The 57,671-nt window shown below is 61.4% G+C and carries 48 protein-coding genes and 4 tRNA genes (1 of these 52 running past the window's edge); 20 read left to right on the forward strand and 32 right to left on the reverse strand.

The window, feature by feature from the left end; translation table 11 throughout:
• On the reverse strand, window positions 1-206 hold a 206-nt coding region (locus tag CSZ94_RS07550), incomplete at its 3' end, for a transposase family protein (RefSeq protein WP_258000825.1).
• Window positions 207-391: 185 nt separating this feature from the next.
• On the opposite strand from CSZ94_RS07550, the gene CSZ94_RS07555 reads away from it, so the two are divergent.
• Both CSZ94_RS07555 and CSZ94_RS07560 read left to right on the forward strand, forming a co-directional pair.
• Window positions 392-877, forward strand: coding sequence for an asparaginase domain-containing protein (locus CSZ94_RS07555; protein ID WP_034781194.1), 486 nt, complete (start codon window positions 392-394; stop codon window positions 875-877).
• 520 nt (window positions 878-1,397) lie between these two features.
• Window positions 1,398-4,127 (forward strand): TonB-dependent receptor, encoded by a 2,730-nt coding sequence (locus CSZ94_RS07560; RefSeq protein WP_102120955.1) that lies wholly within the window; start codon window positions 1,398-1,400, stop codon window positions 4,125-4,127.
• A gap of 135 nt (window positions 4,128-4,262) precedes the next feature.
• On the opposite strand, the gene CSZ94_RS07565 is transcribed toward CSZ94_RS07560, so the two are convergent.
• Both CSZ94_RS07565 and dinB read right to left on the reverse strand, forming a co-directional pair.
• Window positions 4,263-5,159, reverse strand: a complete 897-nt coding sequence (locus tag CSZ94_RS07565; RefSeq protein WP_102120956.1) for a recombination-associated protein RdgC — start codon at window positions 5,157-5,159, stop codon at window positions 4,263-4,265.
• A gap of 118 nt (window positions 5,160-5,277) precedes the next feature.
• The gene (dinB, locus tag CSZ94_RS07570) at window positions 5,278-6,459 is read right to left on the reverse strand and encodes a DNA polymerase IV (RefSeq protein ID WP_258000827.1); all 1,182 of its coding nucleotides are present in this window, start codon (window positions 6,457-6,459) and stop codon (window positions 5,278-5,280) included.
• A 142-nt stretch (window positions 6,460-6,601) separates the two neighbouring features.
• Between dinB and CSZ94_RS07575 the strand changes: the two genes are divergently transcribed.
• The 8 genes from CSZ94_RS07575 to CSZ94_RS07610 all read left to right on the forward strand — a co-directional run bounded on the left by CSZ94_RS07575 (window position 6,602) and on the right by CSZ94_RS07610 (window position 11,851).
• Window positions 6,602-8,767: a S9 family peptidase gene (locus tag CSZ94_RS07575; RefSeq protein ID WP_102120957.1), complete on the forward strand. Its 2,166-nt coding sequence runs from the start codon at window positions 6,602-6,604 to the stop codon at window positions 8,765-8,767.
• A 98-nt stretch (window positions 8,768-8,865) separates the two neighbouring features.
• Window positions 8,866-8,941, forward strand: a tRNA-Val gene (locus CSZ94_RS07580).
• A gap of 54 nt (window positions 8,942-8,995) precedes the next feature.
• Window positions 8,996-9,072, forward strand: a tRNA-Asp gene (locus tag CSZ94_RS07585).
• 217 nt (window positions 9,073-9,289) lie between these two features.
• Window positions 9,290-9,365: transfer RNA gene (locus tag CSZ94_RS07590), tRNA-Val, on the forward strand.
• A 57-nt stretch (window positions 9,366-9,422) separates the two neighbouring features.
• Window positions 9,423-9,499 (forward strand) — tRNA-Asp (locus CSZ94_RS07595).
• 158 nt (window positions 9,500-9,657) lie between these two features.
• On the forward strand, window positions 9,658-10,761 hold the full coding sequence (locus tag CSZ94_RS07600) for a hypothetical protein (protein ID WP_258000829.1): 1,104 nt from the start codon (window positions 9,658-9,660) through the stop codon (window positions 10,759-10,761).
• Window positions 10,752-11,378, forward strand: coding sequence for an ATP-binding cassette domain-containing protein (locus tag CSZ94_RS07605; protein ID WP_102120958.1), 627 nt, complete (start codon window positions 10,752-10,754; stop codon window positions 11,376-11,378). Before CSZ94_RS07600 ends, CSZ94_RS07605 begins: the two co-directional genes overlap by 10 nt.
• A gap of 131 nt (window positions 11,379-11,509) precedes the next feature.
• The gene (locus CSZ94_RS07610) at window positions 11,510-11,851 is read left to right on the forward strand and encodes a CzcE family metal-binding protein (protein ID WP_180977392.1); all 342 of its coding nucleotides are present in this window, start codon (window positions 11,510-11,512) and stop codon (window positions 11,849-11,851) included.
• Window positions 11,852-11,916: 65 nt separating this feature from the next.
• Here CSZ94_RS07610 and ahpF read toward each other — a convergent pair whose 3' ends face one another.
• The 20 genes from ahpF to CSZ94_RS07710 form a co-directional block, all read right to left on the reverse strand.
• Window positions 11,917-13,512 (reverse strand): alkyl hydroperoxide reductase subunit F, encoded by a 1,596-nt coding sequence (gene ahpF / locus CSZ94_RS07615; protein WP_102120960.1) that lies wholly within the window; start codon window positions 13,510-13,512, stop codon window positions 11,917-11,919.
• A gap of 104 nt (window positions 13,513-13,616) precedes the next feature.
• The gene (ahpC, locus tag CSZ94_RS07620) at window positions 13,617-14,180 is read right to left on the reverse strand and encodes an alkyl hydroperoxide reductase subunit C (protein WP_102120961.1); all 564 of its coding nucleotides are present in this window, start codon (window positions 14,178-14,180) and stop codon (window positions 13,617-13,619) included.
• Between the two features lie 188 nt (window positions 14,181-14,368).
• A complete protein-coding gene (locus CSZ94_RS07625) occupies window positions 14,369-14,767 on the reverse strand; it encodes a DUF3597 domain-containing protein (RefSeq protein ID WP_102120962.1) in 399 nt (132 codons plus the stop codon).
• 51 nt (window positions 14,768-14,818) lie between these two features.
• Window positions 14,819-15,088 carry an ABC transporter substrate-binding protein gene (locus CSZ94_RS27565; RefSeq protein WP_146009765.1) on the reverse strand — a complete coding sequence of 90 codons (270 nt, stop codon included), beginning with the start codon at window positions 15,086-15,088 and terminating at the stop codon, window positions 14,819-14,821.
• Window positions 15,089-15,233: 145 nt separating this feature from the next.
• On the reverse strand, window positions 15,234-15,626 hold the full coding sequence (rbsD, locus tag CSZ94_RS07635; RefSeq protein WP_102120964.1) for a D-ribose pyranase: 393 nt from the start codon (window positions 15,624-15,626) through the stop codon (window positions 15,234-15,236).
• Window positions 15,627-15,630: 4 nt separating this feature from the next.
• Window positions 15,631-16,542 (reverse strand): ribokinase, encoded by a 912-nt coding sequence (gene rbsK, locus CSZ94_RS07640; protein WP_102120965.1) that lies wholly within the window; start codon window positions 16,540-16,542, stop codon window positions 15,631-15,633.
• Entirely contained in the window at window positions 16,539-17,597 is a 1,059-nt protein-coding gene (locus CSZ94_RS07645) for a LacI family DNA-binding transcriptional regulator (RefSeq protein WP_102120966.1), read from the reverse strand. Before CSZ94_RS07645 ends, rbsK begins: the two co-directional genes overlap by 4 nt.
• Before the next feature lie 9 nt (window positions 17,598-17,606).
• The gene (locus tag CSZ94_RS07650) at window positions 17,607-18,578 is read right to left on the reverse strand and encodes an ABC transporter permease (protein WP_102120967.1); all 972 of its coding nucleotides are present in this window, start codon (window positions 18,576-18,578) and stop codon (window positions 17,607-17,609) included.
• Between the two features lie 18 nt (window positions 18,579-18,596).
• On the reverse strand, window positions 18,597-20,156 hold the full coding sequence (locus CSZ94_RS07655) for a sugar ABC transporter ATP-binding protein (protein WP_102120968.1): 1,560 nt from the start codon (window positions 20,154-20,156) through the stop codon (window positions 18,597-18,599).
• A gap of 90 nt (window positions 20,157-20,246) precedes the next feature.
• Window positions 20,247-21,206, reverse strand: a complete 960-nt coding sequence (locus CSZ94_RS07660; protein WP_102120969.1) for a sugar ABC transporter substrate-binding protein — start codon at window positions 21,204-21,206, stop codon at window positions 20,247-20,249.
• Window positions 21,207-21,414: 208 nt separating this feature from the next.
• Complete coding sequence (locus CSZ94_RS07665; RefSeq protein WP_102120970.1) at window positions 21,415-22,296, reverse strand: EamA family transporter; 882 nt, start codon at window positions 22,294-22,296, stop codon at window positions 21,415-21,417.
• Window positions 22,297-22,460: 164 nt separating this feature from the next.
• Window positions 22,461-23,411 (reverse strand): hypothetical protein, encoded by a 951-nt coding sequence (locus CSZ94_RS07670; protein ID WP_146009761.1) that lies wholly within the window; start codon window positions 23,409-23,411, stop codon window positions 22,461-22,463.
• Window positions 23,412-23,542: 131 nt separating this feature from the next.
• Entirely contained in the window at window positions 23,543-24,646 is a 1,104-nt protein-coding gene (locus CSZ94_RS07675) for a zinc ribbon domain-containing protein (protein ID WP_102120972.1), read from the reverse strand.
• 65 nt (window positions 24,647-24,711) lie between these two features.
• The gene (locus CSZ94_RS07680; protein WP_102120973.1) at window positions 24,712-25,434 is read right to left on the reverse strand and encodes a hypothetical protein; all 723 of its coding nucleotides are present in this window, start codon (window positions 25,432-25,434) and stop codon (window positions 24,712-24,714) included.
• Between the two features lie 47 nt (window positions 25,435-25,481).
• Complete coding sequence (locus CSZ94_RS07685; RefSeq protein ID WP_180977393.1) at window positions 25,482-26,426, reverse strand: zinc ribbon domain-containing protein; 945 nt, start codon at window positions 26,424-26,426, stop codon at window positions 25,482-25,484.
• 279 nt (window positions 26,427-26,705) lie between these two features.
• Entirely contained in the window at window positions 26,706-28,967 is a 2,262-nt protein-coding gene (locus CSZ94_RS07690) for a YgiQ family radical SAM protein (protein ID WP_219725986.1), read from the reverse strand.
• A gap of 226 nt (window positions 28,968-29,193) precedes the next feature.
• Window positions 29,194-29,472: a DUF4404 family protein gene (locus tag CSZ94_RS07695; protein ID WP_102120976.1), complete on the reverse strand. Its 279-nt coding sequence runs from the start codon at window positions 29,470-29,472 to the stop codon at window positions 29,194-29,196.
• An 11-nt stretch (window positions 29,473-29,483) separates the two neighbouring features.
• Complete coding sequence (locus tag CSZ94_RS07700) at window positions 29,484-29,696, reverse strand: VF530 family DNA-binding protein (protein ID WP_070219603.1); 213 nt, start codon at window positions 29,694-29,696, stop codon at window positions 29,484-29,486.
• Between the two features lie 132 nt (window positions 29,697-29,828).
• A complete protein-coding gene (locus CSZ94_RS07705; protein WP_102120977.1) occupies window positions 29,829-31,973 on the reverse strand; it encodes a M3 family metallopeptidase in 2,145 nt (714 codons plus the stop codon).
• 227 nt (window positions 31,974-32,200) lie between these two features.
• Window positions 32,201-34,372 (reverse strand): M3 family metallopeptidase, encoded by a 2,172-nt coding sequence (locus tag CSZ94_RS07710; RefSeq protein ID WP_258000830.1) that lies wholly within the window; start codon window positions 34,370-34,372, stop codon window positions 32,201-32,203.
• A gap of 254 nt (window positions 34,373-34,626) precedes the next feature.
• On the opposite strand from CSZ94_RS07710, the gene CSZ94_RS07715 reads away from it, so the two are divergent.
• Window positions 34,627-35,019 carry a DUF6404 family protein gene (locus CSZ94_RS07715; protein WP_102120979.1) on the forward strand — a complete coding sequence of 131 codons (393 nt, stop codon included), beginning with the start codon at window positions 34,627-34,629 and terminating at the stop codon, window positions 35,017-35,019.
• Here CSZ94_RS07715 and CSZ94_RS07720 read toward each other — a convergent pair.
• On the reverse strand, window positions 35,016-35,234 hold the full coding sequence (locus CSZ94_RS07720) for a SlyX family protein (RefSeq protein ID WP_102120980.1): 219 nt from the start codon (window positions 35,232-35,234) through the stop codon (window positions 35,016-35,018). The genes CSZ94_RS07715 and CSZ94_RS07720 overlap by 4 nt on opposite strands.
• Before the next feature lie 161 nt (window positions 35,235-35,395).
• Between CSZ94_RS07720 and CSZ94_RS07725 the strand changes: the two genes are divergently transcribed.
• The gene (locus tag CSZ94_RS07725; protein WP_258000831.1) at window positions 35,396-35,782 is read left to right on the forward strand and encodes a type II toxin-antitoxin system RelE/ParE family toxin; all 387 of its coding nucleotides are present in this window, start codon (window positions 35,396-35,398) and stop codon (window positions 35,780-35,782) included.
• Window positions 35,779-36,135 carry an addiction module antidote protein gene (locus tag CSZ94_RS07730; RefSeq protein WP_102120981.1) on the forward strand — a complete coding sequence of 119 codons (357 nt, stop codon included), beginning with the start codon at window positions 35,779-35,781 and terminating at the stop codon, window positions 36,133-36,135. Before CSZ94_RS07725 ends, CSZ94_RS07730 begins: the two co-directional genes overlap by 4 nt.
• Window positions 36,136-36,142: 7 nt before the next feature.
• On the opposite strand, the gene CSZ94_RS07735 is transcribed toward CSZ94_RS07730, so the two are convergent.
• Window positions 36,143-38,203, reverse strand: a complete 2,061-nt coding sequence (locus tag CSZ94_RS07735) for a UvrD-helicase domain-containing protein (RefSeq protein ID WP_102120982.1) — start codon at window positions 38,201-38,203, stop codon at window positions 36,143-36,145.
• A 166-nt stretch (window positions 38,204-38,369) separates the two neighbouring features.
• On the opposite strand from CSZ94_RS07735, the gene CSZ94_RS07740 reads away from it, so the two are divergent.
• Entirely contained in the window at window positions 38,370-38,855 is a 486-nt protein-coding gene (locus CSZ94_RS07740; RefSeq protein WP_102120983.1) for an SRPBCC family protein, read from the forward strand.
• Window position 38,856: 1 nt separating this feature from the next.
• Here CSZ94_RS07740 and CSZ94_RS07745 read toward each other — a convergent pair whose 3' ends face one another.
• Complete coding sequence (locus CSZ94_RS07745) at window positions 38,857-39,978, reverse strand: HD-GYP domain-containing protein (RefSeq protein ID WP_258000832.1); 1,122 nt, start codon at window positions 39,976-39,978, stop codon at window positions 38,857-38,859.
• 163 nt (window positions 39,979-40,141) lie between these two features.
• Complete coding sequence (locus CSZ94_RS07750; RefSeq protein ID WP_102120984.1) at window positions 40,142-41,590, reverse strand: dihydrolipoyl dehydrogenase; 1,449 nt, start codon at window positions 41,588-41,590, stop codon at window positions 40,142-40,144.
• Window positions 41,591-41,721: 131 nt separating this feature from the next.
• Between CSZ94_RS07750 and CSZ94_RS07755 the strand changes: the two genes are divergently transcribed.
• The gene (locus tag CSZ94_RS07755) at window positions 41,722-42,612 is read left to right on the forward strand and encodes an ArgP/LysG family DNA-binding transcriptional regulator (RefSeq protein WP_102120985.1); all 891 of its coding nucleotides are present in this window, start codon (window positions 41,722-41,724) and stop codon (window positions 42,610-42,612) included.
• Here CSZ94_RS07755 and CSZ94_RS07760 read toward each other — a convergent pair whose 3' ends face one another.
• Both CSZ94_RS07760 and hemE read right to left on the reverse strand, forming a co-directional pair.
• Window positions 42,613-44,649, reverse strand: coding sequence for a primosomal protein N' (locus CSZ94_RS07760; protein WP_102120986.1), 2,037 nt, complete (start codon window positions 44,647-44,649; stop codon window positions 42,613-42,615). It lies immediately after the preceding gene.
• Window positions 44,650-45,492: 843 nt separating this feature from the next.
• Window positions 45,493-46,578, reverse strand: coding sequence for a uroporphyrinogen decarboxylase (gene hemE, locus CSZ94_RS07765; RefSeq protein ID WP_102121026.1), 1,086 nt, complete (start codon window positions 46,576-46,578; stop codon window positions 45,493-45,495).
• 199 nt (window positions 46,579-46,777) lie between these two features.
• Between hemE and CSZ94_RS07770 the strand changes: the two genes are divergently transcribed.
• From CSZ94_RS07770 to CSZ94_RS07790, 5 genes are all read left to right on the forward strand, one after another.
• A complete protein-coding gene (locus CSZ94_RS07770) occupies window positions 46,778-48,721 on the forward strand; it encodes a dipeptidyl-peptidase 5 (RefSeq protein WP_102120987.1) in 1,944 nt (647 codons plus the stop codon).
• A complete protein-coding gene (locus CSZ94_RS07775) occupies window positions 48,718-52,911 on the forward strand; it encodes a DEAD/DEAH box helicase (protein ID WP_102120988.1) in 4,194 nt (1,397 codons plus the stop codon). The genes CSZ94_RS07770 and CSZ94_RS07775 overlap by 4 nt, the downstream gene beginning before the upstream one ends.
• Before the next feature lie 54 nt (window positions 52,912-52,965).
• Window positions 52,966-53,454, forward strand: coding sequence for a hypothetical protein (locus tag CSZ94_RS07780; RefSeq protein WP_102120989.1), 489 nt, complete (start codon window positions 52,966-52,968; stop codon window positions 53,452-53,454).
• Window positions 53,455-53,621: 167 nt separating this feature from the next.
• The gene (locus CSZ94_RS07785; protein ID WP_102121027.1) at window positions 53,622-55,472 is read left to right on the forward strand and encodes a DUF885 domain-containing protein; all 1,851 of its coding nucleotides are present in this window, start codon (window positions 53,622-53,624) and stop codon (window positions 55,470-55,472) included.
• 172 nt (window positions 55,473-55,644) lie between these two features.
• Window positions 55,645-56,145 (forward strand): hypothetical protein, encoded by a 501-nt coding sequence (locus tag CSZ94_RS07790; protein ID WP_102120990.1) that lies wholly within the window; start codon window positions 55,645-55,647, stop codon window positions 56,143-56,145.
• Window positions 56,146-56,230: 85 nt separating this feature from the next.
• Here the strand turns inward: CSZ94_RS07790 and tatC are convergent, their stop codons facing one another.
• The 3 genes in view from tatC to tatA are tightly spaced (at most 48 nt apart) and all read right to left on the reverse strand, a layout consistent with a single transcriptional unit that may run on beyond the window.
• Window positions 56,231-56,986 carry a twin-arginine translocase subunit TatC gene (gene tatC, locus CSZ94_RS07795; protein WP_102120991.1) on the reverse strand — a complete coding sequence of 252 codons (756 nt, stop codon included), beginning with the start codon at window positions 56,984-56,986 and terminating at the stop codon, window positions 56,231-56,233.
• Window positions 56,983-57,516: a Sec-independent protein translocase protein TatB gene (gene tatB / locus CSZ94_RS07800; protein ID WP_102120992.1), complete on the reverse strand. Its 534-nt coding sequence runs from the start codon at window positions 57,514-57,516 to the stop codon at window positions 56,983-56,985. Before tatB ends, tatC begins: the two co-directional genes overlap by 4 nt.
• A 48-nt stretch (window positions 57,517-57,564) precedes the next feature.
• Window positions 57,565-57,671: the final stretch of a Sec-independent protein translocase subunit TatA gene (tatA, locus tag CSZ94_RS07805; protein WP_102120993.1), read on the reverse strand. It continues 130 nt past the right edge of the window; the window shows 107 of its 237 coding nt (coding positions 131-237); its start codon lies beyond the right edge, outside the window; its stop codon occupies window positions 57,565-57,567.

The raw sequence follows: 57,671 nt of genomic DNA on the forward strand, positions 1-57,671 counted from the left end.
ATGCCGTTGGCAAACGGCAGATGTTGGCGCAGCCAGTCGAGCTTCGTTTCGCTCCACTCGACAACCGTCGTCCAACTCTCAGCGCCACTGATGACGGCGCAGATCGCCGCCAGCAGCAACTCGTCGAGTCGATAGGGGCATTGCCGCGCACGTGGGTCGTTCAAGTCATCGAATGCTGCCACTAGAGAGATCGGTTCGTTTGCCATTTACGCGTCCAAATACCGAGAGTAAACGCCTTTCTCAACGTGTTTACAAGCAATATTTCACCCTATCGTCACTCCGAGCACCTACCCTTCATGCAATCGCCCTGGGCAGCGGGTCCGTCATTCACGCAAGGCACACAATCCACGCTATCATGCGCGTCATTCTCCACTGACATCGTGACCACATCATGACTTTGCGCATACTCGCCACTGGCGGCACTTTCGACAAACACTACAACGAATTGAACGGTACTTTGGGCTTTTCCGACAGTCATTTGCCGGCAGCGATAGCCCGCGCACGCATGACGGCACCCGTCGCATTGGAGCAACTGCCCCTGCTGGATTCGCTCGACATGCAGGATGCGGACCGCCAGCGCGTGCTGGCCTCGTGCCGCGCGGCACAGGAAAAAGCCATCGTCATTATCCACGGCACCGACACCATGCGTGAAACGGCACAAGTGCTGGGCGCGGCGAACCTGCAGCAAACGGTGATTCTGACGGGCGCCATGATTCCCTACGAAATCGACAACTCCGATGCCCTGTTCAACCTGGGCTTTGCCTGTGGCGTGGCGCAAACCTTGCCAGCCGGCGTGTACGTGGCCATGAATGGCCAGATCTTCGCCTGGGACAATGTGCAAAAGAACCGCGCCGCCGGGGTGTTCCAGCCCTTGTAAGCCGTTGGCAGGCAGGATGCAAAAAACAGACTGGAAAACGCTCTGACTGACATCCTGTCACAATTCAACAAGCTCGTTTTCAACGGGCTTTTTTAACGTTTTTCACCTTTCATAAATTCAGCAATACAACAGATTTCGTCGAATTATTATAGGCAAAACATCAAATTGCCAATACATTAATTTTATGTTGTAAAAAAACACCATCTATCATTTTTAAAAACATCGATATCATTAAATATAAAACTGCAATTTCACAATTTAGTTAAATATTCTTCTGTATCTATAATTTATTGCCAAATCCGACACGGTTGATATGCATTTTTTCTTGCTGAGACGACATAATGTTTGCCTCGACAAGTCATAAGTGCATTTATAACAATATTGCGCTAAGTAGTCGTCCACTTCCCACCGATGTGGTTCCGCCTACCGCATATGAGCAGCCTGGTCATCTATCCGATGGCTGGATACGTGCTCGTGTGCCGCTTGTCGTTATTAAAACTACTACGGAGTAATTGTTACAATGGCATTTAAAGAAAAAATTGGCGTGCGCAGCGTACGCCTGGCCCTGACCGTTCTGGCAGGTAGCGTCTTGTTCTCCGGCCAATCCATGGCGGACGAAGCAATTCAAAAAGTTGAAATTACCGGTTCGAGTATCAAGCGTATCGCCGTCGAAGGCGCACTGCCTGTGCAGCGCCTGACGCAAGAAGCGATCGCCAAATCGGGCGCCACTTCGGTAGCCGACCTGATCCAGGCTCTGCCAGCCATGCAAGGCTTCACCATCGGCGCAGTTGCTGCCGGCTCCGATTCGGGCGGTAATACCAGTGCATCGCTGCACGGTATCGGCGAGTCCTACACCCTGGTACTGCTGAACGGCCGCCGCATCGCGCCACAAGGCTCCGGCACCACGGTCAACCTGAACGCCATTCCGATGAGCGCCGTTGAGCGCGTCGAAATCCTGACCGACGGCGCTTCGGCCCTGTACGGCTCGGACGCCATCGCTGGCGTACTGAACTTCATCCTGAAGAAAAACCAGCAAGGCGCCACCCTGGAAGCCACCTATGGCGGTCCGGAAGACAAGGGCGGCAACGCCTGGAATACCAGCGTCACCTACGGTTTCGGCGATCTGGACGAAGACCGCTTCAACGTGCTGTTGTCGTACCGCCACGACGAGCAATCGAAACTGCGCGCCAATGACCGCAAGTTCGCCGCTAGCTCGTATGTGCCATTCAGCCGCAACGGCAATAACTACATCTGGGACCGCACCAGCACCTCGGGTTCGCCAGCAGGCGCCACCGTTGCCTACAAGAGCGGTGCGCCATCGACCGCGTTTTCGCCGTACCTGGCTAAAAATGGCAATTGCCCTGAAGGTTTCGACATCACCACCGCCAATGCACGCGCTTGTGGCTTCGACACTGGCTCCACCGTGGAAATTGTGCCGCAATCGAAACGCGACAGCCTGTTCTCCAAAGCAACGTACAAGCTGAACGACAACCTGAACGCATTCGCCGAACTGGCCTACTCGCGCTACGACCTGACGGCGCGTATCGCCGCCAATCCGATCCCGATTGCGATCTCGACGAAAAGCGCTCTGTACGCAGACTATGTGGCGCAATACTTGACGCCAGCGCAACGTAACGACATCAAATCGGTGACGGCCAACTACCGCAGCACCGACTTCGGCCTGCGCGCCAGCAACACCATCACCGAAACCAAACACATGGTCGTTGGTGTGGAAGGCGAACTGGGCGCGTGGAACTTCGAAAGCGGCCTGACCTGGTCGCAAAACTCGATCGACGAGCGCTACACCGGCGGTTACCAGAAGAGCAAGGAGTTCAAGGACATCCTCGCCAATCCGGACTTCAACCCGTTTGCAGCGACGCAAAAGCCATCCGTGCAAGCACAGGTCGCTGGCGCGCAATTCGTCGGTTCGGTGCGTACCGCATCGACCACCATGCGCGGCGTCGACACGCACGGTTCGCGTGAATTGTTCTCCTTGCCAGGCGGCAAGGCCAGCCTCGGTATCGGTGGCGACTACCGCACTTATACCTATGAGCAATCGCCAGGCAGCAATGCCACCGGCGACGACATCTACAACTTCAACACGAAGGCCGCCTACGACATGAGCCGCGACACCTACGGCGCGTTCGTCGAGTTGCTGGCACCGTTGACCAAGTCGTTCGAAATGACCGTTGGTGGCCGTCACGATGCTGTCAAGGCGATCGATGACAAACTGAACAACAAAACTGTCGGCAAAAAAGACAGCGCCAATACCTACAAGGTATCGGCACGCTGGCAGCCAGTACAGACCGTGCTGATCCGCGGTTCGTACGGCACGGGTTTCAAGGCACCAAGCATGCTGGAAATTGCTCAGCCACTGGTCAATGCCGGCTTTACCGCCAAGAAATTTGATTGCCCATACCCAGGTTCGCCACTTTGCCGCGCAGAAGCAACGCAATACAACGCAGTATCGCAAGGCAATCCAGATCTGCAATCGGAAAAATCGAAACAGTTCACCTTGGGTTTCCGTGTAGAGCCTAGCTCGGCCTTCTCGTTCGGCGCCGACCTGTGGGATGTGAAACTGCGCAATGCCGTATCGGAAGTCTCCGAAGAGCAGGCATTTGCCGATCCGGTCAAGTATGCGTCGAGCTTCGGCGAATACATCGAGCCATCGACCGGTATCGCTTACTACGCGTTCAAGAAACTGTCGGTCAACATCGGCAAGAAGGAATACCGTGGTATCGACTGGGATCTGTCGGCCAACCACAAGTTTAACTTCGGTAAGCTGACTGCCCAATTGAGCGGTACGCACATGTTGCACGCCAACTACACCAAAGCCGGCAGCGACGAGATCTACACCAGCAACATGAACTTCTTCGGCGACACCAACGAAGTCACGTTCCGCAACCTGATGAAGCTGACGACGACCCTCGATACGGGCCGCCTGAGCAACACAGTGACCGTCAACTACCGTAACGGCTACACCGATGCAGCAGCAACTGTGTACAACCTGGCGACCAAAAAAGAAGAGAAAAACTTCCGCCTGCAAGTACCGTCGTACACCACGTTCGACTGGCAAGCACGTTTCGCCTTTGACAAGCAAACCACGATCCGCGCAGGTATCAAAAACCTGTTCGACCGTGCACCGCCGCTGTCGCTGCGCGCTTCGTCGGGCCACCAGGTTGGCTTCGACCCACGCTACGCCGATCCAATGATGCGTTCGTTCTACATCACCGGCAACTACAAGTTCTAATTTGACGTTGTGAATTAGCTTGTCTGAAAAGCGCCTTGCACTTCACCGTGCAAGGCGCTTTTTTTTATGCGCCCGCACATTGCACAGGCGAAAAAAAGGAGCCGAAGCTCCTTTTCCGTACCTGTACAACCGCTTTTATGCAGTCGCTTCGCCGCCCAAAGCTTCCACCACGTCGGCCATCAGCTTGGCGAGCTCGCCCGTCATCAGCATCACGTCGCCGTCGAAACGCTCGTCGTCGTTCTTCGTGCTCGATTCCGTTTCCTTGATCACGTCCAGCGGCTTGACACTCTTGATGGCCAAGGACTCCGTCAGCACGAACGATATCTTGTCGTTCCAGGTCATGGCCAGGCGCGTGCACTGCTTGCCGGCCGCGATGTGGCGGCGCACGTCGTCCGCTTCCAGGGTGTGGCGTACATAGCGCACGGTGGCCTTGCTTTCGCCCGTGGCGCGCAATTCCGTGTCCATGTCGACCGTGAAGCCGGCAGGCGCATCGTCGGCCTGCAGCCATTCCGTCATCACCGCCACGGGCGAGCGCTGCACGCGCAGGCTTTCCAGCGGCAGTTTGTCGACGGCTTTCAACAGCAGCTTGATGACTTCATCGGCTTTCGCCGGGCTGGCCGCATCGACCACCAGCCAGCCATTGACGGGGTCGATCCAGGTCCAGACGTTGCTGCGGATGCTGAAGGCGCGCGGCAACAGCTCGTCGGCCACGCGTTCCTTCAATTCTTTCATGGCTTTCTTGCCAGGCGCAAAACCTTGTGCTTCTTCCATCTCGGCAGCGCGGGCCTTGGCTACCTGGTTGATGACGGTCGCTGGCAGCAGTTTCTTTTCCGTGCCCAGCAAGATCAACATCTGCTTGTTGACCACGTGCACCAGGCCACCGTTCGGGCGTGGCGTATCCCAGCCCTGGCGCATCAGATCCATGCTGGTCGCCGGCGTAAATTTGTTCGAGGACAAGGCCTCTTCCAGTTGTTCTGGCGTATAAGCCCATGGTGCGGGCAGGCGGTAAATCTGAAGATTCTTGAACCACATAGTTTTTGTCTTCCGTTTGTTTCAGTAGTGCCAGGGGAACGCCATTCTACACTTTCGACACGGGAATGCCGTCAAAAACGCGGACTGGCGCGATGCTTGTAATCAATAGAGAATGCCGCTACAGGGCAGGAAACAGCTCCGCCTGGGCTGGCGCCTGCCGCGTCACCACGGCCGGATCGGACAAGGTCGAGATGCGCACGCCCAGCAGGCGGATTTTCTTTTCAAATGGCACGCGCCGCAAGCAATCGCGACTGGCGCGCAGGATGGCGGCGGCGTCCGCCGTGGCGCTGGGCAAGGTGATGTCGCGCGTGACGGTGCTGAAATCCTCGAAGCGCAGCTTGATGCCCACGGTGCGCCCCGCCAGCGATTGCTTGTCGAGGTCGCCGGCCACGCGCGTACACAGGCTTTCCAGCTTTTCCGACAGGGTGGCGCGATCGCGCACCACCTGCAAGTCGCGCTCGAACGTCGTTTCGCGGCTGACGGACTTGGTTTCCCGGCTCGTTTGCACGGGGCGCTCGTCGATGCCCAGCGCCGCCTGGTGCAGCCAGCCCGTGTACAGGTCGCCGAACTGCGTGCGCAGCATGGCCAGGTCGGCTTGCGCCAGTTCACCGATAGTAACGATGCCCAGGGCTTCGAGCTTGGCCGTGGCCTTCGGGCCGATGCCGTTGATCTTTTTTGCCGGCAAGGGCCACACGCGCGTTGCCATATCCTCGGGCGACAAAATGGTCAAGCCGTCGGGCTTTTCCAGGTCGGAACAGATTTTTGCCAGCAATTTGTTGGGCGCCAGGCCGACCGAGCACGACAGGCCCGTCGCCTCGAACACGGCCACCTTCAGGCGCGCCGCCATGGCCGGCGCCTGCTCGCCATATTCCGTCAGGTCGACATAGATTTCATCGATGCCCACGTTCTGGATGATGGGGCACAGATGGGCCACGGCTTGCTTGAAGCGGGCCGAATACTCGCGGTAAGCCTCGAAATCGGCGGGCAGCAGGATGCTGTCGGGCGCCAGTTTGGCGGCCTTCATGATGCCCATGGCGGAAAACACGCCAAACTTGCGCGCCGCATAGGTGGAAGTGGTGACGACGCCGCGCCCCACGTAGTCGCGCATGCGCGCAAACTGCCGCGTGCCATCTTCCAGCAACATGGGTTGCTGCAGGCGCCCGCCGCCGATGACGACGGCTTCGCCGCGCAATGCGGGATATTTCAGCAGTTCCACGGAGGCAAAGAAGGCATCCATGTCCAGGTGGGCAATCCAGCGGCGGGCGGGTGGCTCGGGAAGTGGGGAGGCAGATGTGGTCAAGGACACCTCGCGGTAGGATACTGTAGTTATATACAGTATCGCTGGAAATGCCCGTGGATGCAAGTTGAAACGCACGCGCACCGCAGTTGCTTTTCTCAATGGCAAGATTACAATCCTGACACAACTATTCAAAGGAGTCGCCTTGTCCATTACCCATCATGCTGCGCGCCACCGGTCCGCCTGGCTATCCATCCTGCCGGCCCTGCTGTTGTCCACCCTGGCGCCATCCGCGCTGGCCGACACCACCGCCGTTGCCACGTCCACCGCGCCGGTCGCCGCCAAGACAGCCTGGCAGGAAACGCGCCACGGCACGGTCGTCACGGACGACTACCGCTGGCTGCAAAAGAAAACCGATCCTGCCGTGATCGCTTACCTGAATGCGGAAAACGCCTACACGGCCGCCGTCACGGACCCGATCCAGCCGCTGGCCGACAAGGTGACTGCGGAAGTCAAGGGCCGCATGCAGGAAGTGGACCTGTCCGTGCCTGCGCGCCAAGGTAACTTTTACTATTACACGCGCACGGAAGCGGGCAAGCAATACCCGCTGCATTGCCGCCGCCCTGTCGGCGCCAGCGGTGCCTACGATGCGCAGGCGGTCGAAGAAATCCTGTTGGACCAGAATCAATTGGCCGAAGGCCACAAATTCTTTGCTGTGCGCGCGTTTGCCATCAGCCCGAATGAACAATTGCTGGCCTACACCACCGACACGACGGGTTTCCGCCAGTATGAGCTGCATGTCAAGGATTTGAAAACGGGCAAGTTGCTGGGCGACAGCATGCCGCGCGTGACATCGCTGGCCTGGGCGGCGGACAATGCCACCCTGATGCTGGCCCAGGAAGACGCCACCACCAAGCGCTCGGACCGATTGTTCCGTCTGGCCCTGGGCGGCGCGCCGCAGCAGGTCTACCACGAGCCGGTGGAACAGTTCGCCATCAATGTGGGCCGCACGCAAGACAAGCGCTTCTTCGTGCTGACCTCGGGCAGCACGGATACCAGCGAAGTGCTGCTGCTGCCAACCAGCAAGCCGGAAGGCAGTTTCCAGAGCGTGCTGAAACGCGAAAAAGGCCATCGCTACGTCGTCGAGCACCGCGACGGCCAGCTGTATATTCTCACCAACAAGGAGGCGAAGAATTTCCGCGTCGTCAGCGCGCCGCTGTCCGCGCCGCAGCCGAAACACTGGAAACGCGTCGTGCCGCACAACAAGGATGCCGTGATCCAGTCCATCGACGTCTTCCAGGGCTACCTGGTGGTGATGGAAAAGGCGCGTGCCCTGAACCGCGCGCGCATCTATGATTTCGCGCAAAAGAATTGGAAGACGGTGCAGTTCGACGACCCTGTCTACCTGGCGACGGCGGCCGGCACGCCAGAATTTAGCGCCACGCAATTTCGCATGTCTTACCAGTCGCCCGTCACGCCGCCCACCGTCATCGACGTCAACATGCAAGACGGCAAGCGCACGGTGCTGAAACAGCAGGAAATCGTCGGCGGCTTTGATGGCAGCCGCTACACCACGCAGCGCCTGTGGGTGAAGGCGCGTGATGGCGTGCAAGTGCCGCTGTGGGTCGTCTACAAGAAAGGCGTCAAGCTCGACGGTTCCGCACCGCTGCTGCTGTACTCGTACGGCTCGTATGGCATTTCCACGGAAGCCAGTTTTTCCATCAGCCGCATCAGCCTGCTGGAACGGGGCGTGATCTATGCGCAAGCGCATATCCGCGGCGGCACGGACATGGGCGAAGCCTGGCATGAAGACGGCATGCTGATGAAGAAGAAAAACACTTTCAATGACTTCATCGACAGCGCCGACTACCTGGTGCGCGAAAAATGGACCAGCCCGAACCGCCTGATCATCCAGGGCGGCAGCGCCGGCGGCTTGCTGATGGGCGCCGTTGTCAACATGCGTCCCGAACTGTTCCACGCCGTGCATGCGGCCGTACCGTTTGTCGACGTGATGAATACCATGATGGACGCCAGCCTGCCCCTGACGACGGGCGAATACCTGGAATGGGGCGACCCGAACCAGAAAGCGGCCTACGACTACATGCTCAGCTACTCGCCCTACGACAACATTGCCCGCAAGAATTACCCGGCCATGCTGGTGACGACGGGCCTCAACGACAGCCAAGTCATGTACTGGGAACCGGCCAAGTATGTGGCCAAGCTGCGCGCCTATAAAACGGACAGCAATCCCTTGCTGCTGAAAACGAATATGGGCGCCGGCCATGGCGGCGCATCGGGCCGCTACAACGCCATCGCCGAGAATGCGTTTAATATGGCTTGGATGCTCTCCCAATGGAATATCACTGAATAATGTGAAAAAGCGCTTGCACAAGGATTTCTGTCATCCTATAATAGCGCCTCTTCCAGACGTGGTGACAAACGTCGGGATGGTTTTCTGAGACAAGCAACGGGTGCTTAGCTCAGTTGGTAGAGCGGCGCCCTTACAAGGCGTAGGTCGGGAGTTCGAGCCTCTCAGCACCCACCAAATCAGAAAACTGTCCAGTGCTTCATGGATCAGCAATACAGATCATACGAGCTTGGAGTGGTAGTTCAGTTGGTTAGAATACCGGCCTGTCACGTCGGGGGTCGCGGGTTCGAGTCCCGTCCGCTCCGCCAATAAAAGAAAAGCCCTTTGGTTCCCAGAACCGAAGGGCTTTTCCCATTTCAGAAGCAAAAAACACCTCAGTCCTCCTTCCCTTGAAAATTTTTGTGCTTTTCAGCAAAAAAACTGCTTTTAGCCCTCAAGAATAGTTGCACAAGCGGGAAAGCGCCCCCTATAATAGTGCCTCTTCCAGACGTGGTGACAAACGTCGGGATAGTTTTCTGGGTATGCGGGTGCTTAGCTCAGTTGGTAGAGCGGCGCCCTTACAAGGCGTAGGTCGGGAGTTCGAGCCTCTCAGCACCCACCACCAATACAGAAAATTATCCAGTGCTTCATGGATCAGCAATACAGATCATACGAGCTTGGAGTGGTAGTTCAGTTGGTTAGAATACCGGCCTGTCACGTCGGGGGTCGCGGGTTCGAGTCCCGTCCGCTCCGCCAATAAAAGAAAAGCCCTTTGGTTCCCAGAACCGAAGGGCTTTTCCCATTGTGGGGTCTGACCCTCAACACCGCAAACGTCAACCTCAAAGCTAACTTATCCGGGGGTCTGACCCCGGCTGTTAGAATCAGCGCTACCCTGACTCTGCCGCTCCTGCCTGATGCGCCTGCCCCACAGTCTTGCCCCCTACCTCGCCCTGCGCCTGCGCCTGGCCCATCACGCTTTGCTGCAATTTGCCGCCAGCCTGACCAGTTCCATGGAAATTCTCGTGTTCCTGGCCGGTCCCGTCTTGCTGGGCCTGCTCAGCGTCATCGCCCTGCCCGGCTTCCTCGCCGTCACTTTACCCTGGCCCGCCGCCCTGGGCCTGCTCGGCGCGCAAGCCTTGCTCACTTGCCTGCCGGCCTGGCTGCTGCGCAAGCGATTGTTGCCGGCGAATACCGCCGCCTGGCTGCGCCAGCTGCCCTTGCCGCCGCGTTTGCGCTGGCAAGCGGACGTGGCCGTGGCCGGCCTGCTGATGCTGCCGCTGGGCCTCACCTATGCCGTCTCGGTCAGCATCTGGCTGCTGCAGTCGCCACCCTGGCTGCGCCCGATTGTCGCGCCCGGCATCGCCGCCACCATCGCCGCCTGGCTGCTGGCCTGGCTGCTGACGACACTCATCGTGGCGCAGCGCCTGCGCGCGCCACGCCCCGCACACAGGGTGCGCCCGCCGACGATGACGGCCTATGTGCCGCAACGGCCCCGCTGGCGCAGCGTGTTCCTGTGGCGCCAGCTGTTCTGGCTGCCGTTCTGGCGCAACGACAATGTGATTGGTATCGAGCAAAGCGTGCTGCTGGCCACGGCTGGCGCCAGCATGCTGGCCTGGCTGCTGCGCGCGCCCCTGGTGCCGTCGCCGCTGCTGGGTTTGCTGGCCAGCGCCAGCCTGATCATTGTGACGGACCGGGGCGACAAGGCCGTGCGCGAGCAGATCGCCGTGCTGCATCCATCGCTGAACGCCTGGCCCCTTGCCAGCGCCACCTTGCTGCGCCTGGCCTGCGCGGCGAGCCTGCTGCCACCGTTTGCCGTGCTGCTGGGCGCTGGTGCCTTGCTGTACTGCATCGAGCCCGCCACATTGCAGCAGCGCGTCACCAAGGTGTACGCCCTCACGGCCAGCGCGGCCTTGCTGGCCATTGTCGGCCTGCCCCGCCTCACGGCGCGCGGACGCGTCGTTCTCGTCGTCCTGTCCATCCTTGCCTTGAGCGCCATCGGAAGCGAATTATGGAATTGAATGCCTCTTCTCCCACCCTGCACATCGAGCACCTCGATTTTCACTTCCCCACGCACAGCGTCTTCCAGGGCTGCAATCTGCAATTCGGCCCCGGCATCACCTGGCTGCGCGGTGCGAACGGGGCCGGCAAGACGACCTTGCTGAAACTGGCGGGCGGCGCCCTGCTGCCCGCGCGCGGCGCCATCCGCCTCGATGGCGTCGACAGCGGCTGCATGCCGCTGGCCTACCGCGCACTGGCCTTCTATTGCGGCGGCGACGCGCCCGCCCTGCCCTGGCTGCAGGTGCATGAATTTCTCGACCTGCACCTGGCCCTGTATCCGGGCAGCGACGAATCCCTGCTGAACGACCAGCTGAAGGCGTTTTCCATGACCTCCACCTTGCAGCAAAGCATCACCGCCCTCTCGCTGGGCCAGCACAAAAAACTGCAACTGGCCCTGGCGCTGGCCTTGCCCGTGCGCCTGCTGCTGATCGATGAACCGTTCAATGGCCTCGACGCATCCGCCATGGCGCAGCTGCGCGCGCGCCTGGCCGACCCGCTTCGCCTGGCGCGCCAGTGCATCGTGCTGACCAGCCACCTGGCGCCGGACGTGCCGCTGGCGGCGACGGTGGAAATCTAACCAGAAAATACAGCTTTGCAGATCGACCAAGAAACGCTTACGATGCCATGGTGCAAAAACCGGCGATCCCGGTGCAAGCACCGCAACAACACGGCGCGCTTATTCAGCGCGCCTGGCTTATTCTTGGAGAAATGATGTTGAACACCCACCGCAACGCCCTGGCCATCCTGTGCGCCGCCTTCGCCACCTCGGCCCTCGCCGCCGGCCCCACGGGCACGCCCGCCGACTATGGCAGCAGCGCCCCCCACGCCGCCGCCCAGCGCAGCATCGACTTGCAGCCCGAGACGCGGCACATCAACGTCACGCGCGGCGAAACCGTCACCATCGCGCGCGCCGGCCAGCGTTTTACGTGGCATGTGCAAACTTTCAGCAACAAGACCGTCTTCGCCCTGAGCGAGATCGCGCCCAAGGACATGGCTGTCGATGGCGTCCAGGTGTATGTGGCCGCCAATCCTCAGTACGCGGGCAGCTGAGTTTCCTCTACACATAAAAAAACCGGAACAGCCTCACGGCGTTCCGGTTTTTTTAGCGTGAAGATTTACGCCGTCAATGCTTCTTTCGCTGCCGACTCTTCGACCACTTCCTCGTCATCCGAACGGATCAGGTGGTCAAAGGCGGACAGCGCTGCCTTGGCACCTTCGCCGGTGGCGATGATGATCTGCTTGTACGGCACCGTGGTGACGTCGCCGGCGGCAAACACGCCGGGGATCGAGGTCTGGCCGCAGGCGTCGACTTCGATCTCGCCGTGGCGCGACAACGCTACCGTGCCTTTCAGCCATTCCGTGTTCGGCACCAGGCCGATTTGCACGAAGACGCCTTCCAGCTCGACCTTGTTCGATGCGCCGCTGACCCGGTCCGTGTAGCTCAGGCCATTGACGATCTTGCCGTCGCCGTGGATCTCGGTGGTTTGCGCCGAGGTGATCACGTTCACGTTAGGCAAGCTGTGCAGCTTGCGTTGCAGCACCGCATCGGCGCGCAATTCCGCGCCGAACTCGATCAGGGTCACGTGTTTCACGAGGCCGGCCAGGTCGATCGCCGCTTCCACACCCGAGTTGCCGCCACCGATCACGGCCACGCGCTTGCCCTTGAACAAAGGACCATCGCAGTGCGGGCAGTAGGCAACGCCGTGGTTGCGGTATTGCTTCTCGCCCGGCACATTGATTTCGCGCCAGCGGGCACCGGTGGCCAGGATGACTGTTTTGGCTTTCAGGATGGCGCCATTCGCCGTTTCAATCTCGATCAGCTTGCCTGGCGTCAGCTTGCTGGCGCGCTGGGTGTTCATGATGTCGACGTCATAGGTCTTGACGTGCTGCTCCAGCGCCATGGCAAACTTCGGACCATCGGTTTCCTTGACGGAAATAAAATTCTCGATGGCCATGGTGTCGAGGGTCTGGCCGCCGAAACGCTCGGCCAGCACGCCCGTCTTGATGCCTTTGCGGGCCGCGTAGATGGCCGCTGCCGCGCCGGCAGGACCGCCGCCGACGATCAGCACGTCGAACACGTCTTTTTTCGACAACGCTGCCGCCTGGCGGGCACCGGCATTGGTATCGAGCTTGGCGAGGATTTCCTCGACATTCGTGCGTCCCTGGCCAAAGTGTTCGCCATTCAGGAACATCATCGGCACGGCCATGATCTGGCGTTCTTCCACTTCTTTCGGGAACACGCCGCCATCGATGGTGGTGACCTTGATGCGTGGGTTGATCACCGCCATGGCATTCAATGCCTGCACCACTTCCGGACAGTTATGGCAGGAGAGTGAAATAAACGTTTCAAATTCGTAATCGCCGTCGAGGTTGCGGATCTGCTCGATCACGGCTTCGTCAAACTTGATGGTGTGGCCGCCCACTTGCAGCAGCGCCAGCACCAGCGAGGTAAATTCGTGGCCCAGCGGGATGCCGGCGAAACGCACGCCGATATCGGTGCCTGGGCGGTTGATACTGAACGATGGCTTGCGCTCGCTGCCATCGCTGCGTTTGACCAGGGTGATCTGGTCGCTCAACAGGACGATTTCCTGGAGCAATTCTTCCATTTCACGGGCCTTGGCGCTGTCATCGAGACTGGCGACGATCTCAATGGGCTGCACTACTTTTTCCAAATAGGTTTTCAACTGCGCTTTGAGATTTGCGTCCAACATGATTTTTTCCTTTGACAAATATTTAGGCGAATGCCGGGCCGGACACCCGGTCCGGCATCGCGGTAACTACTTGTTTGCTGCTAGATGTTGCAAGGTTTCAAGACTTAGATCTTGCCAACCAGGTCCAGCGATGGGGTCAAGGTTGCTGCGCCTTCCGTCCATTTTGCCGGGCAAACTTCACCTGGGTGAGCGGCTACGTATTGAGCTGCCTTGACTTTGCGCAGCAGTTCCGCTGCGTCACGGCCGATACCGTTGTCATGCACTTCCAGCACTTTGATGAAGCCGTCTGGATTGATGACGAAGGTACCGCGCAGTGCCATGCCTTCTTCTTCGATCATGACTTCGAAATTGCGTGACAGGGTGCCGGTCGGGTCGCCGATCAGTGCGTATTGCACTTTCTTGATCGCGTCCGAGGTGTCGTGCCATGCTTTGTGCGCAAAGTGCGAATCGGTCGAGATGCCGTAGACATCGACGCCCAGCTTCTGGAACTCGGCGTGGTGATCGGCCAGGTCTTCCAGTTCGGTTGGGCAAACGAAGGTGAAGTCGGCTGGGTAGAACACGAATACCGACCACTTGCCTTTCAGCGACGCTTCCGTCAGGTCGACGAATTTGCCATTGTGGAATGCGGTTGCCTTGAATGGTTTAACTTGGGTATTGATGAGCGACATAGTCATTTCCTCTCGTGTGGTGAATCAGTAAGACCCTAGTGTAAGGGGTTTTATTCCATATGCAAAATTGATTGTAGCAATAGTTTCAATTAGTTTTAGCTATCGCTGCGCTATGGGAACACCATCATAGGCAGTTCCCACAGGATTGAATAGCGGCAGCGCTGGATATTGCGGCTGCCGCCAGGTCCTTAACTTTTCAAATCTTCCGGTACCTTGCCGCCGTTTTCCGCCAGCTTGATCATCACCTGGCGGTGCAGCCAGATATTCATGCTGGCCGAATCGTTGGTATCGCCCGTGAAATGCAGCTCTTGCGCCAGTTCCTTGCGCGCGGCCAGGCTGCTGTCAAGCTGCAGCAATTTCATCAGGTCAACGATGGACGTGCGCCAATTGAGTGTTTCCGCGTGCTTGCTGGCCAGGTCGACCAGCACCACTTCCACGTCCACCACCGGCACGGCAACCGCTGGAGCTGCTGCCGGTGCGGCTGCGGCTGCCGCTGGCGCGTCGGTAGCGGCGGCTGGCGTGGCTGCCGCAGCGGCGTCGGATGCATGGTGGAAGATTTTGTTATAGATATTGCTGAAAATGCCCATAAGGTCACCTCGAGTTGAGTAAATGGAAGAAGGTTTGCCTGCGCGCCCGGTTCATGACGCGAACCGGTGACAGCTGGAGCCGGGCGCAGGCGCCAGCCCGTCGAGTATAAGCCTGTTCAGGCCGGGAGCCCTGTCCCGCAGGGCCGCCTCTGCAAGCGGCACGCTGCTGCCTTCGACCAGCGTCACTTCCAGCCCCGCCTCGCGGCAATAGCCTGGCTCGATGGCCACGTAATAGCCGGCAAACTTGAACTGCTGCGTGAAATTGAGTGGCAGGGAGACCGCTTTCAGTAACCGGGTGGGCGTGGCGCAGCTATATAGCAGGGCCGCGCCAGTCCAGCCAGCTGAACCCCGCCGAGCTGGCTGGAATCATGCCATGGTAGCCCGCCTTTTTTTTGCCGATGGATATTTATCTCAGTGAAAACAATAGCGTTGATGCTGTTGACACACACGCTGACGAGTGTATGCGTTAGAACACGACGCCTGCCACCAGAATGATGTTGGCATACGGACTGCACTCACCTGTGCGCACGATGGCGCGCGCACCCTTCGACAGTTGCTTGAACTCGTCGTGCGTCACCTGGCGCGCATCGGGCAAGGCCAGGGCCGCCACCTGCGCCGCCATGGCCGGATTGTGCTGTGGCAACTCGCTGGCGAGCAAATGGTATTCCACCTGCATTTCGCTCAGCACGGTGTTCACGGTATCGATGAAGCCGGGAATGCCGCACGTCAAGGCCAGGTCGATCAGGGGCACGCCCGGCTGCGAGGGCAAGCCCGCGTCGCCGATGACGAGCATGTCGCCATGGCCCAGCGAAGCAATCAGTTGCGACAGCGCAATATTAAGCAGCGGTGTTTTTTTCATGGTCTCAGAACAGCTCGTGCAAGTGGGGAATCGAGGTTTGCGCGCCGGGCTTGGTGACGCTCCAGGCGGCCGCGCGCTGGCCTTGTTGAATAGCTTCCGCCTCGTCCATGCCGGACGCCAGGCCCGCCACGAAGCCGCCGATAAAGGTGTCGCCGGCCGCCGTCGTATCGACAGCTTTCACCACTTCGGCCGGGAAGGTGGTGTCGCCGCCATACAGGGCCGCGTGCACGCCCTTGTAACCGAGGGTGATGATGACGTTGTCGCTGCCCAGCTTTTGCAGCGCGGCCGCCAGCGCCTTGACGTCTGCGCCTTCCGGGCTGACGCCGGCCAGCATGGCCGCTTCGATTTCATTCGGGATCAGGTAGTCGACCAGTTCCAGCACGCCGTCCGGCAAGCTGGCCGCCGGGGCCGGATTCAGCACCACGGTCTTGCCCAGCGAACGGGCCAGTTTGATCGCGTGCACGACGGTGGCCATCGGCGTTTCCAGCTGCAGCACGACAATATCGGCCTGTTCGATCAAACCTTGCGCCGCGTCAATGTGCGCGGGGCTGAGCAAATCGTTGGCGCCGCCGGCAATCACGATGCTGTTCTGGCCGTTGTCATCCACCAGGATGGAGGCGATGCCGGATGCAACACCGGGCAAGGTGGTGATGTGGCTGTCGATGATGCCGTCGCCCACCAGCGCCGCGCGCAAGGTCGCGCCGAAGGCGTCGTCGCCCACGCAAGCGACCATGGCCACTTGCTGGCCGCCGGCGGCCACTTTGCCGCTGAGGCGCGCGCAAGCGACGGCCTGGTTGGCGCCCTTGCCGCCAGGAATGGTGCGAAAAGCGCCGCCCGTCAGGGTTTCGCCGGGAAGGGGCATGCGCGGCACGCGCAAGACCAGGTCCATATTGATGCTGCCGATAACCACGATCATGATGTCATTCCCATCAGTTCAGTTGCAGGTGAAGAAGTAGGTGCGGAAAAAGTGACAGTGGCAGCCACGCTGGAGCCGCGCACGTGCAGCTCGGGTGCGATGCTGCGCTGCTGGCGCGGCAAGGCGGGGTCGGCGATGCGCGCCAGCAGGCAGGCGGCCGTGATGTGGCCCAACTCGCGCGTGTTTTGCGCCACGCTGCTCAAGGCCGGATGCACGAAGCTGGCCAGGTCGATATCGTCGAAGCCGACCACGGCCAGCTCGCCCGGCACGGCAATGCCTCGCTCCGCGGCGGCGCGCAGGGCGCCAAAGGCCATCAAGTCATTGCAGCAGAACAAGGCGTCGGGGCGCTGGCCTTGCGGCAGCGCCAGCAAGTCCAGCGCGGCCGCATAGCCGCCCGCGCTCGTGAAATCGCCATGGCGACACAGCGCGTCGGCCAGCACCACGCCTGCGTCCGCCATGGCGCTGCGCGCGCCCTCGATGCGCTCGTTGGAAATACTCACTTCGCGGGGACCGGCGATGCAGCCGAGGCGCCGGCGTCCCAGTCCCAATAAATGGCGCGCGGCCAAAGATCCCCCGGCGCGGTTGTCGACGGCCACGGCGTCGATGGACAGGTCGCTGGGCGCGCGGTCGAGCAGCACGGCCGGCACCTTCATCTTGCGCAGCAATTCGCCATCGCTGTCGGCCAGCGCAGATAAAATCAAGCCGTCGCAGCGCTTGGTCAAGAGCACGTTCAGGTAGTCGCGCTGCTTGACGGGGTCGTCATCGGAATTGCACAAGATCACGCTGTAGCCGGCCGCGTAGCAACTATCCTCGATGCCGCGCGCCACTTCCGAGAAATACGGATTCGTATTATTCGGAATGATCAGGCCGATCGTGCCCGTGCTGCGGCTACGCAAGGAACGCGCCAGCGCGCTGGGCACGTAATGCAATTGCTCCGCCGCCGCCAGCACGGCGCGGCGCGCCGCATCGCTGACGGGGCGGGTATTGTTGAGGACGTGCGACACGGTGGTAAACGACACCCCCGCCGCCTGCGCCACTTGTTTGATGGTTGCCATGGGCCAGTATTATGAACGCTCGCCGCGGCGGCGGTAGGTGTCGAGCACGACGGCGGCGACGATCACCAGGCCCGTGACGATGCGTTTCACGGGCTCGGATACGCCCACTTGCGCCAGGCCCGCTTCCAGCACGGAAATGATCAACACGCCGATAAACGTGCTGATGACGGAACCGCGCCCGCCCATCAGGCTGGTGCCGCCGATCACGACGGCGGCGATCACTTGCAATTCCATGCCCACGCCACCATTCGGGTCGGCCGCTTCCAGGCGCGACACCTGGAACAGGGCGCCCACGCCAGCAAGCAAACCCATCAAGGCAAACACCAGCACCTTCGACGGCTTCGTATTGATGCCGGACAAACGCACGGCTTCTTCATTCGTGCCAATGCCGATCCAGTGACGTCCCAGCACCGTGCGCGTGAGCACCAGGTGACCGATGACGACGATGACGATAGCGGCGATGAAGGCGGGCGACAGGCCGAAGACGATTGGCGAGCTGATGCCCTCAACGGCGCTGCCGATGTATTCCGTGCGCGAATTGGTCACTTGATACGCCAGGCCCCGTGCCATTTCCAGCACGCCCAGCGAAACGATGAACGAGGGAATGCGCCAGCCGACGGAAATCAGGCCCGTGGTGGCGCCGCACAGGGCGGCGACGAACATGCCCAGCAGGGCCGCGCTCCACACGGGCCAGCCCCAGTGCACGACGGCCAGCGACAACACGGAAGCGGCCAGCGCCATCACGGAGCCGACGGACAGGTCGATGCCGCCGATGATCAGCACGAAGGTCATGCCGACAGCCATCACAACCAAAGTCGGGATATTGTTCGACAGGGTGCTCAAGGTCGCCAGGGTAAAGAAGTTTTCGCTGGCAAACGAGAACAGCACGCACATGGCCAGCAGCGCGCCGATCAGGCCCGCATAGTTTTTCAGGTCGGCCAGGCTGCGCTGCAGATACGAAGGAGAGGAGTGGGTGGTCATGGGAATCTTTCCGGCGGATCAGGCCGCAGCTGGAGTGGAAGTAGGGGTCAAATAGCCGGAGAAGGCGGCCGACAGCAGCGCGTCCTGGCTCCAGGCACCGCGCTCGAAGGTCTCGACGATGCTGCCCGCGCTCATGACGGCGATGCGGTCGCAGATCAGCATCAGTTCGCGCAAGTCGCTCGACACGATGAGCAAGCCCTTGCCCTGGCGCGCCTGTTCGGCCAGCACCTGATAAATATCAAACTTGGCGCCGATATCGATGCCGCGCGTGGGCTCGTCGAACAGCATCACGGGGCAGTCGCGGTACAGCCAGCGGGCGATCACCACCTTTTGCTGGTTGCCACCGGACAATTCCGCCACCGTTTGCGCGCTGTTGCGCGAGCGGATGCCCAGGCGCTGAATATAGTCGTCGGCCACCGACGCTTCGGCCGCGTCGTTGAGCCAGCCCAGACCAGCGTGGCTCACGGTATCGAGCGAGGCCAGGGTGGTGTTGACGGCGATGGACTGGCGCAGCAACAAGCCTTGTCCCTTGCGATCTTCCGTGATCATGGCGATGCCCGCTTTCACTGCCGCCTGCGGCGAGTGCAAGGCGGCGGGAATCTCGCTGTCGCCCAGAAACACGTCGCCGGCATCGGCACGGTCGGCGCCGAAAATCAGGCGCAGCAATTCCGTGCGGCCCGAGCCGATCAGGCCGGCAATGCCGAGGATTTCGCCGGCGCGCAAGTCGAACGAGGTGGGGTTGACCACCTTGCCGCGCGCCAGGCCGCGCACGCGCAGCAGCGGCGCGCCGATGGTGCGCCCGCTCAAGTCCACCGCCTCATCGGCCGAGCGGCCCACCATCAGGCTGACCAGGTCGGCGGCCGAGTGGCCGGCGATGTCGTCGTCGCACACGAGTTGCCCATCGCGCAGCACGGCGATACGGTCGGCCACGCGCTTGAGTTCTTCCAGGCGGTGGGAAATATAGATGATGCACACGCCTTCGGCTTTCAGACGCTCGATTTGCAGGAACAACAATTCCACTTCGCGGTGCGTCAGCATGGCCGTCGGTTCATCAAGTACCAGCAAACGGCAGGCACCGATCAGATTGCGCGCGATCTCGATCATTTGCTGGTGGCCAATACCCAGCTCGCCCACGAGGGTCCACGGGTCGAGCCCGCCCAAGCCCACTTTCTCCATCTGTTCGCGCGCGTCACGTTCGAGACGCGTACGGTCGATGAAGCCGAAGCGCTGCGGCAGGTTTTTCAGGTACAGGTTTTCCGCGATCGACAGCGTGGGAATCAAATTGAGTTCCTGCATCACCATGCGGATGCCCAGCGCCTCGGCGGCGGCGCGCGAGGCGGGCTGGTAAGGCTTGTCGTCGAGCAGCATGGTGCCCGTCGTGGCTTGCTCCAGGCCGCAGATGATCTTCGACAGGGTACTCTTGCCCGCGCCGTTCTCGCCCGTCAGCGCCAGCACCTGGCCAGGGGCGAAGCGCAAGCCCACGCCGCCCAGCACGGGGCCGACATAAGACTTGCCGATGTTGTCCAGGGTCAATAGAGGGGTGGCGGCCGGTGGCGCCGGGGGGATGTCGGTAGGCATGATAAAACTCCGCGATAGTGGCGGCGGGGCCGGCGCCGCGTACTCATGAGTACGCAGCGCCGGCCCCGGCGGGATCAAACGATCAGGCGATCAGGACTTGGCGCCCTTGGCGACCAGTTCGACCTTGGTTTCGATGGCGCCACCGAGCTCGGCCTGTTTCTTCTTCTGCGCCAGGGCTTTCAGCACGGTCTCGATGCCGAACACGGCTTGCTGCGAACCGAACTGGTCGGCGGTGGCCAGCACGCGGCCATCGGCCAGCATCGGCTTGATGGCGTTGATGTTGTCGTAGCCGACGACCAGCACTTTGCCCGTCTTGCCGGCCGCCTTGATGGCGGAAATGGCGCCGATGGCCATATTGTCGTTACCGCACAGCAAAGCCTTGATATTCGGATTGGCGTTCAGCATGGCGGCCGCTACCGTGTTGGCAGGCGCGATTTCCCACTGGCCCGACTGCACGCTGACGACTTTCGCACCGGCCGCGTTCATGGCGTCCTGGAAACCCAGGGTGCGCTGCTGCGCGTTGTAGGTGGTGGACACGCCTTCGATGATGCCGACCTGATCGCCCTTCTTGATCTGCTTGGCCAGGTAATCGCCGACGACCTTGGCGCCTTTGCGGTTATCCGGGCCGACGAAGGGCACGCTGATGCCCTTCTCTTTCAGGGCACCTTCGTCGAGCTTGTTGTCGATATTGACGACGATGATGCCCGCGTCGATGGCTTTCTTCAGCACAGGCACCAGCGCCTTCGAATCGGCCGGGGCAATCACCAGCGCGTTGACGCGCGAGACGATCATTTGCTCGACCAGCTTGATCTGGCTCGACGTATCCGTTTCATCCTTGATGCCGTTCGACAGCAAGTCGTACTTGGCGGCATTCGCCTTCTGATGCGCCTTGGCGCCGTTTTCCATGGTCAGGAAAAATTCATTGGCAAGCGACTTCATCACCAGCGCCACCTTCGGTTTGGCAGGTGTCTGCGCCATCGCCGGCATGGCGGGCAAGGCACATACCAGGACAGCGGCGGCAATCATTTTCAGGCGAATACGGGATGTCATGAGCGTCTCCAGAGTTGTTGGTCAAGCACATATAGATCATGCTTTTATGGAATTTCATTGCGCGCAAACGTTTGCGCGCAGCGAATAGTGCCTCAATGCCACACATCAGTGCAAGCAAAACTGTATGTGCGGTGCAGCAAAAAAGGGATATCCAGAGGGAAATAGGCAGGCCGATGCGATCAGCCTGCCTGGGAGAAATGCGCGGAAGTCAGGACTTTGTTGCAGGACGGGCACTGGCCCACTGCACGGCCAGCACGCTGGCCAGCACCAGCAGCAAGCCCAGCATCGACCAGTCCGTCATGGCCTGGCCCAGCAAGGCCCAGCCCAGCACGACAGCCATCAGGGGACTGAGCAGGCCCAGCGAGGAGACGGCCACGGGCGACAGGCGGGCGATGCCGCGGAACCACAAGGCATATGCCAGCAGGGCGCCGGCCAGGCACAGGTAGGCGTAGGCCAGGACTTGCTGCTGGGATAAGGCCGGCAAGGGCGCATCGGCCAGCCAGGCGACGGGCGCCAGCATCAAGCCGCCGAGCAGCAATTGCCAGCCCGTCAGCGCCAGCACGGGCAAGTCCGGCTTCCAGCGCCGCGTCAGATAGGTGCCGGCCGCCATGCAGGCCGTGCCGCCCAGCGCGGCGGCGATGCCGATGGGTTCCCACACCGTGCGCGGCGACAACAGCAAAACGCCCATGCCGGCCACGCCCAGCACGCTGGCCAGCAGCGCCAGGCGGGCCGGACGGCGCCCTTCCACGCTCCAGCCCAGGCCCATCACCAAGAGCGGCTGTATGGCCCCCACCACGGCCGCCAAGCCGCCCGGCAAGCGGTAGGCGGCGACGAACAGCAGCGCCTGGAACACGCCGATATTCAGCGCGGAAAGAATCAGCACGCGGCCCCAGTCGCGCCGCGCGGGCAGGCGCCGCATCAGGAGCAGCAACAGCAAGCCGGCCGGCAGCACGCGGATCAGGGCGGCCGTGAAGGGTCGGTTCGGCGGCAGCAGTTCGGACGTGAGGATATACGTGGAACCCCAGATCAGGGGCGCCAGCGCCGTGAGCAGAATGTCGCCCCAGGCGGGGCGGGCGGAGGAAGTGGTCATGCAACTATCTCGATATTAAGATAAAAATCGAGTGTGGGCGCGAACTATCTTGATGTCAAGATAAACCAGTCGCTGCGCCTTCGACTGACTAGCGTAAAAAAGCCCGGCATGGCCGGGCTTCGGGGACTGCGCCAGGCGGCACTCTGTACCGCCGGGTCTGATGCTTAATCGCGCACGCGCCGCAGGCTCGTCACCCGCATGCCGCCCATGCTGATCTGCGCCGTGCTGCCATCGTCGCTGACGATAATATCCATGGCCGCATCGCCCGCGCCTTCCGGCATGATCGTCACGGTATTGCCCTTGGTGGTAAAGGTGGCCTTGGTCGACGTCCCGTTATTGATCACGCTGTCACTTGTAAATTCCAGGACATTGCCCATTGCCGCCTGCCATTTCCCCACCGCCGGGTGGCCGCCAAAGCGCAACGCGCTCTTTAGCTTGTCCAGCATGCCCGCGCCTTGCACAGCCGGCACTTTGCCTATCACACCGGTCATGGCCGCCCGGCTCATCTGCGCTTCGTCGATGACTTGCCATTGCTTGTCAACCAGCGCCAGCGGCAGTCGCACTTCCAGGTCGCCATCCGGCAAGCGTTGCAGGATCAGCGCGCGGTCAGCCGACTTGGCGAACCACGCCGCCTCATCGGTCAGCGTCAACGTGGCCTTGGCCATCGCCACTTGCTGTTCGCCCAGGTCGCGCACCTGATCGTAACCGCTGACCTTGGCCACTTTCACGCCCTTGGCCACGCACAGCTTGTCGCCGCGCAAGGCGGCCTTGCCCGGTGCGGCCAGCGCGTAGACAAATTGCGATTGCGCAACCCAGCCACCGCTGCTTTTCTCGACGGGAGCGCTGTACAACCCGCCACGCACAAGGATATCGAGCCATTGCCGGGTCGAGGTATCGTACGAGGCCACGCGGATTTCTTCCTTCTGGTACGGCAAGTTGGTAAGGCACAACAACTTGTCGCGCGCCGTCTCGTCGGCCGCCAGATGGGCGTCGATGGCGCGGCTGAAACTGCTGGCCGAGGCTGCTTCGGGCGCCAGCAACCACGCCAGGGCGCCACCGGCCACGATGAGCAATGCCAGCACGCCGCCGGCGATGATGAGGTGGCGCCGTTGCACGCCAGCGCCAGCCGGCCTGACCGGCGCCGGTGCTGCCGCGGCAGGCAAGGCATTGCCGCATTCATCGCAAAAGCGCGCCCCCGGGGCATAAGCCGTACCGCATTGGATGCAAAAGTGAGCCATGGTCTGCCTTACTTGAGTTTATGCGCGCATTCGCCGCAGAACGCATCGTCGGATGCGACCGGCGCCTTGCAGTTCGGGCAAGCCGGTGCAGCGGCTGGCGCCGCCGGAGCGGCTGGTGCGGTCGCCTGCTCGGCCAAGGCACGCGCGCGTTCACGCGCTTCCTCGGCTTTTTTCTTGACCGTGGCCAGGCCGTCGTTCAGGCTCGCTTCCGAAGCGCTGAAATCGACATTGCGCGTAGCGTTCAGGTAAATGATGCACACGCCCTTGGTAAAGATCAGGCCAGGCACGACGGCCGCAGCCGCCATCAGCAAGCCGCCGCCCAGACCCGCTGCGATGATGTAGCCGGAGCCGCCGCTCAGACCCGAAGCAAGGGAATACATGTTCATCTGGCCGCCCAGGCCCAGGATGCCAGCCGACATGCCGCTGGTCAGCGACACGCCCGTCCCCAATACGCCAAAGATCAGCAGCGCCACAAACGAGGTGATCAGGAACAGCAGCACTTCCAGCAAGATCACCGACACCAGCTTGGTGCGCACGATCAGGTTCAGGCGGGCAATGATCTGGAACACGCTGGCGCCCGACCAGGCGGCAGGACCGGCCAACGGCAGCATCACGTAAAACAGCGCAAACACCAGCACGCCCAGCACGATGGCCGACAAGGGGAAGACGACCGTGTACAGCACGGGGCCGAGCACGGGGATCTTGCAGACGAACAAGATGATGGCGATGGCAATCATGGCCGCCAACACGATCAAAAATTCCAGGAAGACGACCGCGATCAGGCGATGGCTGGTGACCAGCGAGACGAGCACGGCATCAACCAGGCTCAAGCCCGGTTGGCCCTGCGCATCGCGCATCAGCAGGATGCCGACGGCGTTGGAACCGTAAAACATCACCAGGAAAGCCATCAGGCCGCCCAGGAAGGTCAGCAGCATACTGCCGATGCTGCCGGCAATCATCGTCAGCACGCCACCGACGAGCACTGCGCCGATGAAGGTCAGGGCCAGCAAGGCAATTGCGCGGAAGTTCTTGATGGCATCGGTCGCTTCGATCAGCGAACCCACGGCGGAGGAAAAGGGAAAAGGTTGATGTGCTTCTGTGGAAATGGTCATGTCTGGCCTGAAAGGGGGAAATCGGGATGGGACGGCCTGCCTGGCCGCCCCGTGGTATTGCTGTGTTAGTAAGCCAGCGCCAGATGCAGGTCGGACGCGGGCGCCTGGCGCTGGACGATCTGCAGCTTGACGTCCTGGCCACCGACGCGCTTGCTATTCAGGTACAGGGCGGTGCGCACGGGGTAAATGCCTTGCGGCACGCCTTCAGGCATGGGGATAGAGAAGCCGCCCTTGTAGGCGCCGCTGCCATTGTTGCTGCTGACCACTTTACGCACGGTCTTGATCAGCTCGCCATTTGGCTTGTACAGGCTCAATTCTTCTTCCACCAGCGGATTCGGATCGCGCGTGCCGGCCGCCACTTCAATATACGAATTGGTTTGCGCCTTCTGGCCCGGACGCACGGAGGACGGCGTAAAGCCCGTCTCATACTTCACCAGGGTCGACTGCTCGGGCAGCTTGCCCTTGTTGGCCACCTTGTAGTCGGCCTGCACTTGCTGCGCCGTCTTGACTTGCTGGCTTTGATAATTCAAGGCCACGCAGGCGAGTGCGCCCAGGCTGGCGCCCAGGGCCGCGCCGCGCACGGTATTGGTGCCACCGCCCAGCAAGCCGCCCACGACGGCGCCGATGCCGGCCAGCATGGCCGTATTGCATTCACCGCTGGCCGCTTCCGTGCCTGCGGTGGTGGTGCCGGTGGCGCCTGGGCCACCCGGCGCGGCGCAACCGGCCAGCATCGAGGACACGACCAGCAACGCCACCATGGGCTTGGCAATTTGTTTCAAGTTTTTCACGTTATTCTCCGGGAGGAACAAAATAGGGGGAAGGCAAGCAGCGCGGCTTACTCGATCTGGATTTGCGACAGTGCCTTGTCTTGCGCTTCTTTTGCCTTGCGCTTGATGTCGAGCGCGTAGCGGTTGCCCTTGTCCATGCGCAACACGGCATTCGCGTTGGCAATGGCACAGTCGTATTTGCGCTGGCTCATGCAGTGGCTCGCGTCCGACAGGCTCTCCGTGATCACGCTTTCCAGGCCGGCAGCCTTGCTGGCGGGGGCGGCTGGCGTTACTGCCTTGACGGGCTTGGCCGGCTTTTCCACGACAGGTGCCGGTGCTGGCTCGGGTGCCGGAGCAGGAGCGGCCTCCGGCACTGGCGCGGGTTCGTCTGCAGCCGCAGCAGGTGTCGCGGCGAAATCGGCCGTCGTGGCGCCATCGAGCGCAGGGTCGCTGATGGCCAGCGGCTGCTCGGCGGCAGGCGCAGGTTCCGGCTGTACAGTTGGCATGGGTTCCGGCGGCGGCGCTGGCGGTTTGCTTGACAGGAAATAATACCCGCCTGCACCGCCCAGCAGCACTACCGCTGCGACGGCTGCGGCAATCAGCTTGACGCGGCTGCCACTGGCCGGCTTGTCGCTTGGCGCTTCGGGCACGCTAACGGGTGCAGGAGCGGGCACGGCTTCAGGCTGGCGCTTTTCCAGCACGGGAGGCGGCGGCGGTGCCGCGACAGGTTCCGCCACTGGCGCCGCGGCAGGTTCAGGCACGGGTTCGATGGCGGGCGCAATGACGGGCTCCGGCAGAGGCGGCGGCACCGCTGCGGCGACGGGCGCCACGGCAAAGCTGAACGCGCACTTGGGGCAGAATTTGGCATCGGCCTTGCAATCATGGCCGCACTGGCCACAGGATTTGCCTGGCACCGGGGCGGCAACAGTCGTGGCAACGGCAAACGTCGTGCCGCAGGAAGAACAGAATTTTGCGCCCGGTTTATTCTCGGCCTGGCAGGAAAGGCATTTCACTGGCATCTCTTTTCATATCAACGCTGACGCCGTACGCCTGTATCGCTTGCCAGAATGGCAGCATTGTTGCCGTACGGCTAAATATTCAACAAGTATATTTTCAAACAGCAAGTTGCCACAAGAGAAAATTGCCTTTTGCTCTATTCAATTCTTAAATATTGCTAAAAATCCTGCCATCAGGGGGGGCCGTGCCCCATCTTGGTGCGCAGAGAGCAAAAAACCCGGCAACGCAGTACGCGTTGCCGGGTTTTCAGACGATGGCCGAGGGTCGAAGGCAGCTTACTTGCGTCCGCCCCGTGCCGGCGCGGCATGGCCGCCCTTGGCCGGTGGCTTGCTGCCACGACCCATCGGCACGGCGGCCGGCTTGGCACGGGTCTTGATGGTCGACAAGATCGATGGGCGCACTTTCGACTCGGCAGCCGACGCTTTCGGCGCTGCGGCCGTGCCGCCCAGGGCGATGCGGTTCTTGCCCGGCGTGACCTTGAACTTGTCCGGCGTGCCGGCGCCATGCGTCTGGCGGCTGCGTTCGCCTGCGGCCAGGCCGCCCGACTCGGACGACGTCCAGGCGGGAATCAGATGCTTGTCGCCATTGCCGATCAGGTCGCCACGGCCCATGTTGACCAGCGCTTCGCGCAGGATAGGCCAGTTGGCCGGGTCCTGGTAGCGCAGGAAAGCCTTGTGCGTGCGGCGGATCTTGCCGCTGCGCGCCGTTTCCACCACTTCCGAATCTGCCGTGACCTTGCGCAAGGGATTCTTGCGCGTGTGATACATCGTCGTGGCCATGGCCATGGGCGTAGGCATGAAAGTTTGCACTTGGTCCAGCTTGAAATTGTTTTTCTTCAGCCACAGGGCCAGGTTCAGCATGTCCAGGTCCGTCGTGCCCGGATGGGCGGCGATGAAATACGGGATCAAATACTGCTTCTTGCCCGCTTCCAGCGAGAAACGGTCGAACATTTCCTTGAACTCGTCATACGCGCCGATGCCGGGCTTCATCATCTTCGACAAGGTGCCCTCTTCCGTATGCTCGGGCGCGATCTTCAGCAAGCCGCCCACGTGGTGCGTCACCAGTTCCTTCACGTACTCGGGCGAACGCACGGCCAGGTCGTAGCGCAAGCCAGAGCTGATCAGCACTTTCTTGATGCCGGGAATGGCACGTGCCTTGCGGTACAGCGAAATCAGCTTGCTGTGGTCGGTGCCCAGATTCACGCAGATGGACGGATACACGCACGACAGGCGGCGGCACGACACTTCGATCTCTTTGTCCTTGCAAGCGAGGCGGTACATATTCGCCGTGGGGCCACCCATATCGGAAATGGTGCCCGTAAAGCCTTTGGTTTTATCGCGGATATGCTCAATTTCGCGCAAGATCGACGGTTCCGAACGGCTCTGGATGATGCGCCCTTCATGCTCCGTGATCGAGCAGAAGGTACAGCCGCCGAAGCAGCCGCGCATGATGTTGACGGAAAAGCGTATCATTTCCCAGGCGGGGATATGCGCCTTGCCATAGCTCGGGTGCGGCGCGCGCGCGTAATTCATGTCGTACACGCCATCCATCTCGTCCATGGCCAGCGGCAGCGGCGGCGGATTGAGCCACACGTCGCGTTCGCCGTGCGCCTGCACCATGGCGCGCGCATTGCCGGGATTCGATTCCAGGTGGAACACGCGCGAGGCGTGCGCATACATGACGGGGTCATCCTTGACGACGTCGTAGGCGGGCAGGCGCACGACCGTCTTGTCGTGCTTTTCCTTGGCCATGGCCAAGCGCTCTTCGCGGCTCATGATGCGGATCGGCTTGATCACTTCGGCCGATTTCGAGGCATTTTCCGTGGCGCAGGCAGTCTTGTCTTCCTGCACCATTTCGTACGGGCTGTAGTGCGGATCGACCTTGCCGGGCACGTCGACGCGGGTGGAATTGTGCACGCCCCAGTCGTCGCCGGGCAACCAGCCGGCAGGCACCATGAAGGCCGTGCCGCGCAAGTCGCGGATATCCTTGATCGCTTCGCCAGCGGCGAGGCGGTGCGTGAGGTCGACCAGCGCCCGTTCGGCATTACCGAAGATCAACAAATCAGCCTTGGAATCGGGCAAGACGGAACGGCGGACCTTGTCCGACCAGTAATCGTAATGGGCGATGCGGCGCAGGGAAGCTTCGATGCTGCCGATCACCACCGGCACGTCGGGATACGCTTCGCGCGCGCGCTGGGCGTACACGGTGACGGCGCGGTCCGGGCGCTTGTTCGGTTCCGCATTCGCCGTGTAGGCATCGTCGGAACGGATCTTGCGGTCGGCCGTGTACTGGTTGACCATGGAATCCATGTTGCCGGCGGTAATGCCGTAGTACAAACGCGGCTTGCCGAGGATGCGGAAGGCGTCGGCCGACAGCCAGTCGGGCTGGCTGATGATGCCGACGCGGTAGCCTTGCGCTTCGAGCAAGCGGCCAACCAGGGCCATGCCAAAACTCGGATGGTCGATGTAGGCGTCGCCCGTGACGAGGATGACGTCGCACTGGTCCCAGCCCAGCGCGTCCATCTCGGCACGCGACATCGGCAGGAAAGGCGCCACGGCAGCGCGGGCAGACCGCTTGGGAACGGTCGCAAATAAGTTGGTAGGGGAGCTCATAGGGTACGGATTGTACCGGAATTGGCCATTTCCAACCTGACGGCCTGCTTTTTACTGTTGGATTTTCGTATAAAAAACGTTTATTTTTCAATCACTTGGGGAAATGTGGCCCTTTCCCGCAAGAACGGGCCCGACATTTCTCAAGACTTGTTTAAATGCCCATATTAGCTAAAATTTCACCCAATTCACGTAAGGCCGGCTCCAGTTTCGGATGCTTGACGGCGAACTTGGCCGACAATTCCTGGCTGCGCTCGGCCAATCCATACGTGGTCGACTCTTCGTCCTGTTCCAGCGCGGCGCGCTTTTCCATCAACAACTTGATGTCGACATCGAGCTTTTGCAGCAAACCCTGCAGTTCTTCATCGACGGGGCCGCTGCTTGCCAGTGTCGAATGCAGCTGTTGCAGCGATTCCTTGAGTTTGCTATCCATGTTTTTTCCTGTCAGTCAGTAAATTGCGTGTCCAGGAACAATTGTTCCACCTTGCTCCTGGCCCACGGGGTCTTGCGCAAAAACTTCAGGCTCGACTTGATGCTGGGATCGCTGATGAAGCAATTGATATCGATGTGCTTGGCCAAACCGTCCCAACCGTAGTGGGCATGCAGGCGCGTCACGATACCTTCCAGGGTAATGCCATTCAAATCTTGCTGACTCATATACTCTTTCAACTGCCTCTTATTTACATCTTCATTGACATCTTCATTGACATCTTACTCAATTCTACGCCGCCGGCACGGAAAGCTTGCGTGCGCCATGTCAACGCAACGCCAGCTTCAGATGAGGACGACTTACTTCGCGTTCAAGCCGCGGCGTTCCAGCAATGGTTCCACGGTGGCATCGCGGCCACGGAAGTCACGGAACAGTTGCAGCGCATCGACGCTGCCGCCGCGCGACAGCAATTTGCTGCGGAACCAGTCGCCATTCTTGCGCGTCAGGCCGCCGTTTTCCTTGAACCAGTTGACCGATTCGGCATCGAGTTTTTCCGACCACAGGTAGGCGTAATAGGCCGCCGAGTAACCGCCCGAGAAGCTGTGCGAGAAGTATGTCGTGCGGTAGCGTGGCGGCACGGGCGCATAGTCGACGCCCGCATCGCTCAAGGCCGCTTTTTCAAAGGCCAGCACGTCGGTCGGAATCTGCGTCGGCGCCAGCTGGTGCCAGCGCTGGTCCAGCAGGGCCGCCGACAGGTATTCCGTGGTCATGAAGCCCTGATTGAATTTCTTCGCCGCCGTGACTTTATCGAGCAATTCCTGCGGCATGGCCGCGCCGCTCTGGTAGTGCTTGGCATAGTTTTGCAGCACTTCCGGCCAGACGGCCCACATTTCATTGACTTGCGATGGATACTCGACGAAGTCGCTCGGCACGCTGGTGCCGGCAAAGCGCGGGTATTTCACGTTCGAAAACATGCCGTGCAAGGCATGGCCGAATTCGTGGAACATGGTCGTCACTTCATCGAACGTCAGCAAGGTCGGCTGACCGGCCGGCGGCTTCGGAATATTCAATTGGTTGGCGACGACGGGATGCGTGCCCATCAACGACGATTGCGACACGTACTCATTCATCCACGCGCCGCCATGCTTGTTGCCGCGCGCATAGAAGTCGGCGATGAACAGGGCCAACGGCTTGCCGTTGGCATCCAGAACGTCGTAGACGCGCACGTCCGGGTTGTACACCGGCAGATCCGTACGCTGTTTGAAGCTGATGCCATACAGTTTATTCGCGGCAAAGAAGACGCCGTTATTCAGCACGTTGTTCAATTCCAGATACGGTTTCAACTCGTTTTCATCGAAATTGAAACGCTGCTTGCGCAGCTTGTCCGTGTAGATGGCCCAGTCGGCGGCGGCTACCTGAAAACCGCCCTTTTCCGCGTCGACCACTTGCTGCAGGTCGGCCGCTTCGCGGCGCGCATTGGCGACGGCCGGTTTCGCCAGTTCCGACAGCAGGGTGTTGACGGCCGTGGTGGTCTTGGCCGTCTGGTCTTCCAGCGAGTACGCGGCGTAATTGGCGTAACCGAGCAAGGTGGCCCGTTCAGCGCGCAGCTTTGCCAGCTTCAGCACGATGGCGCGGTTGTCGAACTCGCCGCCCTGGCTGCCCCGGTTCAGCGACGCATCCATCAAACGCTGGCGTGTCTTGCGATCCGTCAATACGGCCAGTGGCGGCTGGCCGCTGGTGTTGACGAGGGCGATGACGAACTTGCCCGTCAGACCGCGTTCCTTGGCGGCTGCGGCGGCCGTGTCGATATCGCTGTCCGTCATGCCCGCCAGTTCGGCGCGCGTGTCGACGACGACGCTCTTGGCATTCGTTTCCTTCAGCACGTTTTGCGCGAAGGCCGTTTCCAGGCCTGCCTGCTCGGCGTTGTAGACTTTCAGCTTTTCCTTGTCCGCATCGGACAGCTTGGCGCCGGCGCGCACGAAATCCGTGTGATAGCGGGCCAAGAGGCGCAAGGATTCGGCATCGAGGCCCAGCTTGTCGCGCTTGGCGTACAGGGTGTCGATGCGGGCAAACAGTTTCGGGTTCAGGGTGATCGCGTCGCCATGCGCGGCCAGCTTGGGCGATACGTCCACTTCCACCGCTTCGAGCACGCTATTCGTGTTGGTCGAGGTCATGTTGCTGAAGATGCTCTGCACGCGGTGCAGCAACTGCCCCGTGCGCTCGAGGGCCACGATGGTGTTTTCAAACGTGGGCGCCTGGCGATTGTTGGCAATCGCATTGACTTCGGCCAGCTGGCGTTTCATGCCTTCGGCAAACGCCGGCGCGTAGTGAGCATCCTTGATCAGGCCGAACTGCGGCATCTGGAATGGCAGCGGACTGGCTTTGAGCAAAGGATTCTGGGCGCTGATGGCGGCGGCGGGTGCAGCGGCGGCGGCCAGGGCGGAAGGAGCAGCGTGGGCCAGCATGACGCTGGCGGCGATGACGAGCAGTTGTGGACGGACCATGACATCTTTCAGGAAGCGCGGGGAAGAACCGCGATCGCGTCGCGGGCCAGTGGCAGATCATAGCAGCCTGTCACACAGGCGTCATCCAACATGGCCGATCCTGTGGTGCATCGCGCCAAATGCGCGGTTTACCACGGTTTTCAATCAACATCGCCAAATAAAAAAGGCCGCCAATCGCTAGGCAGCCATTTTCATTCACCCGGCTTTGAGGCCGGGAATACCACGGTTTACTTGCCGCTCAAGCCACGGCGTTCCAGCAGCGGCTCGATCTTCGCATCGCGGCCGCGGAAGTTGCGGTAGATGTCGAGCGCATCGGCGCTACCGCCGCGCGACAGCAGCTTGGCACGGAACCAGTCGCCGTTCTTGCGCGTCAGGCCGCCGTTTTCCTTGAACCACTCGACCGTGTCGGCATCGAGCTTTTCCGACCACAGATAGGCGTAGTAGCCGGCCGAATAACCGCCCGCAAATGCGTGCGAAAAATACGTGGTGCGGTAGCGCGGCGGCGCCGGCGCAAAATCGACGCCCGCGTCCGTCAAGGCAGCTTTCTCAAACGCCAGCACGTCGGTCGGGATCTGTGCCGGGGTCAGCTGGTGCCAGCGCTGGTCCAGCAGGGCCGACGCCAGGTATTCCGTGGTTTTATAGCCCTGGTTGAAATTGTCGGCCGCCGTCACTTTGGCCAGCAGCTCGGCCGGAATGGCCGCGCCCGTCTGATAGTGCTTGGCATAGTTTTGCAGCACTTCCGGCCACAGCGCCCACATTTCATTGACTTGCGACGGGTATTCGACGAAGTCGCGCGGCACGCTGGTGCCGGCAAAGCGCGGGTATTTCACGTTCGAGAACATGCCGTGCAGCGCATGGCCGAATTCGTGGAACATGGTGTTGACTTCGTCAAACGTCATCAGGGTCGGCTGGCCCGCTTCCGGCTTCGGAATATTGAGGTTATTTGCAATCACCGGCTTGCGGTTCAGCAAGCTCGACTGCCCCACGTAGGCATTCGCCCAGGCGCCGCCGCGCTTGTTGCTGCGCGCGTAAGGATCGAGCGTGAAAATGGCCAGCTGCGTGCCGTCTTCGTTGAAGACGTCGTACACCAGCATGTCGGACGTGTAGACGGGCAAGTCGGTGCGCTGCTTGAAGGTGAGGCCGTACAATTTTCCAGCGGCAAAGAACACGCCCTTGGTCAGCACGCTGTGCATTTCAAAGTACGGTTTGAGTTGATTCTCGTCAAAGTTGTAGCGTTCGGCGCGCACCTTGTCGCTATAGAAAGCCCAGTCGGCGGCACCGACCTTGAAGCCGCCTTTGCCTGCATCGATGAGCTTCTGGATATCGTCCGCTTCACGCCGTGCATTGACGACGGCCGGCTTCGCCAATTCGCCCAGCAGGGCGTTCACGGCGGTGGTGTCGTGCGCCGTCTGGTCTTCCAGCGAATACGCCGCGTAGTTCGGGTAGCCCATCAACGCGGCACGTTCGGCGCGCAGTTTCGCCAATTCCAGCACTTCGGCGGTGTTGTCGAACTCGCCGCCACGGCTGCCGCGTGCTTGCGAAGCGGCCATGATGCGTTCGCGCAAGGCGCGGTTGGTCAGCAGCGACAGCGGCGCCTGGCCCGTCGTGTTGACGAGGGCGATCACGTATTTCCCCTCCAGGCCGCGCTTCTTGGCCAGGCCGGCAGCCACTTCGATGGCGGCCGGAGACAGGCCGTCCAGCTCTTCGCGCGTGTCGACAACGACAGCCGAGGCGTTCAATTCTTTCAGCACATTTTGCGCAAACTTGGTCGACAGGGCCGCCAGTTGGCCGTTGTAGCCGCGCAGCTTTTGCTTGTCCGCCGCCGACAGCTTGGCGCCCGCGCGCACGAAGTCCGTGTGATAGCGCTCCAGCAAGCGTTTCGATTCGGCATCCAGACCCAGCTTGTCGCGTTTGGCGTACAAGGTATCGATGCGCTTGAACAATTTGTCATTGAGCATGATCGCGTCGCTGTGGGCTGCCATCTTCGGCGCCAGCTCACGTTCCAGGCCCTGGATCGTGTCATTCGTGTTGGAACCGGACATCACGGAAAACACCGTGCGCACGCGGCCCAGCAACTGGCCCGAACGCTCCATGGCGACGATGGTGTTGTCGAAGGTAGCCGCTTTCGGGTTATTCGCAATCGCCTTGATTTCCGCCAGGTTGGCGGCCATGCCGGCCGTAAAGGCGGGCGCGTAGTCGGCATCCTGCACCTTGTCGAACGGTGGATAGTGGAAGGGCAGGCTGCTCGCTTGCGCAAACGGGTTCGAAACGGGCAAGGTGGCCGAGGTAGCCGAGGTAGCGGCAGTGGTGGGCGCGGTGGTGGCGCTGGCGGCAAAAACGGCGGCCGCTGGCGCCAGCATCAGGCTGGCGGCGATGACGAGCATTGTTGGACGGGTCATGTCTTCTTTCAAGAAACGCAAGAGAGCCGCGATTGTGTCGCGGGCCAGCCTGAAATAATAACAGCCTGACACACTTGCGTCACCAGCAAAACCAATGGTAGCGCGCCTGCCGGTGATGAACGGTTTTCATGCCCGACTCTCCGGACCTGCACGCCGATACGGCAGCTCCCCTGCCCGCAGCAATGAAAAATATCAATGCTCAGCTGACCTGTATGGCATATAGTATCCATTCGGCAACACTAGACGGAGACTCCATGAGCTTTGAGCACCGCAAGACACGCGCCCTGGAACTGTTGAGCAACACGGGCATGGCCCGCAGCCACTATGCGCCGCCGCTGATACGCCTGTTGTGGAAGGCCGGCGTGCAGGTTCCGCCGCCGCATTTCCAGTCCTTCCTGCATACCGCGCTCGGCATGGGACGCTGGTTCGGCATGTTCTGGGGCTTGATCATGTGGATTTTTTTCTGGTCGCGGTCCGATGCCGCCACCCCGTTATCGCCCCTGGCGGCGCTGGTGGCGGCCTGCGTGGCAGGCAGCCTGTTTGGCATCGCCATGGCCAGCGTCTATGCCCGCGACCGGCGCAAGCACCAGTTGCCGGCATGGACCGCGCTGGACGAGCAACGGTCCCCAGGCAATTCCCTTGATTAGTAGTGCGGCGGACGGTCGTTCACCAGTCCGCCGTTTGCCTGCTGCGCCCCGTCGCGCACGTGTTCGCCCAGCTTGTGCAGCATCGCTTCGAGCTGGTCGATGCGCTTGCCCTGCTGGTACACCATCTGGTTCAGCGACTCGACCAGGTCTTCCTGCTGCGCCAGCTTGATTTCGATATCGACGAAACGTATTTCCATCTGTTCTGCATTGTCCATGGTGCTCTCGGTGATTCCTGACTGAAAGCGGCATTCTACCGCCGCAGCGGCGTGAGCCAGCACAAACCTCGTCCATTCCCCATCGGTCAGGTGGCCATTTCTGCCTATTCTTCCCTGATGGCTGAATCAAACCGCTTGACGAATGAGAACAAACGATTACAATGGATACACCGATATCTGCCGAACCACTGCTGATCGACACGCGCAAGACGGCCGAATACCGGCGCTGGGAAGACTCCCTGCACGACGTGGCGGCGGCCGCCATCGATGCGCGCATCAAGCATTTGCAGCACGGTAAAAAGGGTGACTGGCGGCCCGTGGGCGAAGGCGTGTGCGAGCTGCGTTTTTTACAGACGGGGCCCGGCTGGCGCGTGTACTTTCACGAAACCAATCGGGGCACCCTGATCTTGTTGCTGCTGGGTGGAAACAAATCGAGCCAGCAACGCGACATCAAGCAGGCGCAAGCGATCCTCAGGGACTTGAAAGCCCGGCAGTCAGCCATCCGGAAAGCGGCGGCAGGCCCATCGACAGGAGCACGAAAGAAATGAGTCACGACATCCATCACGACAACTTCGACCTCGACAACCTCGACGCGCTGGGATTGAGCAAATTTGATCCAACGCAACACCTGACCAGCAAAGCTGCCGTGGCCGCCTACATGAGCGAAATCGTCGCCACCGGCAACGCCGAGCTGTTCCAGGCCGCCATGAACGACGTGGTGCGTGCCTACGGCATGGGCAAGGTGGCGGCCAGGGCCGACATCACGCGCGAAGGCGCGTATAAAGCCTTGCGCGAAGGCAGTAAACCGCGCTTTGAAACCATTTTAAAGATGCTCGATGCGCTGGGCATGCAACTGGCCATCGTGCCAAAAACCACGCCGGACGGCGCCGTGGAAGCCTGAACGCCGCTTACACTTTCGGTGTGGCCAGCAAGGCTTTCATGCGCGCCAGACGTTCTTTCGGCGAAATGATTTCCGACTCGGTCGGCACGGCGTCGCCCACGTCAAGTTGCATTTCCTTGATGAAACGTGACGGATCGCAATGGACTTGCTCGCCCGCCCGCTTGCGCTTCTTGCACCAGGTGATGTGCAAGGTGCGCTGGGCGCGCGTAATGCCCACATACATCAGGCGGCGCTCTTCCTGGATGCGCGCGGCGATGGTTTCGGCGGGCGCGTCGGGGTCGCCCTTGTGCGGCAAGATACCCTCTTCCACACCGACCAGAAACACGTGCGGGAATTCCAGCCCTTTCGACGCGTGCAGGGTGGACATGCGCACGGCGTCCTGCTCTTCGTCCTTGCCTTCGAGCATGGTCATCAGGGCCACCATCTGCGTCAGTTCCAGCACGTTCTTTTCTTCGCCGTCGCGGTCCTTGCCGCCCCGGCCCCGTTCCTTGAGCCAGTTGACGAATTCCAGCACGTTCTGCCACTTGCTTTGCGCTTGCCGTTCCTCGAAGGCATCGTACAGATACGATTCGTAGTGGATTTCCTTCATCATGTCATCCAGCACTTCGGCCGCGTTGTCGCCGCTGCCGGCCGCGCCCGGGCGGCTGGCGCGCGATTCGAGGTCATTGATGAAGTTGCAGAAGTCGCGCAGCGGCCCCAGCTGGCGGTCCGTCAGCTTGGCCTCGATGCCGCCCTTGAAGACGGCCTGGAATAGCGAGCACTGCCACTGGCCCGAAAACGCGCCCAGCACCTCCAGCGTCGACTGCCCCACGCCACGGCGCGGCGTCGTCACGGCGCGAATAAAAGCCGGATCGTCGTCTTCGTTGGCCAGCAAACGCAGATAGCTGATGATGTCCTTGATTTCAGCCTTGTCGAAGAAGCTCTGGCCGCCCGAAATCGTGTACGGAATGCGTTCCTTGCGCAGACACTGCTCGATGATGCGCGCCTGGTGGTTGCCCCGGTACAAAATCGCGTAATCGGAAAATTTGTTCTTGCGCTCGAAATGGTCGGCCGAAATCATGATGGCGACCTGCTCCGCCTCCTGCTCGTCCGTCTGCATGCCCAGCACCTTGATCGGCTCGCCCAGGCCGTGTTCGGACCACAGCGACTTTTCAAACAATTTCGGGTTGTTGCCGATGACGGCATTGGCCGCGTTCAGCACGCGCATCGTGGAGCGGTAATTCTGCTCCAGTTTAATCACGCGCAAGTCCGGGAAATCCGTTTCTAAGGTCTTCAGATTTTCCACGGTGGCGCCGCGCCAGGCATAAATGGCCTGGTCGTCATCGCCCACGGCCGTAAACATCGGCTTCTTGCCGATGCCCGTCACCATCAGTTTCACCAGTTCGTACTGGCAGGTGTTCGTATCCTGGTATTCGTCGACCAGCAGATAGCGCAGGCGGCGCTGCCATTTGTCGCGCACGGGGCCGTTGTTGCGGAACAGTTCCACGGGTAGGCGGATCAGATCGTCGAAATCGACGGCCTGGTAAGCGGAGAGCGTTGCCACATAGCTGCGATAAATACGCGCCGCGTTCGCCTCGTCCTCGTCCTTGGCTTGCGCCAGCGCCGTGTCCGGGTCGATCAAGCCGTTTTTCCACAGCGACATGGCGCTCTGGATGCCGCGTATCACCTGTTTATCGGTGGTAATGGCAAGGTCTTGCACCAGGGAAAAACAATCGTCGCTATCCATGATGGAAAAGCGGTCTTTCAAGCCCACGCCATTGGCTTCCTGGCGCAGGATTTTCACGCCCAGCGAGTGGAAGGTCGATACCGTCAGTTGCTTGGCCTGGCGTGGTTGCTTCAAGAGTTTGGCGATGCGTTCCTGCATTTCCAGCGCCGCCTTGTTGGTGAAGGTCAGCGCGGCGATGGTGCGCGGGTCATAGCCCCGGTCTTCGATCAGATGGGCGATCTTTTGCGTGATCACGCGCGTCTTGCCCGAGCCGGCGCCCGCCAGCACCAGGCAGGGGCCGTCGAGGTAGGTAACGGCTTCGCTTTGGGGCGCATTCAGACCGAACTGTGGTGCTTTGGACATCAGGGGTATTTCCGCAGGGAACAGCAGCCCATTGTAACAGCGTCGCGCCCGCCATTTACACGGCAAGACCTGCGTGAAAAACAGGCAATGCGTGCGGCGATGTCAGCGCTAGAGTACCATTCCGCCTATATCGCCCGTGCGCGCCCACTTACCAAATGGCAGTCCCATGAAATTTGAACATCTGATTGAAATCAACGATCCGCTGAACCCGCTGATCGACACCCTGAGCCTGGAACAAGTCTGGCGCGGCCTGGTCTTGCGCGCCGAATCGCCCAGGCTGTTCGTGCCGCACCTGGACGAGTGCCAGATCAGCCAGCGCAGCGATGCCGGTTTCGCGCGCAGCCTGCGCTATGGCGAGCTGGTCATCAACGACAAGGTGGTGCTGGTGCCGCAACTGCAGGTACGCTATGAAGTGCCGGCGCAACAGGATATCAGCGCCTCCTCGCTGGTGATGACCATCGAGATGCCCGATGAAGCCAGCCTGTGGGTGCGCTTCCAGTACGACGACGGCCACGACGCGGCCACCGATGCGGCCAACGCCCTGTACGACGACTTCCGCCGCTCCGCCTACAAGGAGTCCGACATCGACACCGTGCGCATCATGCGCGAGCTGGCGGCCGAGGGACGGCTGGATGCGGGCTTGCTGAACTAAATTAAAGTCTCGCGCTGCAGCCCCATAGCTGGTCGGGCCTAAACTGCAAGCCCGCCTGCTCCGCGTTCAGCACTTCGCGGATGGCGTGCAAGTCCACGCGCGTATCGCGGCGCAAGGGTACATCCAGGCGTGCGCCGCGCGGGCCGATCAGCGATTGCACGTGGGGCGTAGTGGCATTCAAGCCCTTGCGCGTGACGACGCCGATTTCCCCATTCAACAGTTTGACGAAGGTGCCGACGGGGTAAATGCCCAGCTCGCGCACCAGCAAGGAGGCCAGCGGCGCATCCAGGGTGGCCTTGTCGGTCATCAGCATGTCGCGCAGGGCCACGTTCGGCAGCAAGGGCTGGCGATAACTGCGCTTCGAGACGCGCGCGCAATAGCGGTCGGCCAGCATGATCAGGCGGGCGCCGATGCCGATCGCCTCGCCTTGCGTGCCCAGCGGATAGCCGCTGCCATCGATATTTTCATGGTGTTGCAGCACGGCCTGCAGCCAGACGGCGTCCGTCACGCCAGCCGCGCGCAGCAAGTCGACGCCCGCTTGCGGGTGGGCGCGCAAATAGGCGCGCTCATCCGCGTCCAGCGGCCCCGCCTTGTGCTGGAAATCCGCATGGCGTTCCAGCATGCCCACATTCATGCTCAGCGCGGCCAGCACCACGCTGCGGATCACGCCATCGTCAAGCTTCAGGGCGCGCGCCAGCAAGGCCGTGATGACGGCCGTGTCGACGCTGTGGCGCACGGCAAAGTCGCCCGCGCCCTGGTTGTGCAGGATGCAAGCCAGCGCCACGTCGGCGTCCAGTGCCACCGCTTCTTCCACCAGTTGCGCCAGCGCCGCCAGCGATGCGTGGCTGCCCGCCTGCCTGGCGGCAATCGCCGGCAAGACGAGGGCCAGGCCCGCCGTGACGCAATTCAGCATGCGCAGGGTCGACGGCGCTTGCGTGGCCGTGCGCGGCAAGTCGGCACTGGTATCGGCGATGACGCCGCGCGCCAGCAGCAATTCGATCTGGTTCTCGCTGCTGATGACATGGCCCAGCCTGGCCAGCAAGCCGCCCGTCTCGCCATGCACGTCCCAGGGCAGGGCCACGCCCAGGGCGAGTTCTCCCGCGTAAATGCGCCGAATTTTCACATCGTCTCCGTCATCGCTAGCCGCCACCCTTTTTACCATCGGGTGATCGTGGGCATGAACCCTTTGAAATGTTTTTTGCATTTAATCAATATTTCAATATGGCATCGATGATCGCGCAATCATGTGCGTTTGTCTACAAAATTGTTTAAATATAAAAATTTCATCAGACGCCAGGCGAGCAATCGGCGCAGCCAGGCGCGTGTTCCGGGTCTTTTTCCAGGTGCAGCGCCAGCTCGCGCAAGGCCGTGCGCACGCCTTCCTCGATGACGGGGTGATAAAACGGCATGTCGAGCATGGCCGGTACCGTCAGCTGGGCCTGGCATGCCCAGGCCAGTAAATGGCTCAAGTGTTCCGCCCGCGGGCCGATCAGCTCGGCGCCGAGAAAGCGCTTGCTGCCAAATTCCGCATACACGCGCAGCAAGCCCTGGTTTTGCAGCATCACGCGGCTGCGGCCCTGGTTGCCGAACGACACGGCACCCACGGCAAAGCGGCCCGCGTGGCTCACGCACAATTGCTGGTAGGTGGCGCCCAGGGTGGCGATCTGCGGTTCCGTGAAGGCGATGGTCAAGGGCGTGCGGCGCAAGCCCGGTTTGACGTCAGGAAAGCGCGCCGCGTTCTCCCCGGCGATGCGCCCCTCGTCGGCCGCTTCGGGCAACAGCGGCAAGGCATTGTCGGCATCGCCGGCGATGAAGATGGCGCTCTTGCCGCACTGCATGGTGTGCGGGTCATGCAGGGGAATGCCGTGGCGGTCGAGCTCGATTTGCGCCGTGTCCAGACCGATGTGATCCACGTTCGGTGCGCGGCCGATGGCGGCCAGCAGATACTCGAACTGCTCGGTTTTTTCCTGGCCCGCGCCATCACGGCTGGTGAGCAGTATGCCGCTGCCATCCGGGCTTTTCGCCACGTGCGCCACGCTGGTCTGGAAGCGGATGTCGAGTTCGCGCGCCAGCACGGCGCCCGCCTCGCGCAGCACCAGCGGGTCCGTCAATTGCGCGACTTTGTTGCCGCGCGCAAACAGGGTCACGCGCACGCCCAGCCGCGCCAGCGCCTGGCCCAGCTCCAGGCCGATCACGCCGCCGCCGACCACGGCGACCGATTGCGGCAAGTCCGTCCATTCGAACACGGCGTCGCTGGTGATGACGCGCTCGCCTGCCGCCTGCCACTCGGGCGGTACGATGGGCGTGGAACCGGTGGCGATCACCACGCTGCTGGCCTCGACGAGGGTGTGCTCATCCACCTGCAGCTTGCCGGGCCCGATGAAGCGCGCGTGGCCGCGCAGTTTTTCCTCGTCGGGGATGGCGTTGACGCCGTCGAGCACGAAGCCGACAAAGCGGTCGCGCTCGCTACGCACCCTGCTCATAACTTGCCGGCCGTCGATGCGCACGGGACCAGCATGCACGCCGAAGCCGGGCGCGCTCGCCACCGCATGGGCCGCCTCGGCCGCCGCAATCAGGAGTTTGCTGGGCATGCAACCCACGCGCGCGCAGGTCGTGCCGTACGGCCCGCTTTCTATCATCAGCACGCGCTTGCCTTCCATGCGCGCCGCCCTGTGCGCCGTCATGCCGGCCGTACCGCTGCCGATCACGGCCACATCCACTCGTAATGTTTTCATCGTGCCAGTCATCCCTGTTTCAGATTGCTCTCAGCGGTTGATACTACTCTTTTGCTGAAAATAAGGTTTTACTTTGCAGCAATATATGTATTAGTATAACTAATCATTTTAAAAATTTATAAGCTGAGCTAATGGGATCAATCGATTATCGCGCGCTGGCCGTGCTGGACGCCGTGGCCAGTCATGGCAGTTTCGACAAGGCCGCCCTGGCGCTGGGCATCACCCAGTCGGCCGTCTCGCAGCGCATCAAGGCGCTGGAAGACGCCAGCGGGCGCTTGCTGATCATCCGTGGCCAGCCAGCCGTGCCGACGGGCCTGGGCCAGCGCCTGATCGTGCATCACCGCAACGTCAAGCTGATGGAAGCCTCGCTCGACATCGACCTGGGCAACAGCGTCAGCATGCCGGAAATCGCCATCGCCATCGATGCCGACAGCCTGGCCACCTGGTTCCCCGACACCTTATCGGCCCTGCTGGCGCCGCCGCGCTGCCAGCTCGACGTGCGCCTGGCCGACAGCGATGCCGCCTTGCAAATGGTGCGCGACGGCTCGGTGTTTGGCTGCGTGGCGGCCGAGTCCGGCACAGCACTGGATGCGGCGGCCGCCACCAGCGTCACGCCGCTGGGCATGCTGCGCTATGTCTGCGTGGCCACGCCCGTGTTTGCGGGCCACTGGTTCGGCGATGGTTTCAGTGACGAGGCGGTGCAACTGGCGCCCGCCGTGGTGGGCCAGCACGGCTTGCTGGCGCGTTTCCTCGCGGAACAATTGAGCATGCGTGAACCATTTCCACACCACACCCTGCCGGTGGAAGCGGCGCGCCGCGCCTGCGTCCAGGATGGCCTGGCCTACGGCTTGATGCCGCAGCGCCTGGCCGCGCCAGCGCTGGCAACAGACCGTCTCGTGGAGCTGATGCCGGGCGGCACCCTGGACGTCCCGCTGAGCTGGCATGCCTGGACCCTGGACACGCCGTTTACCAAGCTGCTGTCCGAGCAGATCGTCAAGTCGGCGCGCGACTACCTGAATTAATCAGATATCCAGCGGGTCCACTTCCAGCGACCATTTCACGCGCGACTTCATGGCGCGCAATTCAGTCAGCCATTCTTTCAAGAACGCCTGCAGCGCGGGCCGCGAGGGGGATTCGAGCAGCAGTTGGGCGCGATCCACGTTGTAGACGCGCGTCATGCTCATGGGAATCGGGTCATTGATGGTCACTTGCGGGTGCGCCGTGCACTCTTTGGCCGCCTGCAGGAACTCGATGGCCGTGGCCAGCTCGGGCGCTTCGGCGCGCAGCAGGGCCTGGAACAGATACGGCGGCAGCGCCGCCTGGGCCCGCTCTTCCAGCAAGGTGGTGGCGAAATGGTCGTAATCGTGGTTGACGACGGCATCGTACAGCGGATGGCGCGCATAGCGCGTCTGGATCAGCACCTCGGAGACACTACCACCCTCGGTCTGCGCCGCCCGTCCAGCCCGGCCCGCCACCTGCATCAGCTGGGCAAACAGCCGTTCGCTGGCCCGGTAATCCTGGGAAAACAGGGCCGTATCCGGGTTCAAAATGCCCACCAGGGTCAGCTTTTTAAAATCGTGGCCCTTGGCCACCATCTGCGTGCCGATCAGAATATCCACTTCGCCCCGGTGCACGGTGTCGAACGCTTCCTGCGCGCTACCTTTCTTGCGCGTGGAATCGGCATCGATGCGCAAAATGCGCGCCTCAGGAAACAATTGCTGCAAACCCTCTTCCACCCTTTGCGTGCCGCGTCCCAGCGGTTGCAGATCGACGTTGCCGCAGGTGGGGCAATGGCGGGGAATACGTAGTTCCAGGCTGCAATGGTGGCAGCGCAAGCGGTGTTCGGGCTTGTGCAGCACCATGAACGAGGTGCAGCGCGTGCAATTGCTGATCCAGCCGCACGCTTCGCAGCAGATGACGGGGGAATAGCCGCGCCGGTTCAGGAACAGCAGCGACTGCTCGCCGCGCTCCATGCGCAGTTTTAAGGCGGCGATCAAATGCGAAGTCAGGCCATCTTTCGGCTTGTCGCGCTCCATGTCGAGAATCTTGACGCGCGGCAACACTGCGTTCTTGACGGCCCGTTCGCGCAATTCCAGCTTGCGGTAGCGCCCCGTCTGCGCATGGTGCCAGCTTTCCAGCGAAGGCGTGGCCGAGCCCAGCACGATGGGTATCTGCAATTGCCAGGCGCGCCACACGGCCAGGTCGCGCGCCGAATAGCGCAAGCCTTCCTGCTGCTTGTAAGAAGGATCGTGCTCTTCATCGATGACGATCAGCTTGAGCTGCGGCAAGGACGCCAGGATGGCCAGCCGCGTGCCGAGCACGATGCGCGCCTGGCCCTGGTGGGCGGCCAGCCAGTGCAGCATGCGTTCGCCTTCGGAAAGGCTGCTGTGCAAGGTCGCCAGCATGACGCCGGGAAAGCGCGCACGAATATTGCCTTCCAGCTGGGGCGTCAAATTGATTTCCGGCACCAGGATCAGGATTTGCGCCGCCTCGTCGCGCGCCAGCACCTGGGCGCAGGCTTGCAGATACACTTCCGTCTTGCCGCTGCCCGTGACGCCGTACAGCAGGGTCGGCTTGAAACCCCGGGCGCCGCCGATGGCGTCCGCTGCCTCTTGCTGGGCGGCATTGAGTAGCGGCATGTTCAGCGGCGTGCCATCGTGCGCGTCGGCCAGCTTGGCCAGCTTCTTGATGGCGCGGTCCAGCGCTACGGTGGTGAGCACGCGCAAGTTCTTCGGCAAGCCCGGCAAGGCCACTTCGCCCAGCGGACGCTGGTAGTAATCGGCGGCAAAGGCGGCCAGCGCCAGCCACTGTTCCGACAACGGTGCCAGCTGGCTGCGCACGGCCAGCACATCCTTCAATTTCGCGGCAGGCACGTCGGTGCTGTCGGACACGCCGACGATCAGCCCCATCACTTCGCGCCGGCCGAACGGCACCAGCGCCAGCTGTCCCACTTGCGGCAACGGCCCCTCATCGCCGTTCCAGCGATAGTCGAACAGGGCGTTCAAGGGCGTGTCGAGCGCGATTTTCAGGATGCACGACGTCAAAATGCACTGCGACATGGGGGTGGCCTATCTCAATAAAAAAGCGTGCCGCAGGGTGGATGGCGCGGCGCGATATCAGGCATCAAGCCAGCGGGCCATGATACTTGTTTCGTCCCTCAAACGCCTAACGGCGGACGCCACCGCGTGTCATGCCAACTGAAGAAAATTCTGTGGATAACTTTGTGGACAAAGCAAAATTAACTTTCAGAAAAATGTGGACAGAAAATTTTGATCGCCGTCAAGAGGGGCACGCAAGAAAAATTAAACATTTAAAATCAATGACTTAAAAATTGATGCCCGGGAGGCGATAAATCCGTGGGACATTTCCGCCGCTGTGCATAACTGAACCATTTCTCATTTTTTTTGTACACAAATAAGCACCGATTTGATGCACGCAATCCGGAAAAATGCCTGCCGCACGAAGCAAAATTGACAATTGCCGGGCAAGCGTTCGCTTTTGCGTGCCGGGCGCCGAAACATTGTGCAATTATCATGCACTGCAACATGCACTTCAGGTAAAACCTGAACATCTGCGCTAAGTATCGGTTAACAAATTACTTTTCAATTTTATCCACAGAATCTGTTGATAACTTTGTGGACAATGAAGGAATAAGGCTGGCAAACGGAAGAATAACCTTATCAATTGCAATAAAGTCTACCGGACAATGCATTTTTTATTCCTTAATAATCAAGTACTTGCAGAGCATCCCCGGGCATGGCTTTTCAACTGCCTCTTATTTCCGCAGCAAAAAAAATTGTGCATAAGTCGGTATTTCCTGCTAAGGCGCAACAAAGAAAAAGGCAGGCTTCCGCTGGAAAGCCTGCCTTTATGCCCCCTGCGCCAGGGGAAGCGGTACTTGCTTACTGGCCGCTGCGCATGGCGCGGCTCAGGCTATGCACGGCTTCCACCATGGCTTCCACCGATTCCGGCGGCGTGAACTGGGAAATGCCATGGCCCAGGTTGAATACGTGGCCCGTGCCTGCCGACGGCGCGCCGAAGGCATGCAAGACCTTGGCCACTTCGGCGCGGATCTGCTCGGGGCTGGCGAACAGGATGGCGGGGTCGAGGTTGCCCTGCAAGCCCACTTTATGTCCCACCAGCTGGCGCGCGCGCGTCAGGTTGACGGTCCAGTCCAGTCCCACGGCATCGGCGCCGATGTCGGCGATCTGCTCGATCCACTGGCCGCCGCCCTTGGTAAACACGATGGCGGGAATCTTGACGCCATCCTTGTCGCGTTTCAGCTGCGCCATCACTTGCTGCATGTAGGCCAGCGAAAATTCCTGGTAGGCGCCGTCGGCCAGCGCACCGCCCCAGGAATCGAAAATCATCACGGCTTGCGCGCCGGCATCGATTTGCGCATTCAGGTACTGCGCCACGGAGGTGGCGTTGATCGCCAGGATGTGGTGCATCAGGTCAGGGCGGTTGTACAGCATTTTCTTGATGGTATGGAACTCTTTCGAGCCGCCGCCTTCCACCATGTAGCACGCCAGGGTCCACGGGCTGCCGGAAAAACCGATCAGCGGCACGCGGCCATTGAGTTCCGTGCGGATTTGCGTGACGGCCTTGAAAACGTAGTCGAGCGATTCCAGGTCCGGCACTTGCAAGGCCTTCACGTCCTGCTCCGTGCGCAACGGACGCTCGAACTTCGGCCCTTCGCCATCGGCGAAATACAAGCCCAGGCCCATGGCGTCAGGCACCGTCAGGATGTCGGAAAACAGGATGGCCGCGTCGAGCGGGAAGCGTTCCAACGGCTGCAAGGTCACTTCGGTCGCGTAATCGGGATTCTTTGCCAGGCCCAGGAAGGAGCCGGCCCGCTCGCGCGTGGCGCGGTATTCGGGCAGGTAGCGGCCCGCCTGGCGCATCAGCCAGACGGGAGTGTGCTCGGTCGGCTGGCGCAGCAGGGCGCGCAGGAAAGTATCATTCTGGAGCGGAGCAAATTGTGGCATGGCAGGCAATCGAGCTTGAAGAAGCGGTATTATCGCATCCAATCGCTGCCATTTCATTGATTCCAGTGCCACTTTGCCGCATTTGCCACGCACAGCGATGACTTTCGTTGTGCCGCCCCTTCCATTATGATGATGCACGCCGCCGCGCTGCCTGACGCCGCCTGGAGGCCCCCTCTTCCCACCACGACACGGAGCCCGCATGACCTCGACCGCATCCAGCACCCCTTATGGCATTTGGCCATCGCCGATCAGCGCGGCCATCGTCGCCGCTGGCGCCTCGCCGCTGACGCAGCTGGCCCTGGGCGGTGCGGATGGGACCGATGTGCTCTGGCTGGCCGGGCGCGCCAGCGAGGCCGGCCGCAACACCCTGCTGCGCCAGCGCGGCGCGCGGGTCGATGAATTGACGCCGGCGCCCTTCAATGTACGCACCCGCGTACATGAATACGGCGGCGGCGCGTATGCCGTTGCCGGCGATACCGTGTATTTTTCACATTTCGCCGACAATTGCCTGTACCGCGTGGCTGGCGACGGCGCGCCGGAAGCTTTCACCACGGGCGGCAACACGCGCCATGCGGACTTCGTCGTCGATGCGCCCCGTGCCCGTTTGATCGCCGTGCGCGAACAGCATCCGGCAGAAGGCCACGCGCATCCGGAAAACTGCCTGGCCGCCGTCGGCTTCGACGGGCGCGACACGGTACTGGCACGGGGCCGCGATTTTTATGCGGCGCCGCGCTTGTCGCCGGACGGCAGCCAACTGACCTGGATCAGCTGGGACCACCCGCGCCTGCCGTGGCAAGGCACGGAACTGTGGCTGGCCGACGTGCACGCAGATGGCAGCCTGGGTTCGCCACGCCTGATCGCCGGCGGCGCGCGCGAATCGATTTGCCAGCCGGAATGGTCGCCGAATGGCTTGCTGCACTTTGTTTCCGACAGCAGCGGCTGGTGGAATTTGTACCGCCTGCACGGCGCCGACATCGAGGCGCTGTGCCCGATGGAGGCGGAATTTGCCACGCCGCACTGGACCTTCGGCGCCAGCATGTACGGTTTTCTTTCCGACGACGAGATCGTCTGCACGTATATCCAGGCCGGCGTCAGCTACCTGGCGCAATTGAACGTGGCCGAGGCGAAACTGGAGCCTATCCCCCACCCGTACCAGGAAATCCGCGAACTGCGCGTGGCGCCCGGCTGCGTCGCACTGCTCGGTGGCAGCCCCACCATCGCGCTGGAACTGGCGCGCATCGACCTGTCGAACCATGAGCTGGAAGTGCTGGCGCAGTCGATCGCACATTTGCCCGCGCTCGACTACCTGTCCGTGCCGCGCAGCTTGAGCTTTCCTAGCAGCAATGGTCGCACGGCCTACGCCTTCTTTTATGCGCCCACCAATGGCGACGTGCAGGCGCCGGCAGGAACCTTGCCGCCCGTCATCGTCATCAGCCATGGCGGCCCCACCAGCATGGCCAGCAATACCTTGAAACTGGCGACGCAGTACTGGACCAGCCGCGGCATCGGCGTGCTCGACGTCAACTATGGCGGCAGCAGCGGCTTCGGCCGCGAATACCGCGACGCGCTGCGCGGGCAATGGGGCATCGTCGACGTGGAAGACTGCATCGCCGGCGCGCGCTACCTGGCGGCCAACGGCCTGGCCGACCCCGAGCGCCTGATCATCCGCGGCGGCAGCGCGGGCGGCCTGACGACCCTGTGCGCGCTGACCTTCCACGACGTCTTCAAGGCCGGCGCCAGTTACTACGGCGTGTCCGACCTGAAGGGCCTGGACGACGATTCGCACAAATTCGAATCGCGCTACACCGATTACCTGATCGCTTCGCAGCCGCAAGCCGAAGCGCTGTACCGCGAGCGCTCGCCCATCCACCACACGGATAAATTGTCGCGCCCCATGATCTTCTTCCAGGGCCTGGATGACAAGGTGGTGCCGCCGCAACAGTCGCAGCAGATGGTCGACGCCCTGCAGGCGCGCGGCGTGCCCGTCGCGTATGTGCCACTGGAAGGCGAAGGCCACGGTTTCCGCAAGGCGGAAAACATCGTGCGCACGCTGGAGGCGGAACTGTATTTCTACCAGCGCGTGTTCGGCCTGCCCGTGGCGGCCGGCGAGCCGCCCGTGCATATCGCCAATTTACCCGCATGACAGACCCGCATTCAGACCAGCCACTGCTGGACCAATTCGCCGCCCTGGAGCAGAACGAACAGATGATCCTGGCCCTGCTGGCGATTGCGGGCGAGCCGGTGGGCAAGCATGCCGTGTATGAACACTTGCAGCGCGCCAATGTCGTCGAGCCGGACGGCACGCCGTTTGCCCTGCTCACCGTCACGGGCATGCTGCAGCATGTGACGCGGCATGCGCTGGCGTCCGAGGTGGTGGGACGCGGCTACGCCTGCGAAGCCAAGCTGCGCTGGCCCGCCATGCGCGCGGCCATCGAGCACCTGGCGTTCCGCGACCTGTGCCAGGCCATCGAAACCATCAACCCCGTGCGCCGCAACTGGGATGGCTATGTGGAATTGCGCAGCTACCGGCAAGGCGTGGCGCGCTTGCGCATCGCCCTGCTGCGCAATGACGAGGTACGCCACGTGGCCGCCATCCTGGCCGCCTGCATGGCGTGCTATGAAGCGCAGCAGCTGCATCCGCTGATCGAGATTTTCGGCCGACCGTTCGAACCGGAAATGTTGTCTTTCGTCATGCCACAACTGCAGGATGACATCCTCGCCGTGCTGTTGGGCAACGCGCCGCGAGAGCCGGCCACGGCGCTCGCCATCCGCGCCTATGCGCGCGCCCACCACGCGCGCCAGGCGGCAGCCGGCGACCATCTCGGTGCCGCCCTGCCGCTGGCCCTGGCCGAAGACGCCCTGCTGTGCGGCGAACTCGACGCGGCCGCGCGCTACCTGGCAGGCCAGCAGGGGCCGCAGGCGCTGTTTGTCGACAGCAGCATCGCCCTGTTGCGCGGCGAACACGCCCACGCCGTGGCGGGCTTTGAAACGGCCCTGAAAGGATTGCGCAAGGAAGCGGGCAAGCGCAAGCTGTGCTTTACGGGCATCGGCGGCCACCTGTACGTGTTGGCCCTGCTGCGCGGCAACGACGCCAAGCTGCTGAAAAACGCCGAAACCTACCTCGATATCGCCCTGCGCGCGCAGCCGAACCACGACAGCATCGTCTACCAACAACTCAACACCTTGCGCCTGGTGCGCGCCGGCGTGCAGCTGGCGGAAAGCATCCCCACGCGCAGCTGGGAAACGGGACTGCAGGCACAGCTGTTCCAGGCCTTGCTGTACTACTGGCTGGCGCTACCGCAATTGAGCGAACGCAAGGAGCAGCTGCGAGCGCTGGTGCAGCAAGCCGATGCCGCCGGCTACGATTTGATCGCGGCGCAGGCGGCCGGCTTGCTGGGCTTGATGGGCGAGCCGCAGCAGGAGCGCTATGCGACGGCCAAGCGGGCGCAACACGGCTTGACGGACATGGCGCCGTGGTTCGAGCGCCAGGAAGCGTGGCAGCGCCAGCTGAGCGCGCTCATCAACCTGCAGCAGAGCGCGCCCGCCGAAGCGCTGGGCAGCGTGTCGCGGCTGGTGTGGCTGGTGGCGTTCGACCCGCGTTTCGGCTTGACGGCCGTGGAAATACGCGAACAGAAGCGCGACGCGCGCGGTGGCTGGAGCAAGGGCCGCGCCATGGGCTTGAAACGCCTGGCCGAAGAGACGGGCGACATCGATTTCCTCACGCCGCAAGATGCGCGCGCGGCGGGCAGCATCGCGCCGTTCAAACAATATTATTCGTCGGCACCGCGCTATGAAGTCGAGCTGGACAAGGCCGCCGTCTTGCTGGTGGGCCACCCCCTCGTGTTCTGGCTCGACCATCCCGACACGCGCGTGGAACTGATCGCCGGTGCGCCCGAACTCCTGATCAAGTCGCACGAGGGCCAGCTGTGGCTGGGCATGCAGCCGCCCCTGCCCGACAACGGCAGCAATGTCGTGGTGCAGAGGGAAACGCCGACGCGCTTGCGCGTGGTGCACATTCTCGACGAGCACCGGCGCATCGGCGCCATCGTGGGCCTGGGCCTGTCCGTTCCGCTGCATGCGGAAAAACAGGTGATGCAGGCGATCGGCGCCATCTCCTCGATGGTCACCGTGCAATCGGACATCGGCGGCGGCGCCGGCGACGCGGAAGCGATCACGGCCGACCACCGCCTGCACGTGCACCTGCTGCCCTATCAGCAGGGCTTGAAAATGCAGATTTTAGTCCGCCCCTTGCTCGACAATGGCGCCTATTACGCACCCGGCAGCGGCGCCGAAAGCGTGTTTGCCGACGTGGCGGGCCGGGCAGTGCAAGCGCGGCGCGACCTGAATGCAGAGCGCGAAGCGCAGCGCCAGCTGATCGGACGCTGCCTGGTGCTGGAAGAGGCGCAGGAAGAGCATGGCGAGTGGCTGCTGGGCCAGCCGGCGCTGGGCTTGCAACTGCTGGTGGAATTGCAAGCGCTCGACCCCGCCGCTGTCGGCTCCGGTATTGTGCTGGCCTGGCCCGAAGGCGAAACCATGCGCGTGTCGAAACGTATCGACAGCGGCCAGATGCGCCTCAATATCAAGAGCGAAAAAGACTGGTTTTCCGCCAGCGGCGACGTGCAGATCGATGAAGACAAGGTGATGGATTTGCGCGCCTTGCTCGATTTGATGCAGAACAATAAAAGCCGCTTCGTGGCCCTGGGCGACAATCAGTTCCTGGCCCTCAGCGACGAATTGCACCGCCGGCTGTCGGAACTGGCCGCGTATGGCGAGGCGCATGCCGATGGCGTGCACATCCACCCGTTGGCCGCGTTTGCGCTGGAAGAGCTGGCCAACGATGCGGGCGGCGTGAAAGCCGACAAATTGTGGCGCGAGCACTTGCTGCGCCTGCGCGCCCTCGACGATTATCAACCGCAGCTGCCCAGCACCCTGCAAGCGAACCTGCGCGACTACCAGCTGGCCGGCTTTGAATGGCTGGCGCGCTTGGCGCAGTGGGGCGTGGGCGCCTGCCTGGCCGACGACATGGGACTCGGCAAGACCTTACAGGCGCTGGCGCTGATCCTGGCGCGCGCGCCCAACGGTCCCACCCTGGTCGTCGCCCCCACGTCCGTGTGCATGAACTGGATCAGCGAAGCGCAGCGCTTCGCGCCCACCCTGAACGTGAAACTGTTCGGCAGCGGCGACCGCGCCGACATGCTGGAAACATTGCAGCCCTTCGACGTGGTGGTGGCCAGCTATGGCTTGCTGCAGCAGGAAGCGACCCTGTTTGCCGGCGTGCGCTGGCATACTATCGTGCTTGACGAAGCGCAAGCCATCAAGAATGGCGCCACCAAGCGCTCGCAAGCCGTGATGGCGCTGCAAGGGGATTTCCGCATGGTGGCCAGCGGCACGCCGCTGGAAAACCACCTGGGCGAATTGTGGAATTTGTTCCGCTTCATCAACCCCGGCTTGCTGGGCACCCTCGACCAGTTTAACTTGCGCTTTGCCGGGCCGATTGAGAAAGATCAGGACAAGCGCGCGGCGGCCGGTGCGCGCCTGCGCTTGCGCCGCTTGATCGCGCCCTTCATCTTGCGCCGCACGAAGACGCAAGTGCTGTCGGAGTTGCCGTCACGCACGGAAATTGTGCTGGAAGTGGAGTTGTCGCCGCAGGAAACGGCGCTGTACGAATCCTTGCGCCGCGAAGCGCTGGAAAAGCTGGCCATGGTGGAAGGGCCGGCATCGAAGAAAGCCATCCAGATCCTGGCGGAAATCATGAAGCTGCGCCGCGCCTGCTGCAATCCGCAACTGGTGGCGCCGGAACTGGGCCTGGCCAGCAGCAAGCTGGCGGCCTTCGCGCAATTGCTGTCGGGCTTGCTGGAAAACCGCCACAAGGTGCTCGTCTTCAGCCAGTTCGTCGACCATCTGACCCTGATCCGTCAGCACCTGGAACAGCATGGCGTCAGCTATCAGTATCTCGACGGCAGCACGCCCATGCAGGAGCGCAAGCGCCGCGTGGATGCCTTCCAGGCGGGCGAGGGCGATGTTTTCCTCATCAGCCTGAAAGCGGGCGGCATGGGCATCAACCTGACGGCGGCCGATTACGTGATCCACATGGACCCGTGGTGGAACCCGGCCGTGGAAGACCAGGCGTCCGACCGCGCCCACCGCATGGGGCAATTGCGCCCCGTCACCATTTACCGGCTGGTGGCGAAACACACGATCGAAGAGGGCATCGTCGAATTGCACCAGCACAAGCGCGACCTGGCCGACAGCTTGCTGGAAGGCAGCGACGCGGCTGCGCGCATGTCGGCCAACGACATGCTGGGCATGCTGCAGGAAGGATTGAAAAAATAAACGGGAAGCCGCGTTCCATGCGATGATCGTTTTTCCGTTCTTCTTTCTTGCCCCATGACCGACTTTATCGCCATCACCGCCGGCCAGCGCGCCACCTTTTTGTGCGGCAAATCCTGGACGGCCTACGTCAGCACTTTGGTCATTGCCGTGCTACTGTTTTTTGCCGCCCTGCCGCTGGCCTTCAAGTACAACGCACGCGCCGCCTTCGTGGTGCTGATCGGCTCGGCCCTGATCGTCGCCTACCGCCTGCTGACCATCCGCAGCTATCAGCTGTATTACGACGAGGCAGGCGTCTGGCTGGCATCCGGCATCTTGCCGTGGAAAAAGAAACTCATGGGTGTCAAATGGCGCGACATGGATGAAGCCGTGTATGAAACGAACTTCTGGAGCTGGCTGTTCCAGTCCTACACGGTGCGCGTCAGCCAGCGTTACACGCAAGACATCGAAATCCACGCCACCGGCATGGCGCGCGGCAAGGATGCCGTGGCGACCCTGAATGCGCGCCACCAGGAGATGCTGCAAGGCAGCGCCATCGTCGTCTAGCGGGATTGGCAGACCGGCAAAAAACTGCGCAAGCGCGGCAATTAATGCTAATCTTTGGCCGCCCTGGCAAGCAAAGCCAACCTTTCAATAGTTGTTTGTTACTTATATTATCAGTTTATTATTTTCTGATTAAAACAAACAGCAAAATATTCAAGAGATAAACTATGCTGATAAAAAATAAAGTTGCGCTCGCCGCATTGATGATGGCCTTTACCCTGACACCGGCCAGCGCCGCCAAGAAGCCGCAGAAGAACGGCAAGGCCAGTACCAGCAGCAGCAAGAAGAAAACCGGCGCCAAGAAAGCGGCCGTCGTCAGCGCCGCCACGGTCGCCGCCGTCGCCAGCGAGAACAGCAGCGACCGTTCCATGAATAATCTGAGCGGCCAATTCCTCACGGCCCTGTGGCGCCTGGACCCGGAAAGCGCAATTTCGGTCGGCAAGTACGATGGTGCCGCCAACCTGAGCATCCCCGACGCAGCCAGCCGCCAGAAGCAACTGGCCTTCATCGAAGAATGGCTGGGCAAGTTCGGCAAGCTGAATGCCAGCAAAATGTCAGACAAGCAACGCACCGACCTGGCCTTGCTGACGAATAAACTGCAATCGGACCGCTGGTATCTGACCACCTTCCGCGAATTCGAATGGAATCCCGCCCAGTACAACGTGGCCAGTTCCATCGACTTCATCCTGAACACGGAATACGCGGCCCAGCCACAGCGCCTGCGCACCTTGCTCAAGCGCATCGCCACCGTGCCGCAATACTATGCGGCCGCGCGCGCCAGCATCGTCAACCCCACGCGCGAACACACGCAGCTGGCCATCGCCCAGAGCGCCGGCGTGCTCAGCGTGTTTGACGACCTGAACAAGACGGCACAGGCGTCCATCCTGACGCCGCTCGAAAAGCAGCTGTACAACGCGCGCATCGCCGCGGCCCGCACGGCCGTGCAAGGCTATGCCGCCTGGCTGACGGAGCAGGATGCGGCGCTGGCGCAAAACGGCAATGCGCGCTCCTTCCGCATCGGCAAGGACTTGTATGAACAGAAATTTGCCTACGATATCCAGGCCAGCGTGAGCGCCGAGCAGATGTACCAGAAAGCCCTGGCCGCACGCGAAAAGTTGCTTGAGCACATGGATAGCCTGTCCGACGAGCTGTGGGTGAAAACCATGGGCGCCACGGCCAAGCCGGCAGACCGCACGGCGAAGATCGGCATGGTGATCGACAAGCTGTCCAGTAATCACGTGGCGCCCGCCGATTTCGTGCCGGAAATTCGCCGCCAGATCCCGGAATTGCAGGAATGGGTGACCAGCCACAAGCTGCTGACGATGGACCCGAAAAAACCGCTGGTCGTGCGTGAAACGCCCGCTTACCAGCGCGGCGTGGCCGGCGCCAGCATCGAGGCGCCCGGCCCGTATCGCCCGCATGACCGCACTTATTACAACGTGACGCCACTCGACGGCGAAACGGCGGAACAGGCGGAAAGCAGCTTGCGCGAGTACAACCACTGGATCTTGCAGATCCTGAACATCCACGAAGCCATCCCTGGCCATTACACGCAGCTCGTGTATGCGAACAAGTCGCCGTCGCTGGTCAAGTCCATCTTCGGCAATGGCGCCATGATCGAAGGCTGGGCCGTGTATGGCGAACGCATGATGCTTGAATCGGGCTATGGCAACAATGCGCCGGAAATGTGGCTGATGTATTCGAAGTGGAACTTGCGCAGCGTCACCAACACCATCCTCGACTACAGCGTGCACGTGCAGGGCATGACGCAGGAGCAGGCGCTGGACCTGCTGACGCGCCAGGCCTTTCAGACCAAGCGTGAAGCAACGGAAAAATGGCGCCGCGTGCAACTGAGCTCGGTTCAGCTGACCAGCTATTTCAGCGGCTACAGCGAAATCATGGACTTGCGCGAACAGCGCAAGCAAGCGCTGGGCAGCAAATTCGTGCTGAAGGATTTCCACGAGCAATTCCTCAGCTACGGCAGCGCCCCCGTGAAAGTCATCAAGGAGTTGATGAATTAAGCGGCGCTCGCCATCCGCTTGCAAAGGGCGCTGCGGCGCCCTTTTTGCATCCGTTTGCGCCGCCGCAAACCACCGGCTGCCCTGGCCATTAAGCTGATGGGAAGGCAAGCGCCACCGTACTCCTCACTGGCAATTGCCGATTTTTCTGCTAGGGTGATAGTCAGGAGCGTTCATGCATATGCCCATCCAGTTCGACACCCTCGATTACGCCAAACGCCTCGCCTCGGCAGGCGTGCCCACGCAGCAGGCGGAAGCGCATGCGGCAGCCTTGGGCGATGTGCTCGGTTCGGCCGTGGTCGTGCATAGTGAGCTGGCGGCGCTGGAGCGCAATCTGCTGGGAGAAATCAAGCTGGTGGCGCAAAGAGTCGACACCAGGGTAGGGGCCCTTGATGTGAAAATAGATGCGCTGGAACTGAAACTCGACAGCAGAATAGATACACTGGAACTGAAACTTGATAGCCGAATAGATGCACTTGAACAGAAGTTCGATGCCAGATTCGATAACTGCGAACAGAAGTTTGATACCAGATTTGATAATTCCGAGCAAAAATTTGACGCCCGCCTGGAACGCATGGACTTGCGCCAGGGCGCCGACATGAAACACGTGTACTGGATGATGAGCACCCTGATCCTGCTCAACCTGGGCATCCTCAGCAAACTGATGCTGCAGTAAGCACTCACCTACCCATGCGGCGATAAAAAAAACCGCTGCTCCCGGGTGAGGTCAGCGGCTTTTGCTTGCGATTCTTGTAAAGCGTCTAGGACACTTCTTCCGGCGCCTGGGTGACCTTGACGAAGATGGGCGCCACCAGCAGGCCCAGCTCGAACAGCAAACACATGGGGATGGCCAGTGAGAACTGGCTGACCACATCCGGCGGCGTGACGATGGCGGCAATCACGAAGGCGCCGACGATAATGTAGGGACGTATTTCCTTGAGCTTGGCAATGCTGACCAGGCCCATGCGCACCAGGATCACCACCACCACGGGCACCTCGAACGTGGCGCCAAAAGCCAGGCACATCGACATGACGAAATCAAGGTAGTTTTCAATATCGGGCATGACGGCAATCGACGATGGCGAGAAATCACTGATGAAGTGAAATACGCGGCCAAAGACAAAGAAGTAGCAGAAGGCCACGCCGGCGATGAACAGCAGGGATGAGGAGATAACCAGCGGTGCGATCAAACGCTTTTCATGCGCGTACAGGCCGGGCGCGATGAAGGCCCACATCTGGTACAGCACCCAGGGCAAGGCGACGATGAAGGCGATCACCAGGGTCACTTTCATCGGCACCAGGAACGGTGAAATCACGCCCGTGGCGATCATTTTCGAGCCGGCCGGCAGCGAGGCGATCATCGGCGCAGCAATAAAATCGTAGATATGCGAAGGGCCGGGCCAGTAAAACAGCACGGCGCAGACGATGGCGATGCCGATCGAGGCCTTGACCAGACGGTTGCGCAGCTCGACCAGATGCGAGATAAAGGTTTCTTCCACCGGGGCTTTGCTACTCATGAGTAAAAGGAGGAGGAACTGGCGCGCGGACGGAAACGCGCCACGCGGGCAGCCGCCGACTGCACGTGCTGCTTGCCGCCATGGCGCTGCTTGTACCAGCCAGGAATGGCGGAATTGCGCACCAGCTTCTTGCGCCGAAATTCGCGCGCCTTGCGGGCCAGGTCATCATTGGTGGCGCGCAACATGGCTTCATGGGCATCGTGGTGCCCATCATACGAACTGGAATCGCCGCGCCAGGCGTTTTCCACCTCGGCCAGGTTGCCGGAGATCGAGTTTTCCACGCCATGCACGGATTTCTCCACGCTTTGCTTGACGGAATGGGCCGCATCCTGCACTTCCTTCTGCAGGTTTTTCAGCTCTTCCAGTTCAATTTCGCGCGAGACTTCGGATTTCACCTGATTCAGGTAGCGTTGCGCGCGGCCATACAGGGTACCGGCCATGCGTGCTACTCTCGGCAACTTTTCAGGGCCGATGACTATCAACGCAACCACGCCGATGATGGCGATTTTAGAGAGACCGAGATCGATCATAAGCGGACAAGGGCTGTTACCGGACGAGGCAAGCGCCCCGCCACGCTATCAGAACTTGCTTTTCTCTTTCGTCTCGACGTCGATGGTGCTTTTGTCGGCCACTTGCGATGGCGCAGCAGGAGGGGTGTTGGCTGCAGGGGAATCATCATCGCCCT

It is taken from the genome of Janthinobacterium sp. ROICE36 (assembly GCF_002869965.1).
Classification (GTDB): domain Bacteria; phylum Pseudomonadota; class Gammaproteobacteria; order Burkholderiales; family Burkholderiaceae_D; genus Janthinobacterium.

What these genes read in the sequence shown, in the direction of transcription:
- CSZ94_RS07555 (WP_034781194.1), top strand. Translation starts at nt 392, where the DNA reads ATGACTTTGCGCATACTCGCCACTGGCGGCACTTTCGACAAACACTAC.
- CSZ94_RS07560 (WP_102120955.1), top strand. Translation starts at nt 1,398, where the DNA reads ATGGCATTTAAAGAAAAAATTGGCGTGCGCAGCGTACGCCTGGCCCTG.
- CSZ94_RS07565 (WP_102120956.1), bottom strand. Translation starts at nt 5,159, where the DNA reads ATGTGGTTCAAGAATCTTCAGATTTACCGCCTGCCCGCACCATGGGCT.
- CSZ94_RS07600 (WP_258000829.1), top strand. Translation starts at nt 9,658, where the DNA reads ATGCGCCTGCCCCACAGTCTTGCCCCCTACCTCGCCCTGCGCCTGCGC.
- CSZ94_RS07605 (WP_102120958.1), top strand. Translation starts at nt 10,752, where the DNA reads ATGGAATTGAATGCCTCTTCTCCCACCCTGCACATCGAGCACCTCGAT.
- CSZ94_RS07610 (WP_180977392.1), top strand. Translation starts at nt 11,510, where the DNA reads ATGATGTTGAACACCCACCGCAACGCCCTGGCCATCCTGTGCGCCGCC.
- ahpF (WP_102120960.1), bottom strand. Translation starts at nt 13,512, where the DNA reads ATGTTGGACGCAAATCTCAAAGCGCAGTTGAAAACCTATTTGGAAAAA.
- ahpC (WP_102120961.1), bottom strand. Translation starts at nt 14,180, where the DNA reads ATGTCGCTCATCAATACCCAAGTTAAACCATTCAAGGCAACCGCATTC.
- CSZ94_RS07625 (WP_102120962.1), bottom strand. Translation starts at nt 14,767, where the DNA reads ATGGGCATTTTCAGCAATATCTATAACAAAATCTTCCACCATGCATCC.
- rbsD (WP_102120964.1), bottom strand. Translation starts at nt 15,626, where the DNA reads ATGAAAAAAACACCGCTGCTTAATATTGCGCTGTCGCAACTGATTGCT.
- rbsK (WP_102120965.1), bottom strand. Translation starts at nt 16,542, where the DNA reads ATGATCGTGGTTATCGGCAGCATCAATATGGACCTGGTCTTGCGCGTG.
- CSZ94_RS07645 (WP_102120966.1), bottom strand. Translation starts at nt 17,597, where the DNA reads ATGGCAACCATCAAACAAGTGGCGCAGGCGGCGGGGGTGTCGTTTACC.
- CSZ94_RS07650 (WP_102120967.1), bottom strand. Translation starts at nt 18,578, where the DNA reads ATGACCACCCACTCCTCTCCTTCGTATCTGCAGCGCAGCCTGGCCGAC.
- CSZ94_RS07655 (WP_102120968.1), bottom strand. Translation starts at nt 20,156, where the DNA reads ATGCCTACCGACATCCCCCCGGCGCCACCGGCCGCCACCCCTCTATTG.
- CSZ94_RS07660 (WP_102120969.1), bottom strand. Translation starts at nt 21,206, where the DNA reads ATGACATCCCGTATTCGCCTGAAAATGATTGCCGCCGCTGTCCTGGTA.
- CSZ94_RS07665 (WP_102120970.1), bottom strand. Translation starts at nt 22,296, where the DNA reads ATGACCACTTCCTCCGCCCGCCCCGCCTGGGGCGACATTCTGCTCACG.
- CSZ94_RS07675 (WP_102120972.1), bottom strand. Translation starts at nt 24,646, where the DNA reads ATGACCATTTCCACAGAAGCACATCAACCTTTTCCCTTTTCCTCCGCC.
- CSZ94_RS07690 (WP_219725986.1), bottom strand. Translation starts at nt 28,967, where the DNA reads ATGTCGCGTGCCGAGATGGACGCGCTGGGCTGGGACCAGTGCGACGTC.
- CSZ94_RS07695 (WP_102120976.1), bottom strand. Translation starts at nt 29,472, where the DNA reads ATGGATAGCAAACTCAAGGAATCGCTGCAACAGCTGCATTCGACACTG.
- CSZ94_RS07700 (WP_070219603.1), bottom strand. Translation starts at nt 29,696, where the DNA reads ATGAGTCAGCAAGATTTGAATGGCATTACCCTGGAAGGTATCGTGACG.
- CSZ94_RS07705 (WP_102120977.1), bottom strand. Translation starts at nt 31,973, where the DNA reads ATGGTCCGTCCACAACTGCTCGTCATCGCCGCCAGCGTCATGCTGGCC.
- CSZ94_RS07710 (WP_258000830.1), bottom strand. Translation starts at nt 34,372, where the DNA reads ATGACCCGTCCAACAATGCTCGTCATCGCCGCCAGCCTGATGCTGGCG.
- CSZ94_RS07715 (WP_102120979.1), top strand. Translation starts at nt 34,627, where the DNA reads ATGAGCTTTGAGCACCGCAAGACACGCGCCCTGGAACTGTTGAGCAAC.
- CSZ94_RS07720 (WP_102120980.1), bottom strand. Translation starts at nt 35,234, where the DNA reads ATGGACAATGCAGAACAGATGGAAATACGTTTCGTCGATATCGAAATC.
- CSZ94_RS07725 (WP_258000831.1), top strand. Translation starts at nt 35,396, where the DNA reads ATGGATACACCGATATCTGCCGAACCACTGCTGATCGACACGCGCAAG.
- CSZ94_RS07730 (WP_102120981.1), top strand. Translation starts at nt 35,779, where the DNA reads ATGAGTCACGACATCCATCACGACAACTTCGACCTCGACAACCTCGAC.
- CSZ94_RS07735 (WP_102120982.1), bottom strand. Translation starts at nt 38,203, where the DNA reads ATGTCCAAAGCACCACAGTTCGGTCTGAATGCGCCCCAAAGCGAAGCC.
- CSZ94_RS07740 (WP_102120983.1), top strand. Translation starts at nt 38,370, where the DNA reads ATGAAATTTGAACATCTGATTGAAATCAACGATCCGCTGAACCCGCTG.
- CSZ94_RS07750 (WP_102120984.1), bottom strand. Translation starts at nt 41,590, where the DNA reads ATGAAAACATTACGAGTGGATGTGGCCGTGATCGGCAGCGGTACGGCC.
- CSZ94_RS07755 (WP_102120985.1), top strand. Translation starts at nt 41,722, where the DNA reads ATGGGATCAATCGATTATCGCGCGCTGGCCGTGCTGGACGCCGTGGCC.
- CSZ94_RS07760 (WP_102120986.1), bottom strand. Translation starts at nt 44,649, where the DNA reads ATGTCGCAGTGCATTTTGACGTCGTGCATCCTGAAAATCGCGCTCGAC.
- hemE (WP_102121026.1), bottom strand. Translation starts at nt 46,578, where the DNA reads ATGCCACAATTTGCTCCGCTCCAGAATGATACTTTCCTGCGCGCCCTG.
- CSZ94_RS07770 (WP_102120987.1), top strand. Translation starts at nt 46,778, where the DNA reads ATGACCTCGACCGCATCCAGCACCCCTTATGGCATTTGGCCATCGCCG.
- CSZ94_RS07775 (WP_102120988.1), top strand. Translation starts at nt 48,718, where the DNA reads ATGACAGACCCGCATTCAGACCAGCCACTGCTGGACCAATTCGCCGCC.
- CSZ94_RS07780 (WP_102120989.1), top strand. Translation starts at nt 52,966, where the DNA reads ATGACCGACTTTATCGCCATCACCGCCGGCCAGCGCGCCACCTTTTTG.
- CSZ94_RS07790 (WP_102120990.1), top strand. Translation starts at nt 55,645, where the DNA reads ATGCATATGCCCATCCAGTTCGACACCCTCGATTACGCCAAACGCCTC.
- tatC (WP_102120991.1), bottom strand. Translation starts at nt 56,986, where the DNA reads ATGAGTAGCAAAGCCCCGGTGGAAGAAACCTTTATCTCGCATCTGGTC.
- tatB (WP_102120992.1), bottom strand. Translation starts at nt 57,516, where the DNA reads ATGATCGATCTCGGTCTCTCTAAAATCGCCATCATCGGCGTGGTTGCG.